Below are 57,671 nucleotides of genomic sequence, written 5' to 3' on the forward strand. Positions count from 1 at the left end.
CCGCCGAATTTCATCCCGCATGACCAGACGCAGCTTGGCATCCAGGTTAGACAGCGGTTCGTCGAACAGCAGTACGCCGGGCTCCATTACGAGCGCCCGGGCCAAGGCCACCCGCTGCTGCTGCCCGCCCGACAATTGATTGGGCATCCGATCCCGATAATCCCGCAGATTCATTATATCCAATACGGATTCAACTTTCGAGATGATATCGGGTTTGGACATCTTTTTAATCTTAAGCCCGTACGAGATGTTGTCGAAGACGTTCAAATGAGGAAACAAGGCATAGGATTGAAACACCATCGTACAGTCTCTTCGGTTCGGGGGAATCTGGTCCACCGCTTCATTACCGAAATAAATGTGCCCCTCGGTGATGTCTTCAAATCCGGCGATCATGCGAAGTGTCGTCGTTTTTCCGCAGCCCGACGGGCCGAGAAGGGTAACGAACTCCCCCTCCCCGATGTTGAGGTCCACCCCTTTGACCGCGTACGATCGTTCCCCTCTATCATTCAAGAAAGCCTTCGATATATTTTGGAGCGTTACAGATTTAGCCATGAACAATACCTCCTTCAAGAATGGACGCCCTTTAAACGGAGCGTTCTTTACCGCCCATCCATTTCACCAGCAAGTTGATTAACGCCAACGCCACAATCATGATGAGAATCAGGATGGTACAGTAAGCGCTGGCCACACCGATCCGTCCCGCCTCGACCTGCGCCAGAATCGATGCGGTTATCAGGTTATATTTGGCCGAAATGAGGAAAATGACGGCGCTCATCGCGGTCATGCTTTTAACAAAGCTGTTGACGAGACCGCTGAAAAAGGCGGACTTGATCAACGGGAGCACTACGCTGGTGAACACTTTGCTCCCCCCGGCCCCCAGGTTGGTCGCGGCCTCTTCGATGCTCGGGTCGATCTGCTGCAAGGCGGCGACACCCGAGCGAATGCCGACCGGCATAGAGCGTACGACAAACGCGGCCACGATAATCAGTCCCGTTCCGGTTAAGGCGAGCGGTGCCTTATTGAAGGCCAGAATGTAGCCGATCCCGATCACCGTTCCCGGTACGGCAATCGACAGCATGCTGATGACTTCGAGCGCTCTTTTGCCTATGAATCTTTTACGGACGATCAGGAACGCAATAATCATTCCCAAAAGCCCCGCGATCGGCGTGGCGACGATGGCCAGCGTCAGCGTATCTTTTACCGCCTTCTGCCCTATGGAGAAAACGTATTTGTAATGATCCAGGGTAAGGCTGTTATTGATCCCCCACAGCTTGATAAACGAACCGACGGGGACAAGTGTGTAAAAGGCGATAACGACGAGTGACATTATCATACAAAAAATGAATAACCCGTGTTTGACAGCCCCGGACTCGATCATTCTGCGCTGTCCGGTCGGCTTGCCCGTTACCGTGACATAGCTTTTCTTGCCGACCCAGAAGTTTTGCAGGATATACACGATAATCGTCACGGTCAGCAAAATCATGGCCAGCGCCGCGCCCGCCTGCAAATTATAGCTCCCTACCGCCTGCAAATAGATTTCTCTGGCCACCGTAGAGTAATTTCCTCCGATCGTCATGGGGTTGCCGAAATCCGCAAGAGACTGAACAAATACAAGCAAGAATGCATTGGCGATCCCCGGAACGGATAGCGGCAACGTCACGCTGAGAAACGTTTTTAAGCGGCTGGCCCCCATATTTTGACTCGCCTCTTCCAGGGAAGGACTAATCGAGCGAAGCAAGCCCGACAGCGTCAGAAACGCGATGGGAAAAAACGATAGCGTCTGCACGAGGACCAACCCATGCAGCCCGTAAATGTTGGCGTTCTCGAGGCCAAGCAAATTTTTGGTCACCAATCCTTGTTTTCCGAACAACAGCATCGCGGACAACGCGATGACAAACGGCGGTGAAATCACCGGCAAGATAGCGATTCCGTTAAACAACTTTTTAAAGGGTACCTTTACATAGGCAAACGTATAGGCGAAAACATAGGCGATGGCCGTGGACAGCGTGGCCGTTAGGACGGCCAGCACCAGCGAATTAACCAGGGCCTGGAACAATCCTCCTCCGGAGAGGACACGCAGGTAACCCTCCAGACCAACCTCGCCGGACGAACCGACGAAGCTGGATTTAAAGATTTGGAATAATGGATATACGATAAAAACGAGTAAGCAGAGCATGACCAACACGATAAGAATCGGCAGGAGCGGCTCGCGCTTGAATCTCTTGAACATGGCGCTCATTCAAGCTCTCTCCTCTCTAGATAACAACTTTGGAGGTAGTCCCCAGTTATTTATTTTTTGACCTCGGCGCTCCATTTGTCGATCAGGCGTTGACGTTCTTTACCGGCTTCAACTACGTCGTAATCAACCATACGAATATCGGACAAATTCAAAGCCTGTTCCGGTCCTACGGCATCCGGATTCGTCAAGTTTTGGAAGCTTCCCACCGTCTTGCCAAGTTCCTGAGCGGCCGGTGACAAGGCCCAATCGACAAATTTCTGGGCGAGCTCTTCGTTTTTGGTGTTTTTGATGATGCCGATCGATCCCGTCTCGTATCCCGTACCGTCCTCAGGAACCGTCATCACAAGGCTGTCGAAGCCTTCTTCCTGGTATTTAATAATGTCGTGCGCGAACAAAATGCCTACGCCGGCTTCTCCCATGCCGACCATCCGGCCTGGAGCGGAGCCGCTTGTCGTATACTGCTGTACTTGGGGGTGCAGTTTTTTTAGGTAATCGAAGCCGCTCTCCTCGCTCCCCATCACCTTCAAGACGGAATACATCGCCGTATAAGCCGTACCGGAAGACGCCGGGTCCGCCATGACGATTTCGCCTTTAAAGGCCGGATTCAGAAGGTCCTCCCATCGCCGCGGAGCCTCCACGCCTTTCTTCGCCAGAAAATCCTTATTGGACGCAAAGCCGACCGCTCCGACATATACGCCCGTCCAATAGCCGTCCGGGTCCTTGTACTTGGCATCTATCTTTTCGGCCACAGGCGACTGGTAAGGCTGCAGCAATCCCTCGTTTGCCGCTTGGACGAACGTATCGGCCGGTCCCCCATACCAGACATCCGCCTGCGGGTTGTCTTTCTCGGCCCGGATCTTAGCGAGAATTTCCCCCGCCGACATCCGAATCATACTCGCCTCGATTCCGGTGTCTTCCGTAAATTTTTTGATGGCGGCTACCGCGTGGTCTTCCTGAAAGCCGACATAAACCGTCAATTTGCCTTGCGGCTTGTCCGCAGCCCCGGCATTCTGCCCCGCCTTATCCCCCGCTGCGCCGGAGTTTCCTCCGGTTGACCCGCAACCTGTAAAGAGCAGCGCTGCCACCGCCAATACGGCTACTGAACTCATCCATCTCTTTTTACTCATCTTGAAATCCCCCTTTATCATTTATGATTCAATTATATTGGTTGCGCTTACAATACTGTGAGTCCAAGTCTTTGCCACTTCTTGCGGCAAAAAAACGGGCGGACCCGAAAAGGGGCTGTTGTCATCGCATTGCGGGAGAAGTATGAATCCCCGGTCAACGGATTCTGGACTCGATAGACAAACTTTAAGATGTTTTTTCTTCCGAAAAGAAAGAACGGGCTGATCCCACCGTCGGAGTCCACACCATTAACGGGAAAAAGTCCTGTTAATGTACGACTATTTGTTCTTTGATCGGATTTAGCTGGAAAAGCTCCATCTATTTTGCGGCCCTATTGCTGATATACGCTATTTCAGGCGAATTAGCGGGAGGTTTTCCAGCTAATTCGCCTCTGCAGCCGCTTACGCACCAAATTAACGGGAACAATTCCCTTTAATTCGAGCCACCAAGCCCTTAGTTGCAGGTCAAGAGTGTGATAAGCCCCCTTTACACCGCTGTCTAATATGCAAATCAATAGTTCAACCTATATAGATGCAAGATACATAACAGCGCGGCAGTCCCAAAAGTCATCCGGCGGTTCCTGCTTCGAAGGCTTGAGAAAACAAGCCTGGAGCTCGGATGGATGGCTTTCTCTTGCCCACAACCTGCTGAAAAAGCACACAGCGGACCAAAACAGCAAAGCGGCCGTCCAAGGATAACTTCCTTGAACGGCCGCTTTACTTTTGAAGGATTGCCTCTTTAAGTCTGAAAAAAGTCTACTTTTGGGACAGCCTCTGGATTTAAGACAACCGCTATCCCAACAACCAACCGAATAACTTATGGACCATCACACCGATGACCGAAAAATCGCTATCGGCGAAGGTCGCCCGCAAATAACCGAGATTGGTTAGCAGGGGAATCAGTAATGTCGGAAGCATGGTAATCGCAAATCCGTGGCATAGCGAAGCGACGACCAAGCCTTTGCGGCCTCCCATCTTATACGCGATAACGCCGGCCGTTCCCCCCGAGAAAAAGTGCGGGATTACCCCGGGGATGATCACCGTGTACTGAACCTGGAAGAGCACGGCCATCGCCACAAGCCCCCCAGCGAAACTCAGAAGAAAACCGACCATGGCCGAAAAAGGCGAAAACTTGAACAGCACCGGGCAATCCAGAGCGGGGATAGCCCCCGGAACAACTCGGTCGGCAATCCCTTTGAAAGCGGGGACGATTTCGGACAGGAGCATGCGTACGCCCGCCAGGATGACGTAGCACCCTCCCGCGAACCAGGTTGCCTGGATCAGGGAAACGACCAGAAGATGGCGGCCGGAGAACATCTCGGCAATCCCTCCGGAAGAGGCGAACAGTCCCGAAAAGAGGAAGAGGACAAACGTAAACCCTGTAATCACGACCATATGATCCTGAAAAAAAGACCGGAGCTTTTGCAGTCCAGGCGACTCCGGCGGCTCCGGCCCCTTCTTGAACCACGAGGCGATAAATCCGCTTAGAACATATCCGACGCTATTGAAGTGTCCCAGTGCAAAGTCATCGTTTCCCGTCACCCGTCGAACATAAGGCTGGGCGATCAGCGGAGCAAACGACATGCACAAAGCCAATACCAAACCGCCGCCCGCCATCACCTGCCATAGCGGCATGGACATCGAAACCAGTACACCCGCCAGCAGCGAGGCCATGAACAGCATATGATGCCCCGTCAGAAAGATGTATTTGACCGGAGTCAGACGGGCGATCAAGAGGTGGACGATCATCCCGGCCAGCATAATAAGCGCAATCTCTTCCCCGTAATTAATCTGGGCCAACGCGGTTATCGTCTCGTTATGCGGGATGATCCCGATAATTTGAAATCCTTTCTGAATGACCGCCGATAAATTGGATAAGGATGAGCCGGCGGCGTTGGCGCCGATTTGCAGCAAAGTGTACCCGAGCATGGTCTTGATCGTGCCGTGAATAAGCCGTTGAAACGACTGCTTCTGCAGCAGCAGTCCGATAAACGCGATTAATCCGAGCAGCAGGGCAGGTTCCCCGAGTAGTCCCTTGCTGATGACTTGCGTCGCATTCATGGGGTAACCTCCCGTCTAGATATTCATCAATTTCATTTCGTTTGTTAGGCGAACCAGTCCCGGAGCGTGTTGCACTCCATGAGCCGTGCTTTCAGATGCTGCCGGTCGGTAATGTCCTCCAGTCCGATCAGTTCAGCCGTCCCGGCCAGGTGCAGTGATTCTATAACATAGCTGGAACCTATAATCAGATCCGCATCATAAGCATCCAACGAGGTGATATCCGTATGCTCGATTTGAGCCTGTACGCTCAACTCCTTCATAAGGGCCTCCACATTTAACCGGATCATCAGGCTGGTCCCCAGACCGCTGTTGCAAGCAATGACGATCTTTTTCATTTGCCCTCCTTCTCCCGCAGCCTTCGCCACAGGCTATCCGCATCTGCGGTTTGCCTCAAATCGGCCATGAACGATTCGTCGTTCATCACCTCCAGCAATGTCCCGAGCGCGGTCACATGCCGCTCCTTATCGATGGCCGCCAGCGTAATAACGAGCCAAACCGGCTGAGCGGAGGGCCCGAACGCCAGCGCCTCGCGAAAGGTCATTAAGCTGAACCCCGTTTTCGCCACACACTCCGGCATATATACGTGGGGAAAGGCCACCCCGGATCGGATGATAAAAGAATGCTTATTGGAGTGGATGATTTCGACCAGGGCATCTCCGTATTTTGCGTCCGAAACCCCTTTTGCCATCAGAATCCGGTTTCCCTCCCGAACGGCTTCCTCCCACGGAACGGAGGCTAATCCAAGGCGGATGGAATCCGGCGGTAATAACGAAGTAAGAGTATACTCCCCGGCCGGCCGCTGATCCCGACCGCCTCCGCCCTGGAACAAGTACAGCAGTTCCTCCAGCAAGCCGTTGCGGTTATGGATATGGGCATTTCGCTCAACCGCCTCGAGGATGTCATTAACCGCTTGAACGGAGGCAGCAGCCGCAGCGGATTCGCCCGAAGGCGCGACACCCAAGAAGCTTGCGATTCGCTTCTGGTCCGATTCGTCGAGAAGCGGGGACACTTTCACCCAGGGCACCTGCAAAGCTTGGCTGATTTCCATCGTGCTGACGATGGCATCCACTTCGCCGATCTTGATGCTTGCCGACTCTTTATACGAGTATGTTCCGGCAACATCAACCTGGGGAAAAACCACGGCCATCCGCCGCTTCAACATGGCCGAAGTGCCGAGACCCGAACCGCATACGATCGCCACGCGCTTGCGCAGAGGAGCCTGCGGAGGGATCAGCCCGCTTCCGATATGAAGCATGATATAACCGACCTCGTCCCGATCAAAAAGAACGGACCAGGGTTCCATCACGTCATTTACAACCCGCTCCACCAAATCGAGCAATGATCCGTACTGGGCTTCCAATTGCCGCATCAACGGATTTTTCGATTGCAGCCCGAACTTGGCCCGGTAAATGGCCGGTTTCAAATGAATGGCCAATCCCTGGACAATTTGGTCGGATAACTGCAGCTTTCGCCCCAAATCCCGCTCGATGCGAACCACCATTTGCTCGGCCAGTTCGACAATCATTTGCTCCTCGGCCGGCAGACTTTGTTTTTGAGCGCCGAGAATATGCTGAGTGATATAACCGATTTCCGCCGCGGGAAGCTTCACCCTAAAATGCTCCTCAATCCGCGGGCCCGCCTCTGTCCTCACCAATTCATACGCATCATGGCCTTTTAGCTCGGACAGGGATTCGGGATCCATCTCGATCGAATGCGTCCCCCGCAATCGTTCCATCGCCATGAGGATGTGAAGAATTAGGGTGGAGTACCCGGCATCCGTAAATTGAACGCCCATCTTCTCCTCCAGGCGTTGCATCGTATCGAACAGCATAGCCGTATCCTCGGTGTTGAACCAATCCTTCCAGGGGGTGACCGGTAACCGCGGTTCCCCATATTCCCGTTGATCCAGAATATATCGGAACAATCGGTCGTCGGTCATCTCAGCACGCAGCAAACTTAAATAAGCGCTTCGTTTGAGTTTCTCCGCACCCGTGACGTAAAGCACTCCCCGGTCCCGGACCAGGGTTAACTCCCAGAGCTCCAACCGCCGCTTAATTTCGCCTAAATCTTGCAACAGCGTATTTTTGCTGATCCCGAACTCCTTCATTACCTCTTTGACGGGCAGCTTCGCCTCTTGCAGAAGCTGCTTGAGCAGCAAGCCGATCCGATGCTTCGCATCCATGTAATCGGGACGCTGCTGCGTCTGCGCGGCAAGCCGCTTGGACTGGTCGCCGCCGAGCCGAAGCCGGACACCGGCGGTACGATCGCGCTCCAGGCGCACCCCCCGTTCCATGAGCCAATCCTCCAGCCCCAGCAAGTCATTTCGCACCGTACGCAAAGAGATCCCATACTCATCCGCCAAATTTTGCAAAGATATATAAGTGGTCCCGTCGTTCTCCATCAATTGTTTGAGCATTCGCTGTTGTCTGCTTGATATCATGTTCTCACCCGGAGGTCATTGTTTTGTATGCGCTATCATGGGTTAATTATTGCATATTTAGCTAGCAAGATATAGGGATTTCTCCGAAAAAAAAAGGCCGACCCGTACCAACGGGTCAACCTTCCGCTAAATCAGGCGCTTATTCGTAGCTAAGTTCCGGATAAATCGGGAATTTATCGGTTAATTCGACAACTTGCTGACGGGCTTTCTCCAAAGACGCCTCGTCTTTAGGATTCTTCAGAACCAGCGCGATCGTCCGACCGATGACTTTCATCGCTTCCTCGTCCATTCCACGGGAGGTTACGGCCGGCGTACCGATACGGATGCCGCTGGTCACGAACGGGCTGGTCGGATCGAACGGAATCGCGTTTTTGTTGACCGTAATGCCGATCGAATCAAGCACGTGCTCGGCGTCTTTGCCCGTGATGTTCAGGTTGCGCGTATCCACCAGCATCAAGTGGTTGTCCGTGCCGCCGGAAACGATGTTCAAACCTTCCGCTATCATAGTCTCCGCGAGGACTTTGGCATTTTTGACCACGTTCTCCGCATACGTCTTAAAGGAAGGCTGAAGCGCCTCGCCGAGCGCCACCGCTTTGGAGGCGATCACATGCATCAGCGGTCCGCCCTGCGTACCCGGGAACACCGCCTTGTCGATCGCCGTCGCCCATGGCTGGCGGCACAAAATCAGGCCGCCGCGCGGTCCGCGCAGCGTTTTATGCGTCGTTGTCGTCACAAAATGGGCATGCGGCACCGGATTCGGATGCAGCCCGGCAGCGACGAGGCCCGCGATATGCGCCATATCGACCATGAACAAAGCGCCGACATCATTGGCGATGGAAGCGAGCTTTTCAAAGTCGATGATGCGCGGGTAAGCGCTCGCTCCCGCAACGATCATACGGGGACGATGCTTAAACGCGGCTTTGCGCACTTCGTCGTAATCGATCAGGAAGGAGTCTTCCTGTACGCCGTACGCCACGAAATTGTACAGAAGGCCGGAGGCGTTTACCGGACTGCCGTGCGTCAAGTGTCCGCCGTGCGCCAGGTTCATGCCGAGCACGGTATCCCCCGGTTTCAGCGCGGCGAGATAGACAGCCATATTAGCCTGCGCGCCGGAGTGCGGCTGCACATTGGCATGCTCGGCGCCGAATAGCTCCTTCGCCCGGTCGCGGGCGATATTTTCCACGATATCGACGCGTTCGCAACCGCCGTAGTAGCGTTTCCCCGGATAGCCTTCCGCATATTTGTTGGTCAGCACGGAGCCCATCGCTTCCATAACCGCTTCACTGACAATGTTCTCCGAGGCGATCAGTTCAATGTTGTTCCGCTGACGCTTCAGCTCCAGATTCATCGCTTCCAATACCGCCGGGTCTTGCTTTCTCAATTGATCCATATCCATAGTCCTCCTATGCTAAAATAATGAATAACTTCAGTCACACAAACGCGAGTCCTCGGTTTGAGGCAGCGCATATACCGCACGCTCTCCTCCGATCAACTTTGGACGCGTCCAAGCCGCGTTGACCCGGGCCTTGCCGACATACCGCAAGCCGGGCCGGAAGGGGACCGCGACGCGGCGCAGATGCATGCCGATCAAGGTCTCTCCGATATCCAGACCGGCGTGGGCTTCAATGCTCTCGGCAAGACAGGGTTCGGACAAGCTGCGGTAGGCGACCGCCGCCATCGAGCCGCCGGCCTTCGGTACGGGAACCGCAGCTACCTCCGTAAGCCCGAGACGCTCCAATACAGCCCGTTCCACCACAAGCGAGCGGTTCAGGTGCTCGCAGCATTGAAAAGCGACATCGAACCCGTACTTTCGGCGAACCTCGTCAATCCCGGCGAACAGCTCGGCCGCAATATGCTCCGCGCCGCCTGTACCGATCCTCGCTCCCGCCACCTCGCTCGTGCTTACTCCGAATACGGCGACATGCCCCTGCCGGAGCCCGGCAGCCTGCGCCAGCTCCTCCAGGATTCCAGCAACTTGCGCCCGGATTTCCCCAGCATTTGGCGTTTCCATGGCTTACCCCTTCTTTCCGAAAATGTCGGTTCTCGTCAAACACCTAACCTTATTATACCTAAAACGGCAAGAATATTGACGATAAAGAAGTCCGCTTACGAAAAAAGAGCATGACGCTACCAACGCGTCGTGCTCTTTGCCCAGGCGACCGGCCGTATATTCCGATGCTCCACCGTGGTTTCATCCACTTTCGTCGCCAGTCACATCGGATCTTCATTTCTAGCTTAAGAATAAAGCATACGCCTCACAAATGCAACCGGCTTTTCATCCCCAGGCGGTATTTCCGGGATGATTCCGATCCGGCTTCAGCTTGTCGGCCAATTTTTCCAAAGCCGCTCGGATTTCCGTCGCGGTCCGATGGTATTCCTCCCGCGAACCGCCGAAAGGATCGGAAATATCATAGACCGGCAAGCGCTGAAGCAGCTCGGTCAATCTGCGCCGGTTCGCTTCATCCGCCTGCTTGCCAAGCGCCCGGTCCAGTTCCAGCTCGGCAACCAGACGCTGCAACTCTTCCTTTTCGGCCAATACATCAAGATCGTCCTCGACATATTCTTTTAAAGTATATGTTTTATCCACCGCGGCCGGAAATGTATACACGATCTGCCGTTTGTGCCCTTCCGTCAACGCCAGAATCAAATCGGCCCACTCGATCAACTCCCCATGCAGCGAGGTCGATACGATCCGGTCCATAATTCCCTGCTCTTTCAGAACCGATTCCGCATGACGAGACATCGATGATCCATCGCTTGCGGCCACTCCTGCGGAGCGCACCTCCACATCAAGCCCCCGCTCTTTGGCGATTTGGCGCATCATTCCTTCAGCCATCGGGCTCCGGCATGTATTTCCCGTACAAACAAATAAAATCCGCATTCGCTAGTCACCTCCGTCAAATCGCCGAATATTTCTTCGGTTCGGATCAGTGTTATTGTATCAAAAGATAAACAGGAGTCCAAACGTGAACAAGATCGCTCCGCCGGCCGCCTCGCCGTATTCCCCGAGATTCCGGCCGACGCTTCGCCCGAGAGCCAGACCCATCAGGGACATCAATCCGCCGCAAATGCCAAAAGCCAGCACCGTCAACAGCAAGTCGGAACGAAACATCCCCAGGGATACCCCGACAGAAAAGGAATCGATGCTTACGCTCAGCGAAAAAAGAACGACTCCCCACAAAGTACGGTGATTGATCGATTGAAACCCGCTGCCCTTCACGGAACTGAAAATCATGTGGGCGCCCAAAAGCAGCAGCAGCCCTCCCGAAGCATACCGCGCCAGATGGCCGAGCAACTCGCCGACATACTGACCGGCGGAAATGCCGATCAAGGGCATGAGAATATGAAAAAGGGCTACGGTCACACCGATGCGGACCGCATCCGTTCTCCCCACCCCTTTCATACCGATGCCGACGCCGAGCGAAAAAGCATCCATTCCCAAGGCCACGGCCATCAGCAGAACGGTCGCCAATTCCCCTAACCGCGCAAAAGCCTCTGTCATCCCAGCCACTCTCCCATGTCTAAAAAACTACTTGTACCACCATATGCGGACAAAGGGAAAGTCATGATCGTTATTCGGTTTCGCCAAACAAATCAAGCTGCTGAGGCGGCAGGCCCGCCGTTTCCATCCCTAAAAGCTCCATCATTTCCAGCGCGTTCGGAGCGGCGTCCCCGCCGGAATTATTGTTAAAAATCATGCAGATTTCCCGCGTGCCTTTCTCCTCCAACACCGCCAGCTTATCACGCCAATCCAGCAGTTCATCGCGGTTGTAACGGTACAGATTGCGAATCTCCCGCCAGTTCGGCGCTCCGCCCTGCAGCCAGCCGCCCTCATTCCGTCCGTGAAGTCGGACGATCGTCAGATTCGGATCGGTCGGTTCCAGCACGGCGGGAACCGAGCCCGGTCCCGCCTGCGGTTCATCGCAAATTATATGAACCCAGCCCTCCTCGCGCATGAAGGATATCGTACTGTCGCGTACCTCTGGCCCATACCAGCTCTGGTGGCGGAATTCCAGGGCCAGCGGCAGGTCTCCCATCCATTTTCTCACCGCGCGCAGGCGCCGGATGTTGTCGGCCGTACAATCGAACCAGGGCGGAAATTGAAACATAACGGCTTTCAGCCTGCCCGATTCCGCCACCGGGCGAATCGAATCGAGGTAAGCCTGAAACATTTCGCCCGGCCCGCCGTAGGGGCTTTTGCCGCGGTTATGCCCCGTCATCCCCCGGTAAGCCTTCAGGATAAACGTAAAACCGGCCGGCGTTTCGTCTAACCATCTTCTGTAAGTGTGCTCGCCCAAAACGGCATAGAACGAGCTGTCCACCTCCACGACCGGGAAATGCCTCGCATACAGCGCCAATTTCATTCTGGCCGGGGTCCCCTGCGGATACAGCGCTTCATGATCTCCCCAGCCGGTCAACCCGATCGATATCATTTCGCTTCCGCCTCCCCTATTTATGGATGTCTTCCTATGCCTTTATTACCTTTCCGCCCGCCGCTTTAAGCAGGCGGTTCATCACGGCGGAGCCGAGTCCCTCCTGCGGGCAGGACTCGGCCAGAATGTAGGTGACGCCGCCGTCGTCGAAGCGGCGGAGCGCCGCGTAAAGACGATGCGCCGCCGTCTCCAGCGCCGTCAGGCTGCCGAGCGAAAGCAAGCAGTCGGCGCGGTAGAGCGGAAGGTGCTCGTCAAAGGCGAGCACGCCCGTGACCTCCCCGCGCGCCTTGGCCGCATCGAGCTCGGCCTGGATGGCGGCCGCCACCCGGTCCGGGGCGGCGCCGGCCACCACACGCAGCGCCCCGCGGGGGGCGTAGTGCGTGTACTTCATGCCCGGCGAGCGCGGCGCCGGCATGTCATTCTCGCGGCCGCCCGCCTCGGCGGCGCTTTGCAGGGCGGCGTCCAGCCGCACGTCCGCCGCATGGCGGGCGAGCTGCTCGGCCGTGATCCCGCCGGGGCGGAGCACGGTGACCACCCCGTCGCCGCCGGCCACCACCACCGTCGACTCCAGGCCCACCCCCGTGGGCCCGCCGTCGACGATGCCGTCAATGCGGCCGGCCAGGTCATCCCCGACGTGGCTCGCCAGCGTCGGGCTCGGGCGCCCCGACCGGTTGGCGCTGGGCGCCGCCACCGGGCACCCCGCTGCGGCGATCAGCCGCAGCGCGATGTCGTGGGCCGGCATCCGCACGGCCACGGTGTCCAGCCCCGCTGTCACGCGGGGCGAGACGGCGCCGGGGGCCGCGGGCAGCACCAGCGTAAGCGGCCCCGGCCAAAAAGCATCCATCAGCCGCCGCGCCGTCTCGTTCACTTCGGTGACGAGGCCCTCCAGCTGGCTGAAGTCCGCAATATGCACGATCAGCGGATTGTCGGACGGCCGCCCTTTGGCGGCAAAGACCGCCTCCACCGCCGCCGTGTTCCGCGCATCCGCTCCGAGACCGTAGACCGTCTCGGTCGGAAAGGCTACCGTTCCGCCCGCCGCAAGCACCTCGCCCGCTTCGGCCAAGCCCCGCTCAGCTTCCCGGCGAGCCTGAACCTCCGGTGTTGTTCCTTCTATTAGAACGGACACATCCCACAAGCGCGTCGGCCGGGGTTGTCCCGCTTCACTGTTCGTCATCAAGTTATGATGTTCCATGGCAATCCTTCCCAACTCTTTATAATATGAACCCTTCTATTATAACCGAAACAAAACCGTGCAGAGCCTTCATCTGCACGGTTTCAAAGGAAGCCTAATATTTTTTATCGAAAAAGTCCGGCAATCCAGTCCCACAAGCGAACCAGCATATCCCACAAAAAGAAGCGCACCTTCGTCTCCTCCGGCTCGGCCTGAACCGGCTGCGCCGCTCCTCCGTCAGCTGCGGCGCTTACGCTGCCCTTGCTATTTTGCAGGGCGTCGCCGCTGCCCGCATCGACAAAGCACAGGGGCGGAAACAACACGCACCACCAATTCTTGCCGTTCCCTTCCCCCAGCGTAACGCGAAGCGCCTCGTAATCGCCCGCGGGATAAACCGCCCCACCGTACATTTTCGTCGGAAAAGGAACCACGCCGAGCTCCACCTTATAACCGTACTTTTTTCCGCTGTCCGCCAAGGTTTCACCGACCCGCTCTTCGATATCGTCCAAATGCTCCCGGATCACGCCGCGTGCGGCATCCAGGCTTTGCGGGTCCTCAAGCTCGCCCACCCATGCGTTCATCTGTTCGACCACCGCATCGCGAACCTGACGTTTCACGATTTGATCGCCAACTCCATCCGAATTGGCCAATATCCGCAGCCGGATCGATTGCCGGGGAATTGCCCCTTCGGCCGCGGCCGAATCTATTTTCTGCCCCTCCCAGGACATCAGCAGAATCATTAAACCGAAAGTAATAAGTCCATATTTTTTCCCCCGCCGCATGACGCTTCCTCTCCCTACGTTCTATGATGTCTATCAGTATGTCCGTTTAGGAGAGAAGTAAACCTATGAATCTATGAAATCGAAAGATAGGCGGGAGTACATGCCCCACAAAAAAGGCAATCCCCAAGGGACTGCCTGTGCTAACTTTACTGATTTTGCGGTTTAACCCTTGTGTAACGCGTGGTCGGAAACCGCTGCTCATCCTCCACTTCTTGCCCGTGAATCCGGATGCTCATTGCGACGCCGATACAGGCCATGTTGATCAAAAGTGAGGTTCCTCCGTAGCTGACGAACGGGAGTGTAATCCCGGTCAGAGGCATCAGGCCGATAAACATGCCGATATTTTCAAAAACCTGGTACAGAAACATCGCGACGATCCCTACGATGATATAAGGTCCGCTTCGGTCCCGGCAATCCAGGGAGATTAAAATCAGCCGATGAATCAGCACAAAATAAAGCAGCAGGAGCAACGAACTCCCGATAAATCCAAACTCTTCGGCAATGACCACGAAAATGGAGTCGGAATATGTGAGCGGAACGCGTTCCGACTGGACGGTTTCCCCCTGCAGGTATCCTTCGCCGGTCATCCCTCCGGAAGCGATCGCCAGCTTGGCGTTTTGCGTATGGTAGATCGCGTCCTTTGAGGCTTTTTCCGGCATCAGCCAGGGGTCGATTCGCGCCATCCAGTGGGCCCGCCCGATTTCTTCGAAAAATTTGTAAACCTGTTCGTGATACGCCTTGTAAGCCGTAATTCCTCCATATACGGAGCCGGCAAAAAGCACCAGGGCGATCAAAGCATGGATATACTTAATGTTGCCGATCCACAGCATCCCGGCCAAAATGACGAGATAGCTAAGCGCGTTGCCCAGGTCGTTTTGAGCCATGACCAGCAGAAACGGAATAAAGGTCACCAGCAGAATCGGCACGACATCGCGCCAAAACATCAGCTTCGGTTTTCGTTTCCGCAGCAGCATGAAGCCCAAAAACAGAACGAGCAGCAGTTTGAAAAACTCCGCCGGCTGGAAGCTGAGACCCCCGGGAAGCGTAAGCCAGCCGGTGGCATTATGGTACGTATTACCGGCAAACATAACGATGATGAGCAGGCCGATCCCGGACAGGTAGATGTAAAACGCATATTTGATAAACAGCCTGAAATCTATCAGGGATACGGAAAAGAAAACCGCAAACCCCAGCAAATAATAGACGAACATCCGAAGATGGTACCCGTCGTATTTCGTACCCGATGTGGCGCTATAAAGCACCGCAATACTGATCCCCATCAGAAGCAGCAGGATGAACACGATTGTATAGTCAATTTTTTTTAACTTGGTCAGCATTCCTCTGTCCTCCGCCCATCCTGATTTTATCCTCTTCCCATTGTATAGGAATTCTCCAGTTAAAGTCTATTGGGCGTTCTGCCCAATCCTTCCGCAAAAAATTTGGATATGGGAATAAGATGAAGCCGCATTCCGATCAAGCGAACGAAAAAAGCACCGCCCCTCAGGCGATGCCCAATACGTGCCGGTCGATGCCGGCCAGATCCGGGATCGTAACGATCTCGCTCCAGCAGCCGGTACGGCGCAGTAGCTCGGCGACCTCCCCGGCCTGCCCCATACCGAGCTCGAAGCCGATCAGCCGGGGCGGCCGGGGCAGCAGCGGCAGTTGCGCCATCATGGTCCGGTAGGGCGCCAGCCCGTCCGGACCGCCGTCGAGCGCGCCGCGCGGCTCGTGGTCGCGCACCTCGGGTTGCAGGTGCGCGATCGTAACCGCCGGGATATACGGCGGATTGCTGACCACGATGTCCAGCGGCTCGCCCGCGAACGGTTCAAGCAGGTTGCCCTGCTTGAAAGCGACGGCCAGGCCGAGCCGCCGGACATTTTCCCGCGCCACCGCGAGCGCTTCCGGCGAGATATCGCTCGCCGAAATACTCCAGGACGGGCGCAGGTGGGCCAGGGCGGCAGCGATCGCGCCGCTGCCGGTGCCGATGTCGGCGGCCTGCGGAGCGCCACCGGGCCACAGGCGATCGGCCGCCTGGACGATCGCTTCCACGAGCAGCTCCGTTTCCGGTCGGGGAATCAGGACGGCCGGCGTGACCTTGAAGGTCAGGCCGTAGAAATCCTGTTCCCCGATGATATACTGCGCCGGCTCGCCCGCCGCTTTGCGGCGGATGGCCTCTTCCCACGCGGCTTTGCGCCCGTCCGGGAACGGATCGCGCAGCGCGGCCAGATACGCCGCGCCCTCCAAACCGAGCACATGCCGCAGCAGCAGCTCGGCATTCGACTCCGGCTCGGCCACGCCGTGCGCCGCCAAAAAAGAAGAAGCCTCTCTGCGGGCTTCCGAAATATTCAGGTCTCCAGATAACACATATCCGTTACCGTTCAAGTTTATTCTCCTTTATCCATCAGTTCGGCCTGTTCCGCAATTGTCAGCGCCGACACGATTTCCTCGATCTCTCCGTTCATGACCTGATCCAGCTTATGCAGGGTCAGCCCGATCCGGTGATCCGTCACCCGGCTTTGCGGGAAATTGTACGTCCGAATCCGCTCGCTGCGGTCCCCGGTTCCCACTTTGCTCTTGCGTTCGCCGGCATATTTCGCTTCCTCTTCCTGCCGTTTCATATCCGAAATCCGCGCCCGCAGCACCTGCAGCGCCTTTTCCTTATTGGAGTTCTGCGATTTGCCGTCCTGGCACGTCGCCACGATACCGGTAGGGATGTGCGTAACCCGGACCGCCGATTTCGTCGTGTTGACGGACTGGCCGCCCGCGCCGCTGGAACAGAACGTATCGACGCGAATATCTTTGTCGAGGATTTCGACATCGACTTCCTCGGCCTCCGGCATCACCGCTACCGTCGAAGTCGAGGTATGAATCCGCCCGCCGGACTCCGTCGACGGAATCCGCTGCACGCGGTGGGCGCCGCTCTCATACTTCATCTTGCTGTAGGCGCCGCGTCCGTTGATCATGAAAATAACCTCTTTAAAACCGCCGAGGTCGCTTTCGTTGACGTCCATAACGTCCACTTTCCAGCCTTGCGTATCCGCATAACGGGTGTACATACGGTACAGATCGGCCGCGAACAGCGCCGCTTCGTCGCCTCCGGCCGCCCCGCGGATTTCGACGATCACGTTCTTGTCGTCGTTCGGGTCCTTCGGCAGCAGCAGGACGCGGATTTTTTCCTCCAGCTCCTGCTGTCGGGCCGTAAGGTCTTCTATTTCCATTTTGACCATTTCGCGCATCTCATCATCCAGCTTCTCCGCCTGCATTGCTTTGGCGGCTTCCAGCTCTTCAATGACCTGCTTGTATTCGGTGTACGCCTCATAAGCCGGCTGTAAATCGGATTGTTCTTTGGAGTAATCCCGAAGCTTCTTGGTATCATTGGCCACGTCCGGATCGCAGAGCAGCTCGCTCAGCTTCTCGTACCGGTCAGCCAGGGATTGTAGTCGGTCCAACAAGGGAAGTCACCTCTCTCTATGACAATTTTCTCGAAGAAAATAAATCGATCATTTTTTACAAAAATTATTAGGTAAACGACTTTATATTATACCATAGGGATCGTCGCTTGAATAGTGGGGAATCGTGCGCCCACCCTTTTTATAAAAAAAGCCTGCCGCAACAGCGGCAGACCCGTTTTTATCGGCGCTAGATGGCCTCTAATGAAAGCCCCTTACACGTTAAACCGGAAATGCATGACGTCGCCGTCCTGAACAACATACTCCTTGCCTTCCAGGCGGAGTTGCCCGCGTTCCTTGGCCGCATTCATCGAACCGGCAGCTACGAGATCGTCATAGGACACGACCTCCGCGCGGATAAAGCCGCGCTCAAAGTCGGAGTGAATCACGCCCGCCGCGGCCGGCGCTTTCGTCCCTTTGCGGATCGTCCAGGCGCGAACCTCCTGAACCCCGGCGGTAAAATACGTATAAAGCCCTAATAAACGGTATGCCGCTTGAATCAAGCGGTCCAGACCGGACGCTTGCAGGCCGAGCTCCTCCAGGAACATCGCCTTGTCCTCGCCCTCCAGCTCGGCGATTTCCGCCTCCACCTTGGCGCTGATCGGAACGACCTCGGCATTCTCCGCCGCCGCGAATTCACGAACCTGCTGCACGTACGGATTGTCCTCCGCATCGGCCACGCCGTCCTCGCTGACGTTGGCCGCGTAAAGCACCGGCTTCAGCGTCAGCAGGTGCAGATCGCGGATGATCAGCTTCTCATCGTCGGTCAGCTCCACGCTGCGCGCCGGCTGGTCGTTGTAGAGCGCTTCTTTGATCCGCTCCAGCAGCTCCACTTCCTGCGCATACTGCTTGTTGCCGCCCTTCATATTTTTGCGGGAACGTTCAATCCGCTTCTCTACGCTGTCGAGGTCCGCCAGGATCAGCTCCAGATTGATCGTCTGAATATCGCTGATCGGGTTGATCTTGCCGTCCACATGCGTGATGTTCTCGTCCTCAAAGCAGCGAACCACGTGAACGATGGCATCGACCTCGCGGATGTGGGCCAAAAACTTATTGCCTAAGCCTTCGCCCTTGCTCGCTCCGCGCACCAGCCCCGCGATATCCACGAATTCGAACGCCGTCGGCACCGTCCGGTTGGGCACGACCAACTCCGTCAACTTGTCCAGACGCGGGTCCGGCACTTCCACGACCCCAACGTTCGGATCGATCGTACAGAAGGGATAGTTCGCGGATTCCGCCCCCGCCTGCGTAATTGCGTTAAACAGCGTGGATTTTCCGACGTTCGGAAGGCCCACGATTCCAGCCTTTAAAGCCATATCTATGACAACTCCTCATTCTTGTAATTGCTCATCTTCTTCAACCATAGTACCTATCCCCCGGGCAGATTTCAAGAACAGCCTGCAAAATCCGGCAAATCCCGCATTCGGCGGCTCTTTGAATCGGCTGCGCCTAATACTGGGAAGAAATTTGGCAGCGGTTAGTTCCTCCCTTTGAAGTGGGGCAGGTGCCTAAGTGCCTTTTGTGGCGCTATTTTGGCGAAATCGGCTCATCGGTATGGAATAACGTTCATTTAGAGCCTTATTTCAGGAAAAAACAGGCCAAACCGTGATTTCGGGGCCCAGGGCAGGGCAATAAGGTCTTTTTTGACCGTTATGACTCCCCTGGAACCGAATCGGACCGTAATAACGTCCCAAAAGGCAGTTAAGTCGGCGAATAAGCTCCACATGATCAGCATCATGTCAGGTTTAATGCAACGTTAGTGCCCGTTCTCCAGATCTTAAACAGAATTAACGGGAATTCCTCCCGCTAATTTTACTTTTTTCCCCTCGGATACTGATTTAACGGGATTTTCTCCAGCTAATTTTGCTCGGAACCGGCAAATGAGTCGCTATGCCGCAAATTAAAGGGAGGTTTTCCAGGTAAATTTCCTTGCAGGGACTTCTTGAATCAGATTAACAGGAGGTTTTCCCGTTAATTCTCAAGTGTCCCCCGTATCCTCCCTGTCCGTTCCCCCGGCTACCGGCAAAGATCCCTGCCAGCATGTCTTGAAAGGCCCTGCCGGTTAAACGGCAACGGACTTGTGCCGGTTGCCGTACGCCCAGACCGCCGGGAGGCCCAGGACGATGAAGACGAACATATTGGCGATCCCGGCCGATATTACCTGGGTTATGGCGATTTCATCGGGAAATCTCATCACGTAAATATCGAACCACCCCGTGAACGCGAGCGACCCGAAAATGCCGATCACCCCGAAAATGAGCAATAGCAGCAGATGGCCCCCGCGGATTTTCCCGGCTTCCGGATCGAAGTCCCTCACGAAGCAAACCAGCCCCATACAGGCGCCCGTGATGCCTGAGGCCAGGGCCCAGCCCCAGGAAACCTCGCTGGCGAAGAGCAAATCGTTGATGACGTGTCCGGTGAATCCGGCAATCAGGCCGGAAATCGGCCCGAAAATCGCGCCGAATATCGCCAAGAGCGCGATGGCCGGCCGGAGATCGGTATCCGGCACGATCGGGATGCCGATCCAACTCGTTAATCCGTACATCACGGCCCCGATCGCCGTGCCTGCAGCCATACGCCGGTTCCATTTCCAGATGGACGCTTTCATTGGCTTGTCCCCCTACTCGCGCCGGACCAGGCGCGGCGTATTGCGCAGCGCCGCCACCGTCCCGGCGCCGATCCCGAACATGGCGGTGCGAAGCTCCAGCTCGACGCGCTCCAGGAGCGCATCGAGCCGCTCCTCCGAATGCACCGCCGGTTCCAGCAGCGCCCGGCCGAACCCGGCCAGGTCCGCGCCAAGCGCCAGCGCTTTGGCGGCGTCCACGCCGGTGTTCAGGCCGCCGCTGCCGATCAGGGCGGCGTCCGGCAGCGCCGCCCGGACCTCGCGGATGCATTCGGCGGTGGGGATGCCCCAATCCGCGAACGCTTCCGCGGCCGCGCGGCGCACCGGATCGGCGCCGCGGAATTTCTCGACCTGGCTCCAGGAGGTGCCTCCGGCGCCGGCCACATCGATGAAGGCCACGCCGGCTTCCCGAAGCCGTTTGGCCGTGGCCCCGTCAATGCCCCAGCCGACCTCCTTGACGCCGACGGGAACCGGCAGCGCCCGGCAGACCGCCTCCATCCGGGCGAGCAGCCCGGCAAAAGCAGTGTTCCCCTCCGGCTGGAACACTTCCTGCAAGCTGTTCAAGTGAAGCACCAGCATGTCCGCTTCGGCGATCTCCACGGCGCGCCTGCATTCCTCCGCGCCGAAGCCGTAGGCAAGCTGGACCGCGCCCAAATTGGCGATGATCGGGATGCTCGGCGCCTTGCGCCGGACCGCGAACGTGGGAGCCAGCTCCCCCCGTTCCACCGCCGCGCGCACCGAGCCGACGCCCATCGCCCAGCCCCGCCGCTCCGCCGCTTCCGCCAGGCGGTCGTTGATTCGCCCGGCGAGCTCGCTCCCGCCTGTCATCGAACTGATGAGCAGCGGCGTCCGTACCGGGGCGCCGAGAAACGTCGTTTTCAGGCTAACCTCTTCAAAATTCAGCTCAGGCAGCGCATTATGTCGAAACCTGTATTTTTCGAAACCGGTCCGGATCCCTTCGCCCTCTACCCGCTCCTCCAGGCAAATTCGGATATGTTCGGACTTGCGCCCGGATGTGTCTGCCATCTTCGTTCCTCCTTAAATTACGCGATCACTCGCTTCCGCCGGAATTGGACGCTCTTGCCCCCGCCTACAACAAAGGGGACATCAGCCTTGCCGCCGATTCCATAAACCGGATGACAATCTTTTTCTTCATAAAAGCCTTCCGCTTGATCCGCGTCGTCGACAGCAAATCGCGTTCGAAATCCTGAACGATCTTGGAAATACTGTCGGTCTGGACGAGCAGGACATTGACCTCAAAATTCAGATGGAAGCTGCGCATGTCCATATTGGCCGTCCCCACCGTCGCCACCTCGCCGTCCACGATCAGCAATTTGGAGTGCAGGAAACCTTTCTCATACTCGAAAATCTTCACCCCGGCCTCCAAAAGCGACGGGAAATAGGAGTGGGAAGCCAGGAACGGCAGCCACTTGTCCGGCTTGGCCGGAAACAAGATCCGCACGTCGATGCCGGATAGCGCGGCTACCCGCAAAGCCGTCAGAATATCCTCATCCGGGATAAAATACGGTGTCGCCAGCCAGACCGACTTTTTGGCCGAAGTAATCATGGCGAAGAAAATATTTTTCAGCGTCTTGCTCTCGTTGTCCGGCCCGCTCGGAATGACCTGAACCGCGCCGCTGCAGCCCATTTCCAATTCCGGCGACAAATATTCGAGGTCCATGATCCTTTCGTCGGTCACATACTGCCAGTCCTGCAGAAAAATGACCTGCATCGACCGCACGGCCTCCCCTTTGACAAGCATGTGGGTGTCGCGCCAAAAACCGTAGGTTTTGCTGCGGCTCAAATATTCGTCCCCCACATTAAGCCCGCCGATAAAGCCCGTATTGCCGTCGATCACGACAATCTTCCGGTGATTCCGATAGTTCACCCGGCTGGATAATGCGAGAAAACGCACTTCACCGAAGATGCCCACCTTGACCCCGGCATCCCGCAGTTCGTTCACAAACGATTTCGGCAGTCCCAAGCTCCCCACCGCGTCGAACATAAAGCGGACCTCTACCCCGGCTCTGGCCTTTTCGATCAGCGTCTTTTGGATTTCCCGGCCGATGTCGTCCGCTCGGTATATGTAGTATTCCATATGAATGTGATGCTGCGCTTTTTTCAATTCCTTCAGAAGCATCGAGAACGTCTCTTCCCCATTAGTCAGTACCTGTGTGCGGGTGGCCATGGAAAAAGGGGTCTTGGCGATCCGCTGCGACATTTGCAGCAGCCGCTGCTGTCCCGGCGTAAACTGTGACAAGTCACGCGGCAGCATACTGCCGTTATGATCGATGCGCTCGTAGCTTTTGCGGTCCTCTTCCGCTTTTTTATCGAACTTCCGCCGTTTGAAATAGTTCTGGCCCAGTAAAAAATAAAGGATTAAACCGACAACCGGCAGCAAAGCCAGCACCAAAATCCAGGCCATCGTACTGGAAGGGTTACGGTTCTCCATGAATATGGCAAGACCGATCGTGATCACGGTCAAAGTTTGAAATATACTGACGAGCATCCCCCCGAACTTCCCGAAAATCCCGAAGCCGAAAAAATAGAAGGCAAAGAGGATTGCTGCGATCAAAATAATTTGTAGTCCACGCCTCATGTTTGTACTCCTTTTCTATTCTGCACGTTTCTCCCTTCCATTTTACATGAAGCTTGAGTTTCTTCCTACTGAAAGACAAAAAAAGGCCGGGCGGAGTCAGTCCCGCCCTGCCTTACTCTTCCCCGTTGCCCTATTCCAATCTGCTATGCCACAAATACAGCTGCTCCAAGTCCATTTCGAGAAATTCCGCAAGCAATTCAGCCAGTCCCGTATAGAGCGGACTCGTGGTCGCCGCGGCCAAGTCGGCCGCAAAGCGCGGAGCCCATGGCATGAGGTGCGATTCCAAAAAGGCGATCTGCACCCGGATCAAGTCCCGGCAGGGTCCGGGAAGGTTCCTTCTTCCCAACATTTCCTCGCTCAGCACGGCCATAAACTCCAGCTCCAGGGCGATATGGTCGTCGCTCTCTCCCGAAATCTTGTTAAATACCACACTGTTCTCCAAATAGAAATCCCGGATCCCGGCGAGACAGGAAAAGGCGACGACGCCCTCCTCCTTGGCGCGAAACAGGCTCTCGCGGGCAGTCAACACCGCCTGATGCCCCATAAACAACCGCTTGTATTCCTCCGCTTCATCGGCGCACGCCAAACGCAAGTCCTCTTCGCGGATTCGCTCCAGATACTCCTTCAGCCTTCTGCCGCCCCGGCTCATGGGAATAACCGGGCTCTTCCGCTCCATCCGGTTCCGCCATTGGACAATCAAGGACATGCGGGGGGGACGGCTCAAAAAATCCGTCAGCAACGGGTACACCCAACCCCGGAGCTCCATCCAGCGGATCTGATCTTCCGGGATTTCCATCGGTCTCTTGTACAGTGTGGTCATATTGTCATCTCCCTGCTTATATAGCTTGACACAACAAATGTATTCACCGGTTAAAAAAAGATGACTTCCTGCATGACGGAAATCATCTCTCATCAATTATACCGACACATGATTAAGGGGGATCATGTATCTTACATCATTATTATACCGCAAAATGTAAGCGCTTTATGTGATCTTTTTGACAATCTCGCAACATCTCCTAAACTTCTCCGCGGGGAGGAACATCCGTCCATGTCAAAGCTTGCCGATAGTCTTCGGGCCGGTTCATGTTGAAAGGAATCCGCTCAGCGGGAATGCCCGCCGCGCTGGCCATAGCCGCCCCGTCCGTATAGTCGGCCTTCAGCCCTTCCGTCCAGCGGGTCAGCTTCAGACGCCCCTCCCTCAGCGTTTCTTCCAATCCCGGAAGCACGCTTCGCCGATAGGCCGCGAGCAGCGGCTGCTCCCTTCCTTCAATGACCGGAATCACGGCTTCCTTGCCTTCCTTCTCCGCCAGCAGGGTCCGGTCCGCCAGCCACCGGACTGCTTCCCGGGAGGCAAACGGCATATCGCATGCCACAAAAACGGTCCAGGTCGTCCCGGCCGCCTTCAATCCGGCATGCAAGCCGGCCAATGGCCCCGCCCCCGGGAACGTATCGGAGACGATCTCCGCTTCCAAATAAGAATACGTTTCTCTGGGTCCGCCCGCGATCAAAACCGTATCCGTTACATAACTCAGTTCCTTGACGAGCTTCTCGATGACGGGGACTCCCCCCACCGACAGCAACGCCTTGTTTCGGCCCATCCGCCTGGATTGCCCTCCGGCAAGAATAACCGCTGTAATCGTCATTTTAAACCCCACCCATCTAAAAACTGGCAAAACAAAGAGAAGTTGGTTTGTATCCCCTTTCAGGTGTATGTTACATTGAGGACATAGTCATTTTTCGCTGCACACCAAAAATGGAGTCGGACAGAAAGGAATGGCACGCTTGCGGGACAAAACCCAACCCTTTTCCACAATAAAACTGCCCTTGGGGCTGCTTAACTTTTTCACTTACGGCACCATGGTCATCTTTGCCGCGTTCTTTCAATTATATTTGCTGGATATCGGCATGGACAAGCTCGAAATCGGCAGTCTGATGGCCGCCGGTCCGCTTGTGTCCCTGCTGGCACATCCCTTTTGGAGATATTTAAGCGATCGCGGACGGAACATTCGCGTGATGCTCTTAATGATGATGGTCGGCTTGCTGATCGTCGGCCACCTCGTTTTCAAAGTGAACACGTACCCGATGCTGTATTTATCGATGATTCTGCTTTTCTTTTTCCAGACCCCTCTGCTGGCCCATACGAACAGTCTGACCTTGGGATATATCGAAGAGGTGGGACAGAAATTCGGAGCCTACCGGTTATGGGGCTCGCTGGGATGGACCTTCGTCGCCCTGACGGCCGGACCGATCATCGACAGCGTCGGACAAAACGGAATCTCTCTGCTGTTCAGCGTAACCTTGATGCTGGCGATCGGGTCCGCGTTGCTGTTGCCGACGATCCGCAAAACGACGAACACGCCGATCATTTCGCCCGTCGAAATTCGCCGAACGCTGCAGAATAAGTATTTTGTCGCGTTCGTTCTGTTTGGTGTGCTTGTCTCGTTGCCGAATGCCATCAACAGTATTTTTTTGCCGCTGTTTATGAGCGATCTCGGAGGAACCCGGTTTCAAATCGGCGTTGCGTTTTTTCTCTCCACCTTTTTTGAAGTGGGCGCTTTCGTCCTTCTGAACCTCTTTTTGAAGAAAAAGCTGACTTACCTCATGGGCTGCCTTACCGCGGTAAGTCTGCTGTTTGCGCTGCGCTGGAGTTTGATGTCCGGAGCGACCAGCCCGTTGCAGGTCATCCTGATTCAGGTGCTGCACGCCGTTACTTTCGGCGGTTTTTTTCACGTAGGGACCCGGCTGACCGCGCTGCTGCTCCCCAGGCCGCTTCGTTCCGCCGGACAGGCGGTCTATACGGTTGCTCTCAGCGGCATAACCGGAGTCATGGCCGGTCTGCTCGGCGGTTGGATTTTTCAGAACTTCGGGCCTGTGGTGATGTATAAAATGGGGGTCATTCTCACGGTCATCGGGGCCATCGGCTTTGGCCTGATGTGGAACCGGCTCCGCAAAAACGGATACTCCCCGGCGATGGCGCGAAGCGAAGAAGAAGACTAACTCGCTTGGGATATACGGCCAAAAATGGGCCCGGCAGCGTTACGCCCGCCATGCAAAGGCGGTTACGCCGCTGTTTCCGAGCCTTTAAGCTAAGTCTATATTATGAAATGCTTTTCAGATCAAGCGTTTCTTAAATTTTGTCATGTTTCCAGGAAGGGGGCGTCCCGCGTTTGGCCAATATCAAACAAATCGCCAAAGCCGCCGGTGTTTCCGTCACCACGGTCTCCCGGGTGCTGAACGCGCATCCCTATGTCAGCGAGAGCAAGCGGAAAGCGGTCGAAGAGGCCATCGAACGGCTTCAATATGCCCGTAACATGAATGCCGTCCATCTCGTCAAAGGCACGACGCAGACGATCGGCATCATCCTTCCCCAAATCCAGACCTCCTACTTCTCCAGGCTCGTGGACGGCATCGCCGCCGAAGCGCTTCAACATAACTATCAGTTGATCCTCTGCCAGACCGGCTATCGCCCGGAGGAGGAGATCAAAGTGCTCGATCTGCTGCGGAATAAGCGGATCGACGGCGTCATTATCTGCTCGCGCTCCCTGTCCCTCGATCAGGTGGAAGGTTATGCCGAATACGGTCCGATCGTCCTCTGTGAAGACGTTCCTCTGCCCAAACTTTCTTCGGTCTACTATGACCACTACGCCAGCTTCCGGAATGCCATCCGCTATCTTTGGGAGCGCGGCCACCGCCGGATCGGTTTTACCCTGAACCGCCGGAATAGTCAAAACAGCCTGCGGCGCCGCAAAGCTTACGCCGATATTCTGAAGGAACTCGGCGGCGAGGCGCGCGACGAGTGGATGCTGGACGGCTGCAGCGAGATCCGCGACGGCCGCCTGGTGGCCGATTGGCTGCTGGGCATGAAGGAGCGGCCTACCGCCCTGCTGCTCAACGGGGATGAGATTGCCGCCGGATTCCTCGTCGCGATCAGGGAGCACGGCTTCCGCATACCGGAGGACCTCGCCATCGTCGGGTTCGATAACCAGCCGATCTCCGAAGTATTCGGCATCACCACGATCGACAACCGCCTCCGGGATATCGGCACACAGGCTTTTAACATCGTGTATAGCCGGATCCAAAATCCGGCCCTGCCTCCGGTAACCGAGGAACTTCAGTTCCGTCTTATCGAGCGCGGCAGCGTCTGACCGAGGCTGTCCCGATTTCCGGGCGAGGATCGGCGGGTCAGCGGCCTTGTTGGGCGGCGTGCCGTCCCAGGGTTTGTTTTAGCAGAAACGGCGTGACTAATGTGGTCAAAATGACCACGATGACGAGGACCGTAAAATACTTTTGCTGCAATAGTCCGCTCTCCAGCCCGATGGTAGCAATAATCAGCGCCACCTCCCCGCGCGATACCATCCCCGAGCCGATCCCGGCCGAAGATGACCACGAAAACCCGGTCAACTTGGCCCCGAGCCCGGAGCCGACCAGCTTGGTCAGCAGGGCCACCATGAAAAGAACAATCAGCAAGCCCCATTGCGATCCCAATCCTTCGAACGAAACGGAAAAGCCCACGCTTACGAAGAAAATCGGCACGAATATCGTATAAGCGATCGGCTCGAGTTTATGCTCCACTTCTTTTTTATAGTCGGTTTGCGAGATGGCCAAACCCGCCGCAAACGCCCCGATAATGCCCGCCACGCCAAGCTCTTCGGCCACAAAAGCCAGAAAAAAGCAAAGGATTAGCCCGCCGCTGATAATCGACTCGGAAACCCGCAGCGGAGCCAGCCACTTCATGACCCATTTTGCCCCCTTCCAGATGAACAATCCGGCAATGAGGAAGAAGATCAATTTCTTGCCGATGACGAGCGTCAAGTTGACTTCCTCTCCCCCGAACAGGCTCATCACGAATGCCAGCAGAACCACTACCAGAATATCGTCGATGATGGCCGCCCCGAGAAGCGTTGTACTTTCCCTGCTGTTCAACAAATTCAAATCTTTCAACGACTGGACGGAGATACTGACTGATGTGGCCGAGAGCAACAGCCCCATAAATATCGCCTGAGAAACCGTCAGCCCAATTACAGCCCCCGTAATATAACCGCCGACAAAAGGTACGATGATTCCGCCAACAGCCACCGCCGTCGCCGACTTATAGGCGCGTTTTAAATCACCCAGATCGGTCTCCAAACCGGCCATAAACATTAGCAAAAGCACACCGATTTCGCTCAATTCCTCAATGATATGCGAATTCTCCACCCATCCGAGCAAAGCCGGGCCAATCACAATTCCGACCAGCAGCTTCCCCACGACCGCGGGCTGGCCCAAGCGCGCGCTCAGGTCCCCCGCCAGTTTCGTCGCCAATAAAATAATAAGAATCGTAAAAAAGAACATTCGCACTCCTCCAGTATTTTTTTTAGTTATCATGCCTAAAAAAGACAAAAAGGAGCCCGGTTTGACCAGGCTCCTCCATAAAACCAAAATATTTAATTATTTAAATTCAATCCACCTACATTATACCATCTTACTTTGGCAGTTGAAACGAACTTTTCAGCGAAACGATCAAATTAAACACCGGATGTCCCTGTTTGGAATACTTCGGATCGACGTTGAAATAGCCGTGACGGAAAAATTGGAACTTGTCATGCGGCTCCGCATCCTTCATTCCCGGTTCCACGAAGCCTTGCTTGATCGTCAGGGAATTCGGGTTGATCCGCTCCAGGAACGGCTTCTCCTCCGCCCCCTCTTCCTCGGGTTCCTCATCCAGAATCAACGGCTCATACAAGCGGAATTCCGCAGGTACGGCGGCGCCGGCGTCCACCCAGTGGATCGTCCCCTTCACTTTACGACCGGTAAACCCGCTTCCGCTTTTCGTCTCCGGATCATAAGTGCAGTGGATCTCCTTAATCTCGCCGTTCTCATCCTTGATCACGTCGTGGCACTTGATAAAGTAGGCGTGCTTCAAACGCACTTCATTTCCGGGGAACAACCGGAAGTATTTACTCGGCGGATCCTCCATGAAATCGTCGCGTTCAATATAAATTTCGCGGGAAAACGGAATTTGCCGATGCCCCATCTCTTCATTTTCGCTGTTGTTTTCCGCGTCCAGCAGCTCCGTTTGCCCTTCGGGATAGTTTGTAATGACCACCTTCAGCGGATCGACAACCGCCATCGTCCGCGGCGCCTTCAGCTTGAGGTCCTCACGGACAAAATGCTCCAGCATTTTGACATCGATCGCACCGTAAGCCTTGGAAATGCCCGCTTCGTAGACGAACGCCTTGATGGCCTCCGGCGTATAGCCCCGGCGGCGAAGCCCCGAGATCGTCGGCATGCGCGGATCGTCCCAGCCGTCGACGACCCCCTCGTCGACCAGCATCTTGAGCTTCCGTTTGCTCGTGACGGTTTGCTCCAGGTTCAACCGGCCGAACTCATATTGATGCGGTACATTCGGCATCTCCGTTTCGGCGATAACCCAGTCATAGAACGGGCGTTGATCCTCGAACTCCGTGGTGCACAGGGAATGGGTCACGCCTTCGACCGCATCCTCCAGCGGATGGGCGTAGGAATACATCGGGTAAATGCACCATTGATCCCCTGTATTGTGATGGGTCGCATGCACAATCCGGTAAATGACCGGATCCCGGAGGTTGATGTTCGGCGACGCCATATCGATTTTGGCCCGCAGCACTTTCTCTCCGTCCTTGAATTCCCCAGCGCGCATCCGGGCGAACAGGTCCAGGTTTTCCTCGACCGACCGATCCCGGTAGGGGCTGTTTTGCCCCGGCTCCGTCAAGGTCCCGCGGGTTTCGCGGATTTGGTCGGCGCTGAGGTCGTCCACATAGGCCTTGCCTTTTTTGATCAGCAGGACGGCCCGGTTATACATCTCCTCAAAATAATTCGAAGCATAGTGAAGCTCTTCCCACTCGAAGCCGAGCCACTTCACATCCTCTTTGATGGAGTTGACGTATTCGATATCTTCCTTAACCGGGTTCGTATCGTCAAACCGCAGATGGGTACGGCCTCCGAATTCGTCGGCCAGCGTGAAATTGATCCAGATCGCTTTGGCATGTCCGATATGTAGATAGCCATTCGGCTCCGGCGGGAACCGGGTTACGACCTTGTCCACTTTTCCGGTTTTTAAATCTTCCGTAATAATATTTTTAATAAAATTGGGAGGAGTCAAGTTATTGTTCTCCATGGTGATCAACCTTTCCATTCATGGAATCTCTGCCTTACGTTTCTCCGATTTTTCTTCTTCTAAATATACCGATATCTCGCCAAATGTTCAATGGCTGCCGACGGGACACCACATCAGGATATCATCGACGTATTGGCCGCCGATAAAAAACTCATCAACCAGCCGCCCCTGTTCCATAAATCCGCACTTCTTGTAAAAAGCCATTCCCCCGGGATTGGATGCCAGTACCCGCAGGCACAGCTTCCGGACACCCCGCTCTGCGGCTATTTCCTTAATATCCTCCATCAACTTGCGCCCAACCCCACGCCCCTGATAATCAGGGTGAACCGCAATGTTCAGCTCATAGACATGCCGGTTGCTCTCCAACGGTGTCGGATAATCGAAACCCACATACCCGCATAGCTGTTCCCCAATTCCGGCAACCAGTTGAGTTCCCGGCGGGCATTTCTGCAAATAGTGTTCCCTGGAGTTCCAGACGATCGGCGAGGGGGTTGTGTTTTCCACCCACACAAGCCTGTCCAGCTCCATCAAAGCTTCGGCATCCCGCATTTGCGAGAAGCGGGTCCATATTAGATCTGACATACAAATATGCTCCTTACTTAGCTTTTTATACACATTTTATTTAAATGCTGTCCGCTATTTCCCCCCGGGCGCTTCGGTTCAACGAGGAGTGGATCAAGAACGCGCCAACGGACAAAACGGAGATCATGACGGCCAACCAGGCCACCGGCACAAAACCGTTCCAGTCGAACAGCACGCCCATAGCGTAAGGACCGACCACTTTTCCGGCAGCTCCCATCCCGCCGACGACGCCCAGATAAAAAGGCGCGGCCTTGCCCGTCCGGTCGGAAATGAACGACGGAATGGCCGGAGAGATCAGCATCTCGCCAAAGGTGGTCAGAATCATCGCCGCGACCATGCTTGGGTACGTGGGGAAGCACAGCATCGTGACATATCCGAGAAAATAAAAGATGGCGCTGGCCGTAAGCTGCGCTTCCGCCGAGCCTGCGAGCGTCCGTTTTATCCATAAAATAAACGGTTGGCCGACAAAGATCAAGATCCCGTTCAGCGTCCACAGGATACTGTAATTCCATTCCGGCATGCCCTGTGACAGCGTAAAGGGCGAAACCCCGTTATTCCAGATGCAATTGCCCAGCCACAGAAAGAAGGAGCCGATCCCCATAAACAGATAAACATTGTATCGGCCAAGCAGCTTCCAGGTATCCTGCCCTTCCGGGGCGATTTTACGCTTCTGGAGTTGAACCTCTCCCTCGTTTTTTTGAACTTTGTTCAAATAAAACCAGAAAAACAGCGCAAACCCGGCCGAAATCAACCCGTTCAAAGTAAAGCTCATATTATAAGAAATCTGCGCCAAAAATCCGCTTAGCGCGGTACCCAGCGCAACGCCGATATTGTTCGCCACATAGATGACATTGAACAATTCCCCCCGCCGCTCCGCAAACCTGAAGCCGATAAAAGCCTGAATCGCAGGCATGGACATCGCGTTGAAGAATCCGACGAGTCCCATCAGTACGATGAATAGAGACCAATTGCCGCTCCCGTACGGCAGCAGCAGCAGAAACAGCGCGTACAGGCCTATCCCGCCGACAATCAGCTTTTTTACGCCCAGTTTATGATACAGGGAGCCGCCGAGGACTTGCCCGACAATCCCTCCCAGAGACATCACCAGGATGACCAGACCGGCGTCCGTTACGGTTCGCCCCAGCACCTTGAATACGAACATCGTGATCAGCGGCCACATTAAAGATCCCCCGGCCGAGCTGATCAGACTCGCCACCAGAAAAATTTTGACCTCCCGCGGATACGATTGCAACCATTTCATAGGCATTTCTCCTCCTTCACCCGCTCCACGCTCAACCAAGACTTTTATCCTTAAAAATACAAAAGGAGCCCTTGCGGGCTCCTCCGTACCGTATAGCTATCACCGTGAATGCAACTATTATTACGCCCAGATTATCATAGTATCGCCGAAAAGAGGAAAGTCGGCAAGTACATCTATTGCCGCTTTACATCAACAACAGTCGAAAAGAAGACGGCTCCCCCGCCCATATCGGCGAGCCGATCCGCAGTTAACGCGTTTGCCCGGCTCCGTTTGCCGTCCTGCTTCCACCAAAGCCCCTGGCTGATGACGACACCCGGCAGCATTTTATCGGTCACGGCCGCCACGACTTCATAACTTCCCCGATCATTCCACACGAGGACCCGGTCCCCGTCCTCAATGCTCCGAGCCGCCGCATCCTCCGGATGGATTTGCAGGGTAGGCTGCTTTTCCAGCGCCGTAAGCTTCTCCACATTGCCAAACGTGGAATTCAGGAAGCTGTGATTCGGCGGCGAGATGAACATCAGCGGATACGCTTCCCGCTCTCCCGGCCGGTTCTCCCCGTCGTACCCTTCGTGCAGCGGAGTGTAAGTCGGCAGCGGAGGGAGGCCCTCCTTGGCCATTTGGGCCGAGTATAGTTCAATCTTGCCCGAAGGTGTCGGCAAGCTGTCCAAATACCGCTCCTTGTGCGCCATGTCCAGCTTGACTATCCGCTGCTCCTTCAATCCTTCCAGCGTAATGGTCCGCAAGTAAGGGTTGGCCGGATAATCCAGCGCCAGGCGGATCATGTCCTCCTCCGTATCGCGGAACGCCTCCTCCTCAAATCCCAATGCGGCCGCCAGAAGCCGAAACACCTCGACATTGCTCTTGCTCTCGCCCTGAGCGGGAATGACCGGCTCCTGGATCTGTACGTAATGATGCCAATAGGAAGCGTAGAGGTCCGTATTTTCAAAGGTGGACGTCGCCGGCAAAACAATATCCGCATACTTGGCCGTATCCGTCAGGAACAGATCATGCACGACGGTAAACAAGTCCTCACGGCTTAAGCCGCGCTCCACCTTGCCGGTATCCGGGGCAACGACCGCCGGGTTCGCGCAGTATACGAACAGCGCATAAAGCGGCGGGTCCAGCGTCAGCAGCGCCTCGCCGATGCGGTTCATGTTTATCGTCCGGGCCTCCGGATTCTTCCGCAAATCCGGGCGTTCCAACGCCTCCGCGTTCATTTTGTTATAAGCTCCGTTAGACTTGTAAGCCCCTCCGCCGGGAACGAGCCACTGCCCGGTCAGCGCCGGCAAACAGCTGATGGTCCGCACCGTCATTCCGCCGTTGTCATGGTGCTGCAGCCCGTTGCCGATATGGATGTAGGCCGGAGAGGTTTCGCCGTACAGCACGGCCAGCTTGACGATGTCATCCGCCGGGATGCCGGTAATCGCCGAGACGCACTCCGGCGTGTAGGCTTTCACATGCTCACGCAGTTCGGCGTGCCCGGTTGTATAGCGCTCCATGAACGATTCGTTGACGAGGCCGCGTTCGAACAGGACATGCATCATGCCGAGCGCGAGCGCGCTGTCCGTCCCCGGATACAGCGGGATAAACCAATCCGCCCGCTGCCCTGTGCGGTTGCGATGGACGTCGATCACAACGAGCTTCGCCCCCTGCTTGCGGGCTTTTTCGATCAAGGCGATCTGGTGCATGTTTGTGCTGACCAGATTGCCGCCCCAAATGATAATAAGCTTCGCCTTTACCGTATCCTCCGGACTGGTGCCCCCAGCGAAGCCCATCGTATACTTCCAGCCGGCACTTCCGGCGGAATTGCAAATCCCCTGCTGCAGCTGGGAAGCCCCCAGCCGGTTGAAAAAGCGCCGATCCATGCCGTCAACGCTGAGGATCCCCATGTTGCCGTAGAAGCTGTACGGCATAATCGACTCGGGTCCATGCTCGCGGATAAGCTCCTTGTACCGTCCGGCGATTTCGGCAATCGCCTCGTCCCAGGAAATCCGCTCGAATTTCCCTTCGCCTTTGGCCCCGACCCGCTTGAGCGGGTAAAGCACCCGCTCCGGATGATACACCCGCTCAGCCATGTTCCGTACCTTGTTGCAGATGGCTCCCTGGGTAATCGGGTGAGCGGGATTCCCCGTCACCTTGACGATTTTTCCGTTCTCTTTATGCAGTAACAAACCGCAGGTATCCGGGCAATCCAATGGACACACCGCGGGAAAAATTCCGTTCTCCTCGCGAATCATGGCTTCATCCCCTATCTCAAACTTGCAGATTCTATAATCTTAGAAAAAAGACGGAACGATGTCTACAGGTTCCCCATAAGACATACTCCTTCAACTCCAAAAGGATGCAAATCTGCAGGTATTTTAGGCAGATTCACGAGGGGATGTGGAAAAAGATGCAAATTTGCAGGGATTTTATGTAATCAAGGTTGCCTGACAGAGGGCACTGGTAACAGGAGGGATTTCGGCACCTAGTCCCTCCCATGCACATCTCGAACAGAGACAGGAGGAGTAAGCCGGTACGGGTCAATAAAGGCCTTTTGCGCCGCTAATTTGTCGAATTCGCTTCATAAAGGTGAAATAGCGGGCTTTCAGGGTCTTATTTTAGGAAAAAGCGGGCAAAAAACGATTTTGGAGTCCGGTGCCGGGAAATAAGACCCTTTTGGACCGCTAATCTTACTGCGGAGCCGAATCAGCCCGAAATAGCGCCTCTAAAAGCCGCTAATCTAAAGACTAAATCAAAAAGACGGCCTCCGCAGGAGACCGTCTCTCAATCGAGCCACAGCGGCAACCGGCTTCTTACGCGTGCTTGCTTAGCGGCGCGGCCACGGCATCGCCGGAGGCCTGCTCTTTCTTTCCTCCATCTTTCAGGTATGCCGCCCAATACGCGCCGGCGACGAACAGGGCGCCTCCCGTCAGGTTGCCGAGCCAAACCGGCACAAAGTTTTTGAGGTACTCCCCCCAGGAGAAATATCCCTCAAATATCGCCGCCGGAATCAGAAACATATTTGCCACAACGTGCTGAAATCCGATAGCGACAAAGGCCATCGTCGGGAACCAGATGCCGAGGATTTTACCGCTCATATTGTCAGCCCCGTAAGAAAGCCAAACGGCCAGCGCCACCAGCCAGTTGCAGCCGATCCCGGACACAAAGGCCTGCACGAATCCGGCATCCAGCTTATGTCCGGCCATATCCACAAGCTTCTCGAGGTACGCGCCTTCCGCGGTCAATCCGACGATATGACCGAAGAAATAGGCGACAAACAGAGCGCCGACAAAGTTGCTCAACGTAATGAGCACCAGGTTTTTGCACATCTCCCCGGCTGTGATCTTGCGCGCCATCCGCGACAGCGGCACAGCCATCATATTTCCGGTCAACAGTTCGCCTCCGGCAAGCAGCACGAGGATCAGGCCGATCGGGAACACCGCCGCGCCGATAAAGGTGGCGAAACTGCCCCACTCCTTCGGCGCGCTGGCGATCACGCGGATATCCAGCAAAAATCCAAGCGCGATAAAGGCCCCGCCCAAAAAGCCCAGAATCAGCACCGTCAACAGCGGATTGTGGGCTTTCTTTACGCCCATTTCCACCGTCACTTTCGCAATTTGATCCGGTTTGTTGTAAGCCATTCTCTCCATTCTCCTTTAGAAGCAGTTCATAAACTGCGGTCTTTACGTCCATTGTATCTTGGCCCCTGGTGCGGATAAGTAACATAAGTCACGTTACCGTTTTCAAAAGTGAAACATTTCACAATTTTAACCACAAAAAATGCTTGGAGCTGCTACACGCCCCCTTATCCCTCAATCGGCTACCCAAATGGGTATTGGGCGAGCTTATGCCGAAAATGAAAAACAGCCACCCGGGGTTGAAACCGAGGCGGCTGTGATATACAAATCGGCTAAATTTTAAACGGTAACGGCCTTGCGGGCCGGCACTTCCGGCAGCGCACCCAGTCCGGCACTGTTGAGGAAATTCCACGGTTTGTTGTAGTGCGGCTGGAAGAAGAAGTCGACGAACGCCAGTTCCTCCATTTTCATGCCGTTTTGGATACAAACCGAAATCGTGTTGATCGACTGGGTCAGATCCACCTTCGACATGATTTGAGCTCCGAGAATCCGGCGCGTTCCTTTTTCGTAAACGACCTTCAGCATAACCGGTTCATGGGTCGGCATAAATTCCGGACGGTAGTTATCGGTAATCATGACCGCTTCCGCGTCGATGCCCGCCTCTTTGGCCGAGGCTTCCGTCATCCCGGTACCCGCGATATTGTCCTCATAGATTTTAATCCCCGATGTGCCTTGCGTTCCCATATATTTAACGGTCGGCGTAACCAGGTTGCGGGCAACCAGGGTACCCATCCGAACGGCGTTAGTGGCCAGCGGAATGTAAGCATGCTCCCGGGTCGGGTTGTAAAAGACCGCACAGCTGTCGCCCGCTGCGTAAACGTCAGGCTTGCTCGTCCGCATGTACTCGTCCACGATGATTGCTCCGTTGCCCAGCATGTCGACTTGACCTTTCAACAATTCGGTGTTCGGGCGGAAGCCGATGCACAGAATCACAAGATCGGCGGTATATTCGCCGCGGTCCGTGACCACTTTGGTTACTTTTCCTTCCTCGCCGACAAACTTGGTCACTTTTTGGTTCAAAGCCAGAGTGATTCCATGCTCACTGAGCGATCCTTCGATTTTGTCCGTATACTCGGCGTCGAGGTACTTGCTGAGGATGCGCTCTTCCGCATCGATCAACGTTACCTTTTTCCCGTTCAATTGGAAGGCTTCGACCAGTTCAACACCGATGTAACCGGCACCCACCACAACGATATGATTGGCTTGTTCCGACTTTTCTATGATGGTGTTCGAGTGATTGAAGTTCTTCGAGAGCAGGATATTTTCGAGCTCAATGCCTTCGAATTTCGGAACGACCGGCCACGATCCCGTCGTCACAATCAGCTTGTCGAACGTATCGTCAAATTCGGTTCCATTCTCCAGGTTGCGGGCCCGAAGCGTTTTGGTCTCCGTATCGACCGCGATGACTTCATGCCGCATGTTTGTTTTGACGCCAAGCTCAGCGAGCTGGGCCGGCGACGAGTAGAAAAGGCCCTGGGGATCCTTAACCATCCCCCCTACATAAAGGGCAATCCCGCACGAAAGGAACGAAATATTATCATTGCGTTCATAAACGGTAATCTCGGCTTCCGGGTAAAGCTTCGCGGTATTTACAATGGCTGCGGTTCCTGCGTGGGTACATCCGATAACGGCGACTTTCATGGTTTCTTCCTCCTCAATTTCCTAACGTTCGATAAATCGTAACGTCCAGGATTATCTCATGTGAAATATGTCACTTATAAAATAAAGACTTTGTGAATTTGTTCACCTCATGATTCTATTATAGTGTGACATTTTTCACATTGCAAGCAGAAAAGTGCGCGTTCTTAAAATATTCACAATTTTAAATAATTTCAACCGCGGCTCAATCCGATCGCTGTCGGTCCACACTATGTCCCTACTAGTCCAAAATAATTACCGCTGTCCCTATTGTTCCTGCCCCCACGCAAAATTACCCGCCGAACGCGAAAAAACCGGCCGGTGTTTTCCGGTCGGTTTTCCATCTTTTTTATGAGTGCACGGTTTTATTTGCTGCCGGAGGGGGCCCCGGCCGTCCGCATCAACCAGAGGAAGTACGGCGCGCCCAGCAGAGCCACGACTAGGCCGGATGGAATTTCCTTGGGGGCGAGCAGCACCCGCCCCACGAGATCCGCAAGCACCAGGAACACGGCCCCCAGCAGGGCCGAAAGCAAGACTAGCTTGCGGTTCGCGTTCGGCACTAGCAAGCGGGCCGCATGCGGCGCAAGCAGGCCGACGAAGCCGACGGTGCCGACCGTCGCGACGGCCGAGGCCGCCAGCGCCGCGCCCAGCAGGCCGCCGAGCAGGCGCGTCCGTCCGGCGGAGACGCCGAGGTTGATCGCGGAGGCGTCCCCGAGCGCGAGCAGGTCCAGCCGGCGGGCGAGCGCCCACGCGAGCGGCAGCAGCACCAGCGGCCAGGCGAACAGCCAGGCGAGCTCCTCCCAGCCTCGGGCATAGGTGCTGCCCGAGAGCCAGGTGAGCGCCGAGGCCACCCGCAGCTGCGCCTTGACCACCAGCGCTTGAATGCCGGCCGAGGCGAAAGCGGAGACGGCCATGCCGATCAGCGCGACTTTGGCCGGCTGCAGGCCGCCCTTGCGGCTGATCGCGAAGATCACCAGCGCCGCGCCCACCGCGCCGGTGAAGGCGGCCGCCGGCACCAGCGAGCCCGGCAGCTGGGGCAGCAGAATCAGGAAGACGAGCGCGCCCAGGCCGGCGCCGGACGTCACGCCGATCACCGAAGGATCGGCGAGCGGATTGCGCACGACGCCCTGCAGCAGCGTCCCGCTCGCGGCCAGCGAGGCCCCGGCGAGGGCCGCGATCAGCAGGCGGGGCAGCCGCGTTTCGATCACCATGTAACGGGTGATCTTGCTGGCCTCGCCCGTAAAGGCGGCCCACAGCTCCGGCAGCGGCACGGTCTTGCCGCCGAAGACGAGGCCGGCGCCCAGCGCGAGCAACAGCAGCAGCCCCGCCCCCGCCAGCAGGGCGGGATACGGCAGGGAGCGGCGGAAGCCCGCTCCCATGCCGGAGGACGCGCCCTGCACGTCGCCGCGCGTCGGCTTCATGCGGTACACGAGCCAAACCAGCCACGGCGCGCCGAGCGCCGCCGTGGCCGAGCCGGCCGGCAGCAGGCCGAAGGCCGGCTCCAACAGCAGCACGGCCAGGTCGGCCGCCACCAGCACGATCGCGCCCCAGATCGCGGCGCCGGGAATCAGCAGCCGGTGGCGATGCAGCCCCATCAGCCGCAGCAAATGCGGCGCAATCAGGCCGACGAAGCCGATCGGCCCCACCGCGCTGACGGTGACTGCGGCCAGCAGGACGGCCGTCAGCACGCTGGCGGTTCGGGTCAGACCGATGCGCTGCCCCAGCGATTTGCCGACCTCCTCGTCCATCAGGAGGACGTCGAGGTTGCGGCTGAACAGCGCGGCGAGCAGCAGTCCGCCCACAATCCACGGCCAGATCGCCGTCACGTTCTGCCAGTCGTTCTGAATCAATGAGCCGGAGCCCCACAGGAACAAGCCTGCCGTCTCATTTTCAAACAGCAGTTGCAGCGTTCCCGTCAACGATGAAAGCACGAGCGTCAGGGACATGCCGCCCAGGGCCAACCGTACCGGCCCGCTTCGCCGCTGCCCGGCCAGCAGAAACACGATCCCCCCGGCAAGCAGCCCGCCGGCCATCGCGGTCAGCAGCGGGAACCCGCCCATCACCGAAGGGAAAAAGATCGTCGCCACCACGACCGCCAGGTAAGCTCCGGCGTTGATCCCCAGCGTCCCGGCGGAAGCAAGCGGATTGCGGGTCAGCGTCTGCAGCAGGACGCCCGCCACGGAGAGCGCGGCTCCCGCCAGTGCCCCTATCACAGCCCGGGGAAGGCGGACCCCCCGGACGATTTGATGAAGCGGATCCTCCGGGGCCGGATGAAACAGCGCATCCCGGATCAGGGCCAGGGAGATGCCCGCGGTGCCCTGCGTAATTTGTAGGCACAGCAGCAGCGCCAGGATCAGCGGACCCGCCGCAAACACAAGAAAAAGCGAACCCCGGGAGGTCCGCTTCTGAGGGGCTGCCGCTTTTTTCGAGGTTAGCCCGGTCACCGTACTCATGGCGCGATCACGGAGACGGCTTTATCAACAAGCGTCTTCGCGGACAGCGGACCGCCGAACACCCATGAGTCTCCCCCCAGCGCATAGGTACGGTTCTCTTTGACAAAATTCAGATTCTTCCAGACCGAGTTCCCTTTCAAATGCGTTTCGAACACGTTGTCATCCTGCTGCACGATATACAGAAACTCCGAGTCCTGCACCGCCGGAAAGGCTTCGACCGATTTCTCGGCATAACCGTAAACTTCAAACGCCGGGTCCTTAAACGCGTTTTGAAGACCGATTTTATTCAGGATTTTGATCGCCATCGAGTTATCCGTAAAAATCCGGAAAACCGGCGAATTCTGATTACTGAAGGCCTGAACCAAGGTAACCGCGGCATTCTCCTTGCCCGCCGCCTTGATTTTCTCCGCGGCCTCTTGATACGTCTTGTCCAAATCCGCCAACACCTGCTTGGCTTCCTCCTGCTTGCCGACCACCTCGGCGATCGTATTGAACGTATCGATCATTTCCTGATACTGATCCACGCCGTTCTCGTCTTGATAAGGGCTAAAAGCCAACGTTGGTGCAATTCCCTCCAACTTGTCGTAAATGTCCTTCGACCGGAAATCCGTGGTGAGAATCAAATCCGGCTCCAGGGCCATAATCGCTTCCAGGTTAGGCTCCTGACGGGTTCCCACATCCTGAACGCTGTCATCCAGCCCGGGGGTCGTATTGACCCAGGTTTGATAGCCTTTGACGTCCGCCACCCCAACAGGCTGAATGCCCAAGGCCAGCAAATCCTCGGCATAAGTATATTCCAGAGCAACAATCCTCTTCGGAGTCCCTTCGATCTTGGCCGTTCCCAAGGCGTGCTTGATCTCGTGGCCTATTCCGATATCCGTCTTGGCATTTGCGCCTTTTTGCTCGGCGGAATTCCCCGCGGCATTCCCTGCGGACGCCCCATTCCCGGCCGAATTCGCAGCGCCCGTGTTCTGTTTCGCGTTACCGCAACCCGCCATAACCAAAACTAGCGCAAACACGGCTATCAACCCTATAATTCCGTTTCGTTTCCTCAATTGTAACGACATATTCATGACATCCCTTTCGTTTCTATGATGTAAAAAGACAGACGCTACCCGTTCGAGGCCGCAGCCGCCAAAATCTCCCGACGCTTTCTTTCCCGCTCTTCCTTCGAGATTTTGGGACAACCGTAGCAGTAACCATGCCCGGTATCCGTCCGGTAAGCCAGGCAGCAGGTCGGCTTCATTCTCGTCCGCTCCCCGGGCCGATAAGGATCATCCAGCCAGATCGCCTTGACATCAAACGGATTCCGTTTCAAACCGAACCATTCCGGCCCCAGTTGCTTGCTAAAAAAAACGTACTGCTCGCCAAGCCGTTCCTTCAGCGGCAGATCGCCCAGTTGGTCCGCCATGTAATTCAAGTAAAACTCAACCCCCAGCGGTATCTGTCCCCAGATTTGCCCCAGCGGCAATCCTGATATCGATGAGGCCGTTTCCAGAACCGGACGGAGCGTTTCCTGCACAAAACCGCCCAACTCACGCTCGCGCCATGACTCCGCCGGACCGGTCGGCCAGGGAAGCACGTCGGTTCGTTTCAGCACAAAAAAGACCCGCGGATAATTATTTACTATATCAATTTGAATAGTGAGATTTTGCAGAGAGAAATCTACCCTGCCGTCGCATGCGGTCAGCATGTACAGCAGAGCAGCGGGGATCACGCGCCAGCACGCGGCGTAATAAGTCGAAGCGACCTGGATGTCCCGTCCTTTAATCTGTTCCCGGTAAAGGGTGAGCAGTTGCCGAGCTTGCTCCGGTTCGGTCAGCCGTTCCGCCGAAACCGTGACAAGCGCGTTCTCCCCTTCTTTCGTTACGATGGAGAGCGCGCGGTCCAACAGCTCAAAATTGATCGTCATCTCCAGCTCCCTCCCGATCTATAAACCGTCATCTTTAAAGAATGGAGGCTACTTTGCCGTCCAGGATCCCTTTTTTCCCGGTCCGAACCCGGCCTTCCGTCGCAGCCCGATAGAGCTCATACGGCAGACAGAGCGGTACCCCGCTGCGGGGGTCGGTCACGATGTCCGCTTCAATGCCGAATACTTCGCGAAGCACCTCGGAAGTCACCACTTCTTCGGGTGCTCCCACGGCGATCGCCTGCCCCTTCTTAATGGCAATCATATGATGGGCATATCTCGCGGCATGGTTTAAATCGTGGACCACCATCACGATGGTCCGCCCCGATTCCGCATTCAGTTCCTCCAGAAGTTGCAGCACTTCGAGTTGATGCGCCATATCGAGGAACGTGGTCGGTTCATCAAGGAACAAGATATCCGTCTCTTGAGCCAGAGCCATGGCAATCCAGGCCCGTTGACGCTGCCCGCCGGACAGTTGCTCCAGGGCCCGGTCGCTGAACTCATTCATGCCGGTCGCCTCGATAGCCCAGTTGATGACTTCCCGATCCTCCGCCTTCAGACCCCCGAACCCTTTTTGGTGCGGGAACCGGCCATAGGACACCAGTTCATAAACCGTCAGCCCCTCGGGCGCGGTAGGGTTTTGCGGCAAAATCGCCAACTGTTTGGCAACTTCCCGGGTAGACTGCTTGTGGATGGACTTGCCGTCCAGCAGCACACTGCCTCCCTTAGGGTGCAGGATGCGGGCCATCGTCTTCAAAATCGTCGATTTCCCCGAGCCGTTGGCTCCGACCAATGCCGTTATTTTCCCTTGCGGGATGGATATATTCAGGTCCTGAACGATCAACCGGTCCTCATAGGCGATATCCAGATGCGAGGTATTCAATGTTGCCATCATTCATCTTCCTTTCATGTATATGACCTGAAAAACGGGTCCACGTGCCGCAACCCGGCAACTTTGCTCCATATCCGGTGCGAAGTATGAATCTTCAATTTCGTTTGCCTTTTCATCTTCATCGGATCTTCATATCTTACTTTTTAAAGATACTGATAATCATTATCATTTGTCAACAGGAACTTCTCCCTGTAACGTAAAAAAGGACGCCCAAAAGGCGCCCTGAAACTACTTCTCTGCATTTCCACGCTTAATGCGCTTTTTGTGCCAGTCTGACCAGCATATGCGCCAGCGCATGACGGTGCTCCTGCCCGCCGGCATTCCATAACTCCTGCAGCAGCTTCTCCTCACGGTTGCGCGGCTCTTCCCTCGCGGCGAGGTAATTGCCGACTTTCTCGGCGGCCTGCGCCATCGTCTCTTCGCTCATCCCTATGGATTGGGCGAGTTTGACCCGCTCCCCCAGGTATTTTTTAAACGTTTCGAAGCTCTGCAAAATTTCTTCCTTCCGCTCATCATCAATCCGGTTCAGGGCATCATCCACTTTTCCCAGCGCCATTTCGCCATCCTTGTTCACTACATGGTTGTGTTCGGACATGCTGATTGCCTCCTTGAATGAGTTATGCGGTTTGTTAGTACATAACCCGTTCGAAGGGCGGTGAACCAGATTGGCGCGTTGGAATTTGCCGCCCGTCAGGTTAAGGGTTCGCGGAAACCGGTACGGCGTCGTAATACTCCTCCAGCGTGATCTCGCGCTCAACGATATCCGCGGCGATCTCCTTGCCTACATAACGCAGATGCCATGGTTCGTATTTATATCCGGTGATATTTTCTTTTCCTTTCGGATAGCGAATGATAAACCCGTATTCATGCGCGTACTTTGCCAGCCAATCGGCTTCCTTGGTACCGCCGAAACAATCTTCGGCCGCACATTTACCGTCGCTCCCGCTCACGTCGATCGCCAATCCGGTCTCATGTTCGCTGTGCCCGGGAACGGCGCTGTAGGTTTTGGCTTTCTCCAGCCCGTCTCTTTTGACATATCGGTTAAAAAGCGATGTCTGCGTGCTATGCGACCGATAGGCCGAAACGCCGGCCAGGTAAATACTGTCTTTCTCGGCTCCCGCAAACAGCTCCTCCAGCGCGGAGGCCGCTTCCTTGCGCAATTTGCGTTTTTCGATCTTTTCTTTGAACGTAAAACGGACATCCGGATAGACCAGATCATCCGGCTTGTGATCCTCCGGAAGCGCGTATTCCTTGTTGACCAGCACGGCCACACTGTCCGGATCCGCCGCTGCGGCTTTGCTCCCGCCCTTTGCCCCGTCTTTCGAGCCTTGCGGGTTCGGTTTGCTTTGATTTTTCGTTCCCGTTGTATCGGACTTCACGGACTTTTCGTCGCTCGCCTTACTCCCCGCTTTTACGGTATCCACGACAGTTAAATCCCCCACGGACTCCTCGTTGCCGGCGTTTCCGGTATTCTCCGAGACTCCCGAGTTCACCGTCTTTGCGGCCTCCGGGATGTCGCTGGAACAAGCGCTGAGCATCATCGTCATTAGTACAAAGACAAGAGCATATCCTACTCTCTTGCCCGTCCGGTTTCTCATCTTGATTCCTCCCACCATAAGTTCGCCGCTTCTCTATATAACGTGTAGATTTGCGATTAAGTTCCCGCGGTACATTTTTTTCCTGGCGGGGCAAATCGGCGAAAAGCCTAGCGTCCCCGGCGGCCGCCATCATTCCGGCCGCGCCGTCCGCCCTGCTGCTCCCGGCCGCCGCCTTGGCCGCGCCCGCTGCCGCCCTTGCCGGGCGCCGTGCCCGGCTTCCGCCGGCCGGCGGCCGAGCCTTCCCCGCGGCGCTCGCCTTGCGCGCGGCCGCGCTCCGCCGCTTCGCCTGCGCCGCGGCGGCTCTGGGCGGCGTTGCCTACGGCTTCCACGCCGCCCTTCTCATACCGCCGCCGCTCCAGGCGGCGGGAAATGCCGCGCTCGATGTTACGGAGCGCTTCCACATCCTTCGGGGCCGCGAAGGTCACCGCGATCCCCTTCTCCCCGGCCCGGCCCGTCCGGCCGATCCGGTGAATGTAACTGTCGACATCCTGCGGAATGTCGTAGTTGAACACATGCGTCACGCCCTCGACATCGATGCCCCGGGCGGCGACATCGGTCGCCACCAGCAGCTCGAGCTTGGCCTCGCGGAAGGCGCGCATCACCTGCTCGCGCTTGGATTGCGACAGGTCGCCGTGCAACTCGTCCGAGGCGAAGCCGGCTCCCTGCAGCGCCTCGTTCAGCGTGCTTGCCCGCCGCTTCGTCCGGCAAAAGATCACCGCCAGATACGGCCGGTGCTGGCGGATCATCGTGATGAGCGCCTCCTGCTTGGTGCGGTCGGTGCACTCCACGACGATCTGCTTGATGCTGTCCAGCGTCACCCGCGACGTCTCCGCGATCCGGATATCCCGGGGCTGCTGCATATACGTTCTGGCCAGATGCCTCACGTTATCGGGCATCGTCGCCGAGAACAGCATGGTCTGGCGGCTGCGCGGCACAAGGCGGATAATCTCCTCCACCTCCGCCAAGAAGCCCATGTGCAGCATCTGATCCGCTTCGTCCAGCACCAGCATGCGCACGGCGCCCAACGTCAGCGAGCCGCGGCGCAAGTGGTCGAGCAGCCGCCCCGGCGTACCGATGACGAGCTGCGTTCCGTTCTGGAGCTTGCGCAGCTGCCGTTCCACGTCCTGGCCGCCGTAAGCGGCGAGCACGGACATCCCCTCGCGGGCCTCCGCCAGCTTACGCGCTTCCGCGGTGATTTGCAGCGCAAGCTCGCGCGTCGGGGTAATGATCAGCGCCTGCGCTTCGGGGCGATCCGCCCGAATTTTTTCCATAATCGGGAGCAGGAACGCCAGCGTTTTCCCCGTCCCCGTTTGGGCCTGAACGATCACGTCTTCTCCCGCGAGCAGTTCGGGGATAGCCTTCTCCTGCACCGGGGTTGGATTCAAGATCCCTTGTCCCCGCAATATTTGCAAAATGGCCTTGGAGAGGCCCATACTTTGAAAATTCGCCAAAAAATTCACCTCATTAATTAGTCGCCGCTTCATCTGATATTCTGCGGGCCCTCCTATTGTACCAGAGATTGCCCCAAAATTCCGTCCGGCATGCAAGTTTTCATCACTTCCCCCGGTATGAAAAGAACTCCGCGCTTCGGCCCCAAGGACCGCTCACGGAGTTCACCCGGTAAATAAGGGCCTTTTGCGCATAATGGCGGGATTTTTTTCGGCTAAAACCTGCCGGACTTGAATATCGAGTAAAGCAGCCAGATGACCATCAGGGCAGCGACGATAAAACCGATCTCGATCGCGGGAATATTCCACAGCACGGTCGGTCTGCGCGTCAAGGAGGAACCGACAATGAGCCCGACCATAATGATACTGAATGCCAGCAGTACGATACTGAAGGAGAGCCTATTCGAGATTTGGTCCAGCTTTTTCAGAAATTGCTCCGTGTCGGTAACGCTTACCTCCATCTTTACTTTTCCTTTGCCGATCAAGGTGAACAGGCGGTCGACCTGCTGGGGCAAAGCCGTCAGCGCGTCCGCCAGATCGATCGCTCCGCCGACGAAACGTTTGCCGAGGCGGCGGGTGTCGAACTTCTCGCGCAGCAGTTTTTTGCCGAACGGCTCGGCCAAATCAAGAATGCTCAGGTGCGGATCCAGGCTGATGGCCACCCCCTCCAGGGTGAGCAGCGCCTTGCCCAGGAGGAGGAAATCCGGGGGAAGCACGATGCGGTGCCGCTGGGCGGTCGCAAACAAATCGTTCAGTGCCTCCCCGATGCTGATTTCCGCAAACGGAATATCATAGTAGCGGTCATGCAAGCGGTTCAGATCATTCCGCAGGCCGTTCAGGTCGGCGGATTCTTCCAACAGCCCCATCCGCAGGATGGCCCGGAGCATACCCTCGTTGCTCCGCCGCATCAAAGCGATGACCAGCGAGGATAAATGATCGCGCATCTCCGGACTGAGCCGCCCGATCATCCCGAAATCGATGAAGGCCAACTTCCCGTCCGGCGTAATCAGGAGGTTGCCCGGGTGGGGATCGGCGTGGAAGAATCCTCCCGTAAATATCTGATGCAGCATCGCGTTCACCAGCGTCTCGGCGATTTGTCGGGTATCGAAGCCGCTTCGCTTCAGTTCGGCCGGCCGATTTAGATGAATCCCCTCAACGAAATCCATCGTCAATACTTTGGACGTCGAGCAGTGCCAATGTACGCGGGGAATGCTGATCTTCTCGCTGTCCGTAAACTGCCGGCGGATTTTCTCCATATTGCGGCCCTCGATGCTGTAGTCCAACTCCGCCGAAATGGAACGGGCAAATTCTTCAACCATCTGAGGGATTTGATAATGTTCTACCCAGGGCCATCTTTTTTGCGCCATGGAGGTGAAATTCTTCAAAATATCCAAGTCCCGCTCTACCTGCGGGACGACGCCGGGCCGCTGGATTTTGATGGCGACTTCTTCTCCCGTAACCAGCCGTCCTTTATGGACCTGTCCGATGGACGCGGCGGCGATGGGGGTTTCCTCAAAATGGTCCAGCAGTTCGGAGGCGGGCATGCCAAACTCCTGCTCTATAATGCTCAAGGATTCCTCCGCCGAAAAAGGCGGGACCTGATCCTGCAATTTAACTAGTTCGGCGATCACCGGTTCCGGAAGCAGGTCGGACCGGGTACTGGCCAATTGGCCCAGCTTAATAAACGTTGGACCGAGTTCCTCCAGCACCAGGCGGATGCGTTCCGCCAATGTCAAACTCTCCGGCTCCGTTTTAAAGATCCAACGATGCGGAGCGGCAAACAGGCGGGTGAGCCCGATTTCTTCGGCCATATAGCCAAAGCCATGGCGCCCCAGCGCCATGGCAATCTCCCGGTACCGGCCGGAATGACGGACACGGATCCCCATCGTTACGGCTGCTGCAGCTCGGCCAGTTTAATTTCCAGCTCGGCCACCCGCCGCGTCAGTTCCTCCACTTCTTTCGCCGAAGCGAGCCCCATCGTTTGAAGCGCAGACTTTACTTGCTCATTCACCAATTCCTTTAAGCGGCTTTGCTCCTCCGCTCCCCTATCGATCAGACGTTCCACAAGCTGCTTGGATTCCGAAGGGGCAATTTCGCCGCGCTTGACCAAATCGTCGACAAGGCTCTCGACCTTCTCCTTGCTGACAATCGTAAGTCCCCATCCGAGCGAGATGGCCTTCTTTAACAGATCGCTCATGTACAACATCCTTTCCGTCATGGAATTGAATTGCATGAAAGAAATAGCCCCCATACTTAGTAATACCCTATGGCTCGCCTGGATGTACTCGTTGCGGTTTAAAATTTTTGTTTTACCAGCGATCCGGGTTGCTCCGGGCTTCCGATTCTCCGGCATAATAACGGGCCAGTTCCACCATCATGCTGCCCATCCGCTCCTCGCGGGGGGCCACGACGCGCGGAACACCTGCTTCAAACAGCCCCTGGGCCGTAACCTTGCCGACCGCCACCGCGATTACCGGCCCTTCCAGCGCTTCCATAAGCGCCGCAAGCTTCCCTTGCCTGGAGGCGTGTTCCATCAGAAACCTGACCTGCGGGCCGCTTGTAAAGGTCACGGCGTCCACCTGGCCGCCGGTGATATCGGATAACAGCCGTTCCAAATCCTCGGCGGGCGGAGCGATATGACGGTAGGGCAAGAGTTGCCGGCATGCGGCCCCTTGCTGCTCAAGCCAGCTTGTCAGACGTGGCGCGGGATCACCGTACAACTGCAGAACCACTTCTTTTCCCGCAAAAGAATGCTGCGACAGCCCGCGGATTAACCCCTCGGTACTGCCATCGTCATCCCGTACAAGCGGGGTAAGCTCCCGTTTTTTCAAAACGTTCGCTGTTTTGTAACCCCTGGCGGCGATATGCCCGCGGCGGAGAATGTCCCAGTAGGCCGCGGCGATCCCCATGTCGTCGGCCATATCGAACAGCGCGTCGATGCCTGCTCCCGTGGTGAAAATCGACCAGTCCGGCGGCTGGTTCACCCAGGATACAAGACCGTTCCGCAAATCCAGGTCATCCAGCAGCACCGTTCCTTGCGCCGGCCTAAAGAGGGGAACTCCCCCCATGTTCTCCACGAGCTTCCCCAATTCCTCGGCTCTTCGCGGACCGGTGATTGCCACCCTTTTGCCCTCTAACCTGCGTGCCATAAATCTCCCCCTAAGTCTCGGCCGACCGGCAGCCATATCATTTATTCCAGATTAAACGACATTTTGAAAGAAGTCATGTTTATTTCAATTTCAAGGCCAATCGCTCCTGGGAGCGGTAGCTTCCATCTAGCATAGTCCAAACATTAACTATAATAGGCTAATAGGTTGAATTATTTAATTCAAATTAACGGGAATTCCTCCCGTTAATTTGGTGCCTATACGGCTGTTGAGGGGAATTAACTGGAAAACCTCCTGCTAATTTTCCTGAAATTGTGTATATCGGCAATTGGATCGCGAAATAGCTAGAGCTTTTCCAGCTAAATCGGATCCAAGGGCCAAGAGCGGTATTTTAACGGGAGGTTTTCCCGTTAATCCATCACCAATACAGTAAAGCGCAACGGTCCAGGGAGCCGGACCGGACACCCCTTCAATCCTGGTCAACTCGCAACTCCCTCTCCCCTCCACTGTACCTGAACAACACATACGAACCTTATTTACTCAACTAACTAACCCTGCTCCCGAGTACCTCATAACCACGAACCCTTCATCAACTTCCCTATACCCACTAGGTCCACCCTTTTCACTTCCTTGTTGCGTAAATCGGACGTCTCCGAAATTAACGGGATTTTCTTTCGTTAAGAAATAATAAGGGCCTGATGCAGCGCTATTTTGTTGAATTCAGCTGGGCGATGTGGAATAACGGCTTTTTCGGGTGCTATTGTTGGGAAAAGCGGGCCAATCCCTGATTTTTGAGCCCGCACTAGTGCCAAGCCTCTTGCGGAGGGGTCTCCCCCATACGCTATGCCTTTAATCCGCCAACCGATAGCCCACGCCTCTTACCGTGGAGATGTAAGTGGAGTTCACGGCGCGATCGCCGAGTTTCTTGCGGAGACTCTTGATGTGCACATCCACGATGTTGCTCCCGCCCAGGAAGGAAGTACCCCAGACCTCGGCTAACAGCTCCTCCCGCGAGAGGACGCGCCCCTCCTGTTCGAGCAGCTTAACCAGCAGCTCGTATTCCGTTTTGGTCAGGGCGATTTTGGAACCGTTGCGGTAAACCGCCATCTTCTTGCGATCGATCCACAGGTCCTTGAAGATAGCCGGAGAGGTTCCCGTCAGCAGCCGGGAGGCCTGTGCGCGCTTGCCGCCGTTGCGGATGATCCGCTGGGCATGGTAGACGATTTCGCCGGGGCGAGCCGGCCAAACCAACAGCTCCTGGTTCATGAGCGTCTGATCCAGTCCAGGGAGAAGCCGATCATTCACCAGCAGCAAGGACGGCACGTTTCCGGCTTCCTGAGCGATCGATTTGATGGGCAGAATCTCCTCGGCATCGCGGTACGGCGTTAGATCGAAAATCAGCAGGTCCGCAGCCTGCGCATTGCGGATCCCCTGCTCCCAGTGGTGGAACACCAGTACATCGAAGCAGCCCTCCGACAAATCGCGGACAAGCTCGTGAATGCCGCCGGGAAAAGGGCTGACCAGAATAACTCGCTGCGTGACCGGGCACATTTGGGGACCTTCATAGCTCTCGTCGGTCAACGTCATTCCGAATTCCTCCGGCCGCCTGAACGGCGCCTTATTTCCTGCGGTCATACGATCACGCTCCTTCACTTCTTCTGCCGGCATGACGGGCACACTCCTCCGAATACGACATGGGCATGATGAACATCATACCCGGTTTCCTTGGCGACGGCTTCGCTCCAATCCTCCGGCACTTGGGTCATCACTTCGTCGACGCGCCCGCATACTTCGCATAAAATGTGCTGGTGATCGTCCATTTTCGCATCATAGCGGCTCGCGGCTTCCCCAAGCTTCAATTCGCGGATCAATTCCTTTTCCGTCAAATACCGAAGGGAATTATATACAGTCCCGTACGCAAAGTTATAGCCCTGCTCAACAAGGCGGTTCATGACTTCAGCCGCGGTGGGATGATCGTGCGCATTCCGAACGACATCGTATACGGCCTGGCGCTGGGTCGTCAGATTTAGGGATTTCATATCTATGATCATTCCTTTGAATATCATTATTTTAGAATTAGTATAAGTCTTATTTCATCATTCGTCAATTTCGGCTCCCTGTGACCCGCGCATGACCTCGGTCGGATCTCTTCATATTAGCCTAAAAGGAGTTGAACCGAGTTTGCTGAAAAAATACTTGATGTTCCTGCTCTTTCTGACGTTGAGTATCGCCTATATCGTGTTCATTGACGTTTTGGTCGGACAGCCCTGGAGCAATTTTGGGCAAAATCTGAACTATGCCATGATCAGCCCCACGCAAAAAATAACGATTGCCGCCTTGTTTATAACGCTGGTGGTCCCGGATCTCGTCCGCCTGCTGAAGCGCCCCAATAAAAAGCCGAACGCCAAGGCCGATTCAGGCTCTTGATCTGCGTTTGTATATGGATCCGGCCACCATGAGAATGACGGGCAGGATGACGAAAAACGAAAAATACCGGATCGATCAGATAAAGCACCTGCCCCCTTTGCTCAGGTGCTCGCTGAACGAGCGGGCCGGCATAGCGGACTGCAGCAGGATGATGATCGCGACCGGGTAAAGCACCTGGCGGTAAGGAAGCCGAAACATCTCGGAAATGCTCACCGCCGAGGCGTAATAGAAAATGCTGATTTTGAAAAATACGCCGATCACCAACACCATAACCACGAGAATATCGGTCCGTTGAATAAAATCCGCGACCGAAGCTTTGCCGACCATGCTGAGCAGCGGAAAAACGGACCGTTAACGACAAGTGCGGTCCATACACCCGTCCAGCAGCAGAACCGTATCCCCCGACAGCAGCGATAGAATCATCTCTTTCCAGTCTGTTTGGATCGACGATTTCCCGGTTGAAAGAAATTCCCCCAGTATCGCTTTCCTTTGTCCAGTATCTGCTTTTCATTCCGTTTTCATGCGAAATTCCCAGCCTCCTTCCTCGCTCGTTTCTAAAGGTCTCAAGGTGGTAATAATGAGAAAAAACCGTAAGGAGGAGCAACTTAATGAACAGCACGCCGCAAGATGCAACGGGGCTGCCTCAATACCCGAAATCGCTATGGAAGGACACGACCTCGTTTCCTTCCTTCCCCGCTCTCCGGGAAGATATCCAAACCGATGTTTTGATCGCCGGGGCGGGAATTACCGGAATCACGGCGGCCTACCTTCTTGTCAAAGCCGGTCTGAGCGTTGCCGTGATCGACGCGGGGAACATTCTGGACGGAACCACGGGTTACACCACCGCAAAAATCACCTCCCAGCACGGCATGATTTACGACAGCCTGATCTCCCATTTTGGCGAAGAGGCGGCCAGATTGTATTTTGAGGCCAATGAGGAAGCGCTGCACTTCGTGGATGAAACTGTCCGCGAGCACCTGATCGATTGTCAATTCAAGCGGGAGGACGCCTACTTGTACGCCGACTCCGAAGATCAGTTAAGGCAGCTCAAAAATGAATGGGCGGCTTACGAAAAGCTGAATCTTCCGGGCAAGTGGGAGGACTCTCTCCCTTTGCCGGTAGAGGCCCTCGGGGCGATCCGGATGCCGGACCAGGCCCGGTTTCACCCGCTTCAATATTTGCGTACATTGGTGGATTTCGTGACCAAGCAAGGCGGCAAATTTTACGAGAATACCACCATGTCCGATTCCGCCGAAGAAATGAGGGACGGAAAACTGCTGCTCAAGACGGAGTCCGGCGTCATCATTACCTGCCGCCACGCGATTTCCGCCTCGCATTATCCTTTCTTCGACGGCGGCGGGCTTTACTTTACCAGGCTTCATGCCGACCGTTCCTACGCGGTGGCCATCGAACCGGAGACGCCGTTTGAAGGCGGCATGTACATCAACTGCGGAAATCCGAAACGTTCGCTCCGCGCCGCCGAGTTCGATGGCAAACAGTTGATTCTGGTCGGCGGCGAATCGCATAAAACCGGACAAAGCGACTGTACGATCAAGCATTATGAGGAACTGGAAAAGTTCGGCGGTTTGACCTTCGGCATCAAGTCGATCCCTTACCGTTGGTCCGCGCAGGATCTGGTCACCATTGACCAAGTCCCGTATATCGGGCCGGTTACTTCGGACCATCCCCATATTTATGTGGCCACCGGTTTCGCCAAATGGGGCATGACCAGCAGCACTTTGTCCGCCCTGCTTCTGTCCGACTTGATTCAGGGAAAAGAGAACCGCTATGCGGATTTGTTCACCCCTTCCCGATTCAAAGCCAACCCGGGCATTAAAAACATCACGGTTCAAAACGCCGACGTCGCCAAACAATTGATTGCCGGGAAGGTGGAAATCATCGACCGCAAGCCTGAGGAGCTCGGAGTGGACGAAGGGGGCACCGTAAGGCATCTCGGCAAAAGAGCGGGCGCTTACAGAGACCCCGACGGCCAGCTTCACCTTGTCGATACAACCTGCACGCATATGGGGTGCGAATGTAATTGGAATCAAGCCGAACGCACCTGGGATTGCCCGTGCCACGGCTCCCGGTTCGATCACACCGGAGCCGTCATCGAGGGTCCGGCAACGGAAAACCTTAAGCCGCTTTAGTCCCCAATAATCACGCGCAAGATCATCTTCAGCAGAACGAGGCGACCGGAGAACTCGATTCATCCGGGTCGCCTCTTTTTTTAACCTTTCGGCCTAATCTGTGTTCACTATGTTGCATTATTCAGTACTGTATGATAGTATGTTCCCAGTGATACTAATCAATATTCAGTACTGGTATACAATAAACAGCGAAAATGAGGCGATGTCGTTGGATATAAGCGTCCAATTCAAGAAAGGCGCCTTGGAATTATGCGTTCTGGTGCTGATCCACGAACATGACCGGTACGGTTATGAACTGGCCCAATCCGTCTCCCGGCATATCGAGGTCGCGGAAGGCGCCCTGTATCCCCTGCTCCGCAGGCTGGTGGGTGAAGGGTATTGCACGACCTATCTGCAGGAATCTTCGGAAGGACCGCCGCGCAAATATTACAAGCTGACGCCCGAAGGTGAACATTACATGCGGAAACTCATCGTGGAGTGGAAGCAATTCGTCAAAAGTGTATCAAATCTAATCGAGAGAGGAAGCCGCTTATGAATAAGAGCGAATTTTTAGCCCAACTTCATGATCATTTGTCGGTTTTGCCGCCGGAAGAACGCAATGAACTGATGGAAGACTATGAAGCTCACTTCACCTTTGCCCTGCAAAACGGCAAGACGGAAGAAGAAATCGCCATGGAACTCGGCAATCCGGCCGAGCTGGCCAAAGAAGCCATCGACGGGCGCTTTTCCGCCAAAGAACCCGTATACTGGTTCAATCCGAACGCCGTACCCGAACCGGCGGGTCCCCCGATCGCTCACGCAGCCAAACCGGGCCGCGGCGGATTCGCCACGGCGATGGTATATACCGGGCTGTTCTTTTTGAATATGGTTACCGTGCCGCTGCTGATCTCGCTATGGATGCTCGGAGTCAGCCTGGCTATGGCCGTGGCGGGCATGCTGCTCAGTCCGGTGTTGCTCGGCCTCGATTATCTCGTCGGTAACAGCGTTTTACCGGCCAAGAACTATGCCGTTCTCGTTTTTATGGGATTAGGCATCCTTCTGGCGCTCGCTTCGAAGCCTTTTTATAAATGGTTGATTCATATCAGTAAAACTTATTGGGCCTGGAATGTCCGGACAGCCAATGGAGGGGAAAAAGCATGAAAAGGAATACGAAAAAATGGTCTATCGTGGCCGTCGCTTTGATCATTGCCGGTTTTGCCGGCATGGCTTACCAAGGCTTCAAATTTGGGAATGAAAAGCCCCATTATGAACAAAAATGGGTTGTTTCCGATCTCCAATCCTTGAAAGTGGAAAGCAGCTACGATATGGACGTTGAGTTTATCGAAAGCCCGGACGGAACCGACTATATCGAACTCAGCGGCAACATGGAGCAGGAGTTGATCGACAAATTAAAGAACACTTCCTTCACAGGACCCGACGTAACGATGAGCTTAAAGGAAGATTTCAAACTGACCTTCCTGACCATTAACTTTCAAAGTTTGAGGCAGCATATGACCGTCGCCCTGGCCGACCCCGGCATGCTGGATCAGATCAAGTTCGACCTGCAGTCCAACAGCGGCCGGTTTACAGGGCTTCGCGCCAAAGACATTCAACTGACGACCACTTCGGGGAATCTGACCGCCTCCGACGTAATGACCGAGCATTTGCTGCTTAAGGCCACGTCAGGAAATCTCGAAGCCGCCGATGTACAGGGAGAAGCCGAACTCAAAAACGGATCCGGCAATATGGAGGTCGAGAATTTGGAAGGTACCCTGAAGGCCCACGGCACCTCAGGTAATCTTTCGTTCAATGGCGTGAACGGATCGCTTGAAGCCGACTTGACCTCCGGCGATATCGATATTAAGGATTTTACCGGAGACGGGACCATCAAGAATCAATCCGGCAGCATCACGCTGACCGGCCAACGCTCCGACTCCCTGGACATTTCCGTCACTTCGGGCGATGTCAAATTATCCAATGACCCCGGCTTCCAGGGCATATACGATTTAAAAGCGACCTCCGGGGACGTAAAAGCCCCCGACTCCCCTATGGTCACGAAAGATGTCATCAAGGTAAGAACTACTTCGGGAGATATCTCGGTTAAATAAAAAACAAGGGTTGAACCGCCGGCCTTCCGGGGTTTAACCCTTGTTTTTTGGAGCAATGTCCCATATTGGATTGATAGTGGCCTTTTGGGCACTGGCATTGCACCAAAGCTTACATGATGGCTTACGGAGATGTTGTGTAATTATTTTCCATGTGGATTATTAAGTAATTCCGATGTGTTCACAATAGGCGGTTCCTTGTTCCGCTTTTCCCCAAAATAAAGCCCTATAAAGCTGCTATTCCGCACCGCCCAGCCGAATCCGACAAAATAGCGCCGCAAAATGCAATGACGTTGCATCAAACCTTCCTTGATGCTGCCCATTTGGGGTCAATCCGCCGCTTTGGCAAGCAGCATGTCGAACTTAGATCGTCGTCTCCCCCTCTAAACCATGCTAACGGTCGCCACAGCCGCTATTTGCCCTGTTTGCGCTGACTCCAAATTCTAACGGCCGCCACGGCCCCTATTTCATATAAGTATGGCTGTTTTGGTCGAAATGAAGGTAAATAACGGTCCACACGACCGTTAAAATCCCATTACGTGATTCAATCGCAACATAACGGCTCTCACGGCCGTTAGACTTCCTAACTGCAGAACCTTGTTTAGAGGCCTGTACTTTTTTGCGAAGTTCTTTAAAAGCGATTAAGGCATCAAGCTCCGTTGTAATCATCTGTCAGGGTTAATGCAATGCTAGCGCCGCAAAATGCCCTTATTCACCTGCCCGGCTTTCCAAGGGAAGCCGGCCTATAAATTTCTCCGATCATATTACCTGCAATTTTATCCGACTTAGGCAATTTCCTGGGCCGTTTCCAGCACAATCGCTTCGCGGTAAGCCTCCAAGGAGTAGAATATCACCGTCTCCATCATCTGCCGGTCTTGGACAGGCACCAGATTGCGCGCGTAATCCCAAGCGTTCTCCTCAATCCGCAGGGCGATCCGCTTCCGTTCCAGCATGGTTTCGCACGTATCCATTTCTTCGCTTAAATCGCTAAGCAAGGGATCTTCGGCATGCCCGAGTTCGTGGGCGAATACGATGCGCAGCATCGCCTCGTACCCGTCAAGCGAGCCGAACAGCGTCATGCACTGCTTCTTGATCTCGCCGAGGTACATCGTCACCGAATGATCCCCGATGCTGTATTTCCCGCCGACGTTGCGCCCGCCAGGGAATCTGGATTTTATCAAAACGGAGACCCTGCTGCCTGACACTTCCAGCAATTCATCAAAAATTTGCTTCGCTGTTGTTCTTTCCAATTAGGCTCCCCTTATTCTCTTCTAAATTGACGTAATGGCGGCCGCAAAACAAAGGGCCGCTTTTTTGTCTAACGAAGATTATAAAGGAAAAAAAGGAGGAAATAAACAACAAACCAACTATTACCCGATAAAAAGCTCCCTGAAACATTAAAATTCTGTGAAGCTAAATGGCTCACTATTGTGCTTGATTTTTCCAACATAATCCCATATAATTTTTTACATCTTGTTTCAGAAATGGAGGTGGGTAGAGTGGATCGCAAGTTTGCGTGGAGTCGAGTGGGCCAACTGCCATTGGCAATGTTTGGCATTATCTATGCTGTATCTATCAACGGGATAGGTCTGTCCATTTTTAAGAACTCGATATCCAAAAACGATTGCGAAATGCCGCTCCTACCCTGACCTCACGGATTAAGAAAAATGCGTGTGTCCGGAAGGCTGCAGGATTTCCTGCAGCCTTTTTTGTTATTCTTCGGGGCGGCGATATCCGAAGGAGAGAAAAATAATAATGATGATTCAATGCAACCATATCCAGAAATATTACGGCGCCGAGCTGGTACTCAGCGATGTATCGTTCGAGATCAAAGAAGGCGAAACCGTTGGCCTGATCGGCAGAAACGGAACGGGCAAGACTACGCTCATGCGGCTCCTCACGGGCAGCGAGGCCCCCGATCAAGGCCAACTGAGCATCCGCAGGGGGGCGGTGATCGCCTCTCTCGCCCAGATCCCCGACTACGGCAACGAGGAAACCGTCTACGACGTGTTGCGGTCGGCCTTCCAGCCTCTGCTGGCAGCCAAGCCGAAATGACCAGGCTCGAAGAGGAAATGTCCGCCGCGGCCACCAACGGGCGGGAATCCGATATGGAGGCGCTGCTGAAGCAGTACGGCCGCCTACAGGAAAGTTTCGAGCGCGGCGGCGGATACGAGATGCAGGCGAACATCGAGCGCATCGCGGCGGGCATCGGCATTCCGAAGCAGCAGTACGCGCGGCCGTTCGCGTCCCTATCGGGCGGAGAGAAGACCAAGGTCGGCCTGGCCGTCATTCTGCTGCAAAACCCGGACCTCCTGCTGCTCGACGAGCCAACCAACCATCTCGATATGGCCGCCATCGAATGGCTGGAAGGTTTCATCCGCTCCTTTAGCGGAACCGTCGTGGTGATCTCCCATGACCGTTATTTTCTGGACGCCGTGGC

The 57,671-nt window shown here is 55.5% G+C and carries 53 protein-coding genes and 1 riboswitch (2 of these 54 running past the window's edge); of the genes, 10 read left to right on the top strand and 43 right to left on the bottom strand.

Annotation, left to right across the window (positions count from 1 at the left end):
- The 22 genes from V4U84_RS04230 to mobA form a co-directional block, all read right to left on the bottom strand.
- Window positions 1–552 carry the 5' portion of an ABC transporter ATP-binding protein gene (locus V4U84_RS04230; protein ID WP_334072212.1) on the bottom strand. It extends 510 nt beyond the left edge of the window, so the window shows 552 of its 1,062 coding nt (coding positions 1–552); its start codon is at window positions 550–552; its stop codon lies off the left edge, out of view.
- A gap of 31 nt (window positions 553–583) precedes the next feature.
- Window positions 584–2,239 carry an ABC transporter permease gene (locus V4U84_RS04235; protein WP_334072213.1) on the bottom strand — a complete coding sequence of 552 codons (1,656 nt, stop codon included), beginning with the start codon at window positions 2,237–2,239 and terminating at the stop codon, window positions 584–586.
- Window positions 2,240–2,289: 50 nt separating this feature from the next.
- Entirely contained in the window at window positions 2,290–3,366 is a 1,077-nt protein-coding gene (locus tag V4U84_RS04240; RefSeq protein WP_334072214.1) for an ABC transporter substrate-binding protein, read from the bottom strand.
- 789 nt (window positions 3,367–4,155) lie between these two features.
- Window positions 4,156–5,424: a PTS ascorbate transporter subunit IIC gene (locus V4U84_RS04245; RefSeq protein WP_334072215.1), complete on the bottom strand. Its 1,269-nt coding sequence runs from the start codon at window positions 5,422–5,424 to the stop codon at window positions 4,156–4,158.
- Window positions 5,425–5,468: 44 nt separating this feature from the next.
- A complete protein-coding gene (locus V4U84_RS04250; RefSeq protein ID WP_334072216.1) occupies window positions 5,469–5,759 on the bottom strand; it encodes a PTS sugar transporter subunit IIB in 291 nt (96 codons plus the stop codon).
- Entirely contained in the window at window positions 5,756–7,840 is a 2,085-nt protein-coding gene (locus tag V4U84_RS04255) for a BglG family transcription antiterminator (protein WP_334072217.1), read from the bottom strand. The genes V4U84_RS04250 and V4U84_RS04255 overlap by 4 nt, the downstream gene beginning before the upstream one ends.
- Before the next feature lie 163 nt (window positions 7,841–8,003).
- Window positions 8,004–9,254, bottom strand: coding sequence for a serine hydroxymethyltransferase (gene glyA, locus V4U84_RS04260; protein WP_334072218.1), 1,251 nt, complete (start codon window positions 9,252–9,254; stop codon window positions 8,004–8,006).
- 36 nt (window positions 9,255–9,290) lie between these two features.
- Window positions 9,291–9,875, bottom strand: coding sequence for a TIGR01440 family protein (locus tag V4U84_RS04265; protein ID WP_334072219.1), 585 nt, complete (start codon window positions 9,873–9,875; stop codon window positions 9,291–9,293).
- 131 nt (window positions 9,876–10,006) lie between these two features.
- Window positions 10,007–10,089: riboswitch (ZMP/ZTP riboswitch) on the bottom strand.
- A gap of 50 nt (window positions 10,090–10,139) precedes the next feature.
- Window positions 10,140–10,745: a low molecular weight protein arginine phosphatase gene (locus V4U84_RS04270; RefSeq protein ID WP_334072220.1), complete on the bottom strand. Its 606-nt coding sequence runs from the start codon at window positions 10,743–10,745 to the stop codon at window positions 10,140–10,142.
- 60 nt (window positions 10,746–10,805) lie between these two features.
- The gene (locus V4U84_RS04275) at window positions 10,806–11,366 is read right to left on the bottom strand and encodes a manganese efflux pump MntP (protein WP_334072221.1); all 561 of its coding nucleotides are present in this window, start codon (window positions 11,364–11,366) and stop codon (window positions 10,806–10,808) included.
- Between the two features lie 70 nt (window positions 11,367–11,436).
- On the bottom strand, window positions 11,437–12,297 hold the full coding sequence (locus tag V4U84_RS04280; RefSeq protein WP_334072222.1) for a DUF72 domain-containing protein: 861 nt from the start codon (window positions 12,295–12,297) through the stop codon (window positions 11,437–11,439).
- Window positions 12,298–12,331: 34 nt separating this feature from the next.
- Complete coding sequence (locus V4U84_RS04285) at window positions 12,332–13,471, bottom strand: L-threonylcarbamoyladenylate synthase (RefSeq protein ID WP_416367212.1); 1,140 nt, start codon at window positions 13,469–13,471, stop codon at window positions 12,332–12,334.
- 122 nt (window positions 13,472–13,593) lie between these two features.
- The gene (gene spoIIR / locus V4U84_RS04290; RefSeq protein ID WP_334072224.1) at window positions 13,594–14,250 is read right to left on the bottom strand and encodes a stage II sporulation protein R; all 657 of its coding nucleotides are present in this window, start codon (window positions 14,248–14,250) and stop codon (window positions 13,594–13,596) included.
- Between the two features lie 146 nt (window positions 14,251–14,396).
- Window positions 14,397–15,587 (bottom strand): FtsW/RodA/SpoVE family cell cycle protein, encoded by a 1,191-nt coding sequence (locus V4U84_RS04295; RefSeq protein ID WP_334072225.1) that lies wholly within the window; start codon window positions 15,585–15,587, stop codon window positions 14,397–14,399.
- A gap of 163 nt (window positions 15,588–15,750) precedes the next feature.
- Window positions 15,751–16,632: a peptide chain release factor N(5)-glutamine methyltransferase gene (prmC, locus tag V4U84_RS04300; RefSeq protein ID WP_334072226.1), complete on the bottom strand. Its 882-nt coding sequence runs from the start codon at window positions 16,630–16,632 to the stop codon at window positions 15,751–15,753.
- A 2-nt stretch (window positions 16,633–16,634) separates the two neighbouring features.
- Window positions 16,635–17,702, bottom strand: a complete 1,068-nt coding sequence (prfA, locus tag V4U84_RS04305; RefSeq protein WP_334072227.1) for a peptide chain release factor 1 — start codon at window positions 17,700–17,702, stop codon at window positions 16,635–16,637.
- 212 nt (window positions 17,703–17,914) lie between these two features.
- Complete coding sequence (gene ychF, locus V4U84_RS04310) at window positions 17,915–19,015, bottom strand: redox-regulated ATPase YchF (RefSeq protein ID WP_334072228.1); 1,101 nt, start codon at window positions 19,013–19,015, stop codon at window positions 17,915–17,917.
- A gap of 746 nt (window positions 19,016–19,761) precedes the next feature.
- On the bottom strand, window positions 19,762–20,307 hold the full coding sequence (locus tag V4U84_RS04315; protein ID WP_334072229.1) for an ECF-type riboflavin transporter substrate-binding protein: 546 nt from the start codon (window positions 20,305–20,307) through the stop codon (window positions 19,762–19,764).
- A gap of 12 nt (window positions 20,308–20,319) precedes the next feature.
- Window positions 20,320–21,348, bottom strand: a complete 1,029-nt coding sequence (gene fni, locus V4U84_RS04320; protein WP_334072230.1) for a type 2 isopentenyl-diphosphate Delta-isomerase — start codon at window positions 21,346–21,348, stop codon at window positions 20,320–20,322.
- Window positions 21,349–21,412: 64 nt separating this feature from the next.
- Window positions 21,413–22,921, bottom strand: coding sequence for a cardiolipin synthase (gene cls / locus V4U84_RS04325; protein WP_334072231.1), 1,509 nt, complete (start codon window positions 22,919–22,921; stop codon window positions 21,413–21,415).
- 130 nt (window positions 22,922–23,051) lie between these two features.
- A complete protein-coding gene (locus V4U84_RS04330) occupies window positions 23,052–23,741 on the bottom strand; it encodes a TorD/DmsD family molecular chaperone (RefSeq protein ID WP_334072232.1) in 690 nt (229 codons plus the stop codon).
- 199 nt (window positions 23,742–23,940) lie between these two features.
- Complete coding sequence (gene mobA / locus V4U84_RS04335) at window positions 23,941–24,567, bottom strand: molybdenum cofactor guanylyltransferase (RefSeq protein ID WP_334072233.1); 627 nt, start codon at window positions 24,565–24,567, stop codon at window positions 23,941–23,943.
- A gap of 130 nt (window positions 24,568–24,697) precedes the next feature.
- Between mobA and V4U84_RS04340 the strand changes: the two genes are divergently transcribed.
- Window positions 24,698–25,921 carry an MFS transporter gene (locus tag V4U84_RS04340; protein WP_334072234.1) on the top strand — a complete coding sequence of 408 codons (1,224 nt, stop codon included), beginning with the start codon at window positions 24,698–24,700 and terminating at the stop codon, window positions 25,919–25,921.
- Window positions 25,922–26,091: 170 nt separating this feature from the next.
- Window positions 26,092–27,069 carry a LacI family DNA-binding transcriptional regulator gene (locus V4U84_RS04345; RefSeq protein WP_334072235.1) on the top strand — a complete coding sequence of 326 codons (978 nt, stop codon included), beginning with the start codon at window positions 26,092–26,094 and terminating at the stop codon, window positions 27,067–27,069.
- Window positions 27,070–27,106: 37 nt separating this feature from the next.
- On the opposite strand, the gene V4U84_RS04350 is transcribed toward V4U84_RS04345, so the two are convergent.
- The 19 genes from V4U84_RS04350 to V4U84_RS04440 all read right to left on the bottom strand — a co-directional run bounded on the left by V4U84_RS04350 (window position 27,107) and on the right by V4U84_RS04440 (window position 50,609).
- Window positions 27,107–28,255, bottom strand: a complete 1,149-nt coding sequence (locus V4U84_RS04350; protein WP_334072236.1) for a cation:proton antiporter — start codon at window positions 28,253–28,255, stop codon at window positions 27,107–27,109.
- A gap of 130 nt (window positions 28,256–28,385) precedes the next feature.
- The gene (locus tag V4U84_RS04355) at window positions 28,386–30,077 is read right to left on the bottom strand and encodes a glutamine--tRNA ligase/YqeY domain fusion protein (RefSeq protein ID WP_334072237.1); all 1,692 of its coding nucleotides are present in this window, start codon (window positions 30,075–30,077) and stop codon (window positions 28,386–28,388) included.
- A gap of 69 nt (window positions 30,078–30,146) precedes the next feature.
- Window positions 30,147–30,641, bottom strand: a complete 495-nt coding sequence (locus tag V4U84_RS04360; RefSeq protein WP_334072238.1) for a GNAT family N-acetyltransferase — start codon at window positions 30,639–30,641, stop codon at window positions 30,147–30,149.
- Window positions 30,642–30,681: 40 nt separating this feature from the next.
- Window positions 30,682–31,902 carry an MFS transporter gene (locus V4U84_RS04365; RefSeq protein WP_334072239.1) on the bottom strand — a complete coding sequence of 407 codons (1,221 nt, stop codon included), beginning with the start codon at window positions 31,900–31,902 and terminating at the stop codon, window positions 30,682–30,684.
- Between the two features lie 173 nt (window positions 31,903–32,075).
- Entirely contained in the window at window positions 32,076–34,142 is a 2,067-nt protein-coding gene (locus V4U84_RS04370; protein ID WP_334072240.1) for a molybdopterin-containing oxidoreductase family protein, read from the bottom strand.
- 558 nt (window positions 34,143–34,700) lie between these two features.
- Window positions 34,701–35,528, bottom strand: a complete 828-nt coding sequence (locus V4U84_RS04375; RefSeq protein WP_334072241.1) for a formate/nitrite transporter family protein — start codon at window positions 35,526–35,528, stop codon at window positions 34,701–34,703.
- Between the two features lie 276 nt (window positions 35,529–35,804).
- Window positions 35,805–37,166: an FAD-dependent oxidoreductase gene (locus V4U84_RS04380; protein ID WP_334072242.1), complete on the bottom strand. Its 1,362-nt coding sequence runs from the start codon at window positions 37,164–37,166 to the stop codon at window positions 35,805–35,807.
- A 362-nt stretch (window positions 37,167–37,528) separates the two neighbouring features.
- Complete coding sequence (locus tag V4U84_RS04385) at window positions 37,529–39,616, bottom strand: iron ABC transporter permease (protein WP_334076811.1); 2,088 nt, start codon at window positions 39,614–39,616, stop codon at window positions 37,529–37,531.
- On the bottom strand, window positions 39,613–40,683 hold the full coding sequence (locus V4U84_RS04390; RefSeq protein ID WP_334076812.1) for an ABC transporter substrate-binding protein: 1,071 nt from the start codon (window positions 40,681–40,683) through the stop codon (window positions 39,613–39,615). The genes V4U84_RS04385 and V4U84_RS04390 overlap by 4 nt, the downstream gene beginning before the upstream one ends.
- Before the next feature lie 44 nt (window positions 40,684–40,727).
- Window positions 40,728–41,528: a (2Fe-2S)-binding protein gene (locus tag V4U84_RS04395; protein ID WP_334076813.1), complete on the bottom strand. Its 801-nt coding sequence runs from the start codon at window positions 41,526–41,528 to the stop codon at window positions 40,728–40,730.
- Between the two features lie 34 nt (window positions 41,529–41,562).
- The gene (locus V4U84_RS04400; RefSeq protein ID WP_334072721.1) at window positions 41,563–42,417 is read right to left on the bottom strand and encodes an ABC transporter ATP-binding protein; all 855 of its coding nucleotides are present in this window, start codon (window positions 42,415–42,417) and stop codon (window positions 41,563–41,565) included.
- Between the two features lie 250 nt (window positions 42,418–42,667).
- Entirely contained in the window at window positions 42,668–43,012 is a 345-nt protein-coding gene (locus V4U84_RS04405) for a DUF3243 domain-containing protein (RefSeq protein WP_334072246.1), read from the bottom strand.
- Between the two features lie 100 nt (window positions 43,013–43,112).
- Entirely contained in the window at window positions 43,113–44,015 is a 903-nt protein-coding gene (locus V4U84_RS04410) for a M15 family metallopeptidase (RefSeq protein ID WP_334072247.1), read from the bottom strand.
- A gap of 107 nt (window positions 44,016–44,122) precedes the next feature.
- A complete protein-coding gene (locus V4U84_RS04415; RefSeq protein ID WP_334072248.1) occupies window positions 44,123–45,499 on the bottom strand; it encodes a DEAD/DEAH box helicase in 1,377 nt (458 codons plus the stop codon).
- Window positions 45,500–45,678: 179 nt separating this feature from the next.
- Complete coding sequence (locus tag V4U84_RS04420) at window positions 45,679–47,349, bottom strand: ABC1 kinase family protein (RefSeq protein ID WP_334072249.1); 1,671 nt, start codon at window positions 47,347–47,349, stop codon at window positions 45,679–45,681.
- Between the two features lie 2 nt (window positions 47,350–47,351).
- On the bottom strand, window positions 47,352–47,660 hold the full coding sequence (locus V4U84_RS04425) for a phasin family protein (protein WP_334072250.1): 309 nt from the start codon (window positions 47,658–47,660) through the stop codon (window positions 47,352–47,354).
- A 112-nt stretch (window positions 47,661–47,772) separates the two neighbouring features.
- Window positions 47,773–48,612 (bottom strand): uroporphyrinogen-III synthase, encoded by an 840-nt coding sequence (locus V4U84_RS04430; RefSeq protein ID WP_334072251.1) that lies wholly within the window; start codon window positions 48,610–48,612, stop codon window positions 47,773–47,775.
- Window positions 48,613–49,419: 807 nt separating this feature from the next.
- Window positions 49,420–50,238: a winged helix-turn-helix transcriptional regulator gene (locus V4U84_RS04435; protein WP_334072252.1), complete on the bottom strand. Its 819-nt coding sequence runs from the start codon at window positions 50,236–50,238 to the stop codon at window positions 49,420–49,422.
- Entirely contained in the window at window positions 50,220–50,609 is a 390-nt protein-coding gene (locus tag V4U84_RS04440; RefSeq protein WP_334072722.1) for a Fur family transcriptional regulator, read from the bottom strand. Before V4U84_RS04440 ends, V4U84_RS04435 begins: the two co-directional genes overlap by 19 nt.
- Before the next feature lie 142 nt (window positions 50,610–50,751).
- On the opposite strand from V4U84_RS04440, the gene V4U84_RS04445 reads away from it, so the two are divergent.
- Window positions 50,752–50,997, top strand: a complete 246-nt coding sequence (locus V4U84_RS04445; RefSeq protein WP_334072253.1) for a YczF family membrane protein — start codon at window positions 50,752–50,754, stop codon at window positions 50,995–50,997.
- Window positions 50,998–51,072: 75 nt separating this feature from the next.
- On the opposite strand, the gene V4U84_RS04450 is transcribed toward V4U84_RS04445, so the two are convergent.
- A complete protein-coding gene (locus tag V4U84_RS04450; protein ID WP_334076934.1) occupies window positions 51,073–51,333 on the bottom strand; it encodes a GerAB/ArcD/ProY family transporter in 261 nt (86 codons plus the stop codon).
- A gap of 272 nt (window positions 51,334–51,605) precedes the next feature.
- On the opposite strand from V4U84_RS04450, the gene V4U84_RS04455 reads away from it, so the two are divergent.
- The 4 genes from V4U84_RS04455 to V4U84_RS04470 all read left to right on the top strand — a co-directional run bounded on the left by V4U84_RS04455 (window position 51,606) and on the right by V4U84_RS04470 (window position 55,234).
- Window positions 51,606–53,147: an FAD-dependent oxidoreductase gene (locus V4U84_RS04455; protein ID WP_334076814.1), complete on the top strand. Its 1,542-nt coding sequence runs from the start codon at window positions 51,606–51,608 to the stop codon at window positions 53,145–53,147.
- 208 nt (window positions 53,148–53,355) lie between these two features.
- A complete protein-coding gene (locus tag V4U84_RS04460; RefSeq protein WP_334076815.1) occupies window positions 53,356–53,682 on the top strand; it encodes a PadR family transcriptional regulator in 327 nt (108 codons plus the stop codon).
- Window positions 53,679–54,287 (top strand): DUF1700 domain-containing protein, encoded by a 609-nt coding sequence (locus V4U84_RS04465; protein WP_334072255.1) that lies wholly within the window; start codon window positions 53,679–53,681, stop codon window positions 54,285–54,287. Before V4U84_RS04460 ends, V4U84_RS04465 begins: the two co-directional genes overlap by 4 nt.
- Window positions 54,284–55,234 (top strand): DUF4097 family beta strand repeat-containing protein, encoded by a 951-nt coding sequence (locus tag V4U84_RS04470; protein WP_334076816.1) that lies wholly within the window; start codon window positions 54,284–54,286, stop codon window positions 55,232–55,234. Before V4U84_RS04465 ends, V4U84_RS04470 begins: the two co-directional genes overlap by 4 nt.
- Before the next feature lie 782 nt (window positions 55,235–56,016).
- Here the strand turns inward: V4U84_RS04470 and V4U84_RS04475 are convergent.
- Window positions 56,017–56,481 carry a hypothetical protein gene (locus tag V4U84_RS04475; protein WP_334072258.1) on the bottom strand — a complete coding sequence of 155 codons (465 nt, stop codon included), beginning with the start codon at window positions 56,479–56,481 and terminating at the stop codon, window positions 56,017–56,019.
- 297 nt (window positions 56,482–56,778) lie between these two features.
- Between V4U84_RS04475 and V4U84_RS04480 the strand changes: the two genes are divergently transcribed.
- From V4U84_RS04480 to abc-f, 3 genes are all read left to right on the top strand, one after another.
- On the top strand, window positions 56,779–56,880 hold the full coding sequence (locus V4U84_RS04480; protein ID WP_334072725.1) for an RAxF-45 family protein: 102 nt from the start codon (window positions 56,779–56,781) through the stop codon (window positions 56,878–56,880).
- 106 nt (window positions 56,881–56,986) lie between these two features.
- On the top strand, window positions 56,987–57,286 hold the full coding sequence (locus tag V4U84_RS04485) for an ATP-binding cassette domain-containing protein (RefSeq protein ID WP_334076817.1): 300 nt from the start codon (window positions 56,987–56,989) through the stop codon (window positions 57,284–57,286).
- Window positions 57,283–57,671, top strand: the beginning of a protein-coding gene (abc-f, locus tag V4U84_RS04490) for a ribosomal protection-like ABC-F family protein (protein WP_334076818.1). Its footprint extends 1,288 nt past the window's final position; 389 of the gene's 1,677 nt are visible here — the first part of the coding sequence; it begins with the start codon at window positions 57,283–57,285; the stop codon falls past the right edge of the window. Before V4U84_RS04485 ends, abc-f begins: the two co-directional genes overlap by 4 nt.

The sequence above is a fragment of the Paenibacillus sanfengchensis genome (assembly GCF_036864765.1).
GTDB lineage: Bacteria > Bacillota > Bacilli > Paenibacillales > Paenibacillaceae > Fontibacillus > Fontibacillus sanfengchensis.

Excerpts from the sequence above, each read along its gene's own strand:
- V4U84_RS04235 (WP_334072213.1), bottom strand. The coding sequence starts at position 2,239 with ATGAGCGCCATGTTCAAGAGATTCAAGCGCGAGCCGCTCCTGCCGATT.
- V4U84_RS04240 (WP_334072214.1), bottom strand. The coding sequence starts at position 3,366 with ATGAGTAAAAAGAGATGGATGAGTTCAGTAGCCGTATTGGCGGTGGCA.
- V4U84_RS04245 (WP_334072215.1), bottom strand. The coding sequence starts at position 5,424 with ATGAATGCGACGCAAGTCATCAGCAAGGGACTACTCGGGGAACCTGCC.
- V4U84_RS04250 (WP_334072216.1), bottom strand. The coding sequence starts at position 5,759 with ATGAAAAAGATCGTCATTGCTTGCAACAGCGGTCTGGGGACCAGCCTG.
- V4U84_RS04255 (WP_334072217.1), bottom strand. The coding sequence starts at position 7,840 with ATGCTCAAACAATTGATGGAGAACGACGGGACCACTTATATATCTTTG.
- glyA (WP_334072218.1), bottom strand. The coding sequence starts at position 9,254 with ATGGATCAATTGAGAAAGCAAGACCCGGCGGTATTGGAAGCGATGAAT.
- V4U84_RS04265 (WP_334072219.1), bottom strand. The coding sequence starts at position 9,875 with ATGGAAACGCCAAATGCTGGGGAAATCCGGGCGCAAGTTGCTGGAATC.
- V4U84_RS04270 (WP_334072220.1), bottom strand. The coding sequence starts at position 10,745 with ATGCGGATTTTATTTGTTTGTACGGGAAATACATGCCGGAGCCCGATG.
- V4U84_RS04275 (WP_334072221.1), bottom strand. The coding sequence starts at position 11,366 with ATGACAGAGGCTTTTGCGCGGTTAGGGGAATTGGCGACCGTTCTGCTG.
- V4U84_RS04280 (WP_334072222.1), bottom strand. The coding sequence starts at position 12,297 with ATGATATCGATCGGGTTGACCGGCTGGGGAGATCATGAAGCGCTGTAT.
- V4U84_RS04285 (WP_416367212.1), bottom strand. The coding sequence starts at position 13,471 with ATGACGAACAGTGAAGCGGGACAACCCCGGCCGACGCGCTTGTGGGAT.
- spoIIR (WP_334072224.1), bottom strand. The coding sequence starts at position 14,250 with ATGCGGCGGGGGAAAAAATATGGACTTATTACTTTCGGTTTAATGATT.
- V4U84_RS04295 (WP_334072225.1), bottom strand. The coding sequence starts at position 15,587 with ATGCTGACCAAGTTAAAAAAAATTGACTATACAATCGTGTTCATCCTG.
- ychF (WP_334072228.1), bottom strand. The coding sequence starts at position 19,015 with ATGGCTTTAAAGGCTGGAATCGTGGGCCTTCCGAACGTCGGAAAATCC.
- V4U84_RS04315 (WP_334072229.1), bottom strand. The coding sequence starts at position 20,307 with ATGAAAGCGTCCATCTGGAAATGGAACCGGCGTATGGCTGCAGGCACG.
- fni (WP_334072230.1), bottom strand. The coding sequence starts at position 21,348 with ATGGCAGACACATCCGGGCGCAAGTCCGAACATATCCGAATTTGCCTG.
- cls (WP_334072231.1), bottom strand. The coding sequence starts at position 22,921 with ATGAGGCGTGGACTACAAATTATTTTGATCGCAGCAATCCTCTTTGCC.
- V4U84_RS04330 (WP_334072232.1), bottom strand. The coding sequence starts at position 23,741 with ATGACCACACTGTACAAGAGACCGATGGAAATCCCGGAAGATCAGATC.
- mobA (WP_334072233.1), bottom strand. The coding sequence starts at position 24,567 with ATGACGATTACAGCGGTTATTCTTGCCGGAGGGCAATCCAGGCGGATG.
- V4U84_RS04340 (WP_334072234.1), top strand. The coding sequence starts at position 24,698 with ATGGCACGCTTGCGGGACAAAACCCAACCCTTTTCCACAATAAAACTG.
- V4U84_RS04350 (WP_334072236.1), bottom strand. The coding sequence starts at position 28,255 with ATGTTCTTTTTTACGATTCTTATTATTTTATTGGCGACGAAACTGGCG.
- V4U84_RS04355 (WP_334072237.1), bottom strand. The coding sequence starts at position 30,077 with ATGGAAAGGTTGATCACCATGGAGAACAATAACTTGACTCCTCCCAAT.
- V4U84_RS04360 (WP_334072238.1), bottom strand. The coding sequence starts at position 30,641 with ATGTCAGATCTAATATGGACCCGCTTCTCGCAAATGCGGGATGCCGAA.
- V4U84_RS04365 (WP_334072239.1), bottom strand. The coding sequence starts at position 31,902 with ATGAAATGGTTGCAATCGTATCCGCGGGAGGTCAAAATTTTTCTGGTG.
- V4U84_RS04370 (WP_334072240.1), bottom strand. The coding sequence starts at position 34,142 with ATGATTCGCGAGGAGAACGGAATTTTTCCCGCGGTGTGTCCATTGGAT.
- V4U84_RS04375 (WP_334072241.1), bottom strand. The coding sequence starts at position 35,528 with ATGGCTTACAACAAACCGGATCAAATTGCGAAAGTGACGGTGGAAATG.
- V4U84_RS04380 (WP_334072242.1), bottom strand. The coding sequence starts at position 37,166 with ATGAAAGTCGCCGTTATCGGATGTACCCACGCAGGAACCGCAGCCATT.
- V4U84_RS04385 (WP_334076811.1), bottom strand. The coding sequence starts at position 39,616 with ATGAGTACGGTGACCGGGCTAACCTCGAAAAAAGCGGCAGCCCCTCAG.
- V4U84_RS04390 (WP_334076812.1), bottom strand. The coding sequence starts at position 40,683 with ATGTCGTTACAATTGAGGAAACGAAACGGAATTATAGGGTTGATAGCC.
- V4U84_RS04395 (WP_334076813.1), bottom strand. The coding sequence starts at position 41,528 with ATGACGATCAATTTTGAGCTGTTGGACCGCGCGCTCTCCATCGTAACG.
- V4U84_RS04400 (WP_334072721.1), bottom strand. The coding sequence starts at position 42,417 with ATGGCAACATTGAATACCTCGCATCTGGATATCGCCTATGAGGACCGG.
- V4U84_RS04405 (WP_334072246.1), bottom strand. The coding sequence starts at position 43,012 with ATGTCCGAACACAACCATGTAGTGAACAAGGATGGCGAAATGGCGCTG.
- V4U84_RS04410 (WP_334072247.1), bottom strand. The coding sequence starts at position 44,015 with ATGAGAAACCGGACGGGCAAGAGAGTAGGATATGCTCTTGTCTTTGTA.
- V4U84_RS04415 (WP_334072248.1), bottom strand. The coding sequence starts at position 45,499 with ATGAAGCGGCGACTAATTAATGAGGTGAATTTTTTGGCGAATTTTCAA.
- V4U84_RS04420 (WP_334072249.1), bottom strand. The coding sequence starts at position 47,349 with ATGGGGATCCGTGTCCGTCATTCCGGCCGGTACCGGGAGATTGCCATG.
- V4U84_RS04425 (WP_334072250.1), bottom strand. The coding sequence starts at position 47,660 with ATGAGCGATCTGTTAAAGAAGGCCATCTCGCTCGGATGGGGACTTACG.
- V4U84_RS04430 (WP_334072251.1), bottom strand. The coding sequence starts at position 48,612 with ATGGCACGCAGGTTAGAGGGCAAAAGGGTGGCAATCACCGGTCCGCGA.
- V4U84_RS04435 (WP_334072252.1), bottom strand. The coding sequence starts at position 50,238 with ATGCCGGCAGAAGAAGTGAAGGAGCGTGATCGTATGACCGCAGGAAAT.
- V4U84_RS04440 (WP_334072722.1), bottom strand. The coding sequence starts at position 50,609 with ATGAAATCCCTAAATCTGACGACCCAGCGCCAGGCCGTATACGATGTC.
- V4U84_RS04455 (WP_334076814.1), top strand. The coding sequence starts at position 51,606 with ATGAACAGCACGCCGCAAGATGCAACGGGGCTGCCTCAATACCCGAAA.
- V4U84_RS04465 (WP_334072255.1), top strand. The coding sequence starts at position 53,679 with ATGAATAAGAGCGAATTTTTAGCCCAACTTCATGATCATTTGTCGGTT.
- V4U84_RS04470 (WP_334076816.1), top strand. The coding sequence starts at position 54,284 with ATGAAAAGGAATACGAAAAAATGGTCTATCGTGGCCGTCGCTTTGATC.
- V4U84_RS04480 (WP_334072725.1), top strand. The coding sequence starts at position 56,779 with ATGTTTGGCATTATCTATGCTGTATCTATCAACGGGATAGGTCTGTCC.
- V4U84_RS04485 (WP_334076817.1), top strand. The coding sequence starts at position 56,987 with ATGATGATTCAATGCAACCATATCCAGAAATATTACGGCGCCGAGCTG.